Source organism: uncultured Eudoraea sp., assembly GCF_947258925.1.
GTDB lineage: Bacteria > Bacteroidota > Bacteroidia > Flavobacteriales > Flavobacteriaceae > Eudoraea.
Genome location: NZ_CAMYKG010000020.1, coordinates 34,669 through 81,029, shown reverse-complemented (window position 1 = coordinate 81,029; position 46,361 = coordinate 34,669). Strand labels below are relative to the sequence as shown.

Below are 46,361 nucleotides of genomic sequence, written 5' to 3'. Positions count from 1 at the left end.
TTTGTATCCGCTCCACTGTTTAAATCAGCCAGCAATACACTTACAGTATTGCCGTCACTATCTGTAAGGTTCAGATTAGTGCCATCTTCAGTGAGGCTAACATTTGTTGTATTGGTATCAGAATCAATATCGGTTAAGAGTACACTTACAGTATTACCATCACTATCGGTAAGGTTCAAATTAGTACCATCTTCTGTCAGGCTCACATTTGTTGTATTTGTATCGGAATCTATATCGGTCAATAGCACGCTAACTGTATTACCATCACTATCCGTGAGAATAAGGTTTGTTCCGTCCTCAGTTAGACTTGTATTAGTGGTATTAGTATCTGTAGCAATATTAATCTCCGTTAACGGAATAGTTACATTTCCCCCATCACTATCTGTAAGAATGAGATTAGTTCCATCCTGAGTAAGTGTAGCATTTGTTGTATTGGTATCGGTATCAATGTTGGCTAATGGAATGGTTACCTGTCCACCGTCACTATCAGTGAGTATTAGGTTTGTTCCATCCTCCGTAACACTAACATTAGTCGTATTGGTATCTGCGCCAACATTTATATCTGCTAAAGGAATGGTTACATTTCCACCATCGCTATCAGTGAGAATGAGATTAGTTCCATCCTGGGTTAGTGTGGCGTTAGTTGTGTTAGTATTAACATCAGTTAAAGGAATAAATAAGGTTCCTCCATTATCTGTAATTTCAATATTACCAGCATTAACTTCAAAAGAAAAATTCAATTCATCAGTTGGTACTCCTCCACCGGCGGCAACAATGTTATCATCTACGTATTTTTTAGTTGCAGCGTCTTGATTATCATCAGGATCCAGGAGATTCTCAATTTGTAATGCCCCTGCATCACTTCCTATGGCTAACACTTCAGCAAGATTCTGATTTCCTCCAATCAAGGATGTCAAATCTATGGGTGTACCTCCATTTTCTAATGTTAAGAGGTTGCCAGGTTCTAGAGTGAGCTGTTGGTTATCAGTATTTGAAAATGAAGTTAAATCAATAGGTGTCCCACCATTTTCCAATGTTAAGAGGTTCCCTGGTTCCAAAGTTAATTGCTGGTTATCAGTATTTGAAAATGGCGTTAAATCTATGGGCGTCCCTCCTCTTTCTAAGGTTAACAAATTACCTGGTTCTAAGGTCAATTGTTGATTATCGGCTCCAACAACACTAAGAGCACTGAGATCTACTGTAGCACCTGTATCTGAGTTCGTTAGACCAAGGATGTTCGTAGCAGGATCAAAAGTCAAATCTGTCAATTCATTTGTGGCATCCGTATCACCGTCGGCGGCAATGGCAGCAGTATTGGTGGCTATATTATTCTGTAATGTAGTATCATCATAAAACGCACCACCATCTGTTCCACTAACAATAATTGAATTATTAGCGTCAGCGCTTACAATAGTTTGGGCAGAACCACCTATCTGGTTATCAACATATGTCTTAACCGCATTTTGACTAGGATACAACGTATTAGAAGTGCCTAAATTAATATCGGTGGACTTATTTGCAAGATCTTCTTTTAGCAATAACGAGGCCGTATTGGCATCAATATTATTCTGCAAGGGTGTAGCGTTAAAGAATGCTCCACCATCCGAACCTGGTGTAATAGAATTAGGTGAATCTCCACTTACGATGGTTTGCGTAGATCCTGAAATGGCATTGTCTACATAAAATTTCGTAGCAGCATCTTGTGGATCTGTAGGATTTGTTAGATTAATAATTTTGTCGTTTGCAGAATTACCTGTGCCCAAAACCTGATCTAAATTCTGTATTTCATTGGTCGCATCCGTATCCCCATCGGCAGCTATAGCAGCCGTATTGGCCGCAATGTCATTTAGCAGGGTTGTATTATCATAAAAAGCGCCTCCATTGTCCGCGATTGCATTATTTGGGGCGGCACTTACAATATCTGCTCCCGTAATATATCCTGCATCATTGTTAAAATCGTTCAGGGTTACCTGGTTGTAGTCTATTTCGGCATCGGCCACCGTATTGTCCTGTAGTTCTTCACTACCCACAGAATCCGGTGCCAGTTTATCTGAAGTAATGGAATTATTCTGGATGTCATTGCTGCTAATACTGAAATCCACAATGTTTGCGCCTGTGATTTCGCTAACTTCAAAATTTCGGTTCCCCCCGTTTTCTGTTATAACAATAGTACTTGTAGGATTCACAATTGGATCCGCGCTAAAGGATAACCCCAGGGTTTCACAAAGGTTGAGCCAGGCACTACCGTCGTAAAAGAATAAACATTGTTCTTCTGTATTGTATACAACGGCACCTTGCAAAGGCACAATACTATTCATCTGCTGGGTATTGACCCTGGTAATAACCAGTGCCCTGTTTGTACTTTCCAATTCCAAAACGGAAGAGGCGTCAATATTTTGTGGGTTGTCACCAATTTTAATTTGTCCAGAAAGAATATTGCAAAGACAAAAACCTACCAGGGTTATCAGGAATTTCATTTTCATTTTGGTATGCTTTAAGTTAGCAGGAATCATATATGTCGCCTATTTAATCATTGCATTTCTCGCACTTAAAAAAGCAGGTACATACAGATGTAAATCAGTTTATTATTCTCGCGTATCGGGGACTAACAAAAATAGAATTATATCAACAGATAGCTAACTTTATACTCCGAAATACTAGATTATAGGGTAAAAGGAATGGTTCAACGATTTAATACCACAATTTATCTGATATGGCTGCAATAATTATGCGTAAAAGCTAACTTTCCCTTATTGGTAATTCGTAAATTAACAAAAGTTTAATGGCATCAAATTTTTTTATCACAAGAACATACATTTTCTTTATAAATTAGAGTATTCTTAAAATCCAAAAAGTTACCTATGATTCGTAAACTACTTTTTATTTTGACATTGTTTTGTATGGTCATAGGTACTGCACAGCAAGATGAACGCGTAATTCTTCGTGGTAAAGTGTTGTATAGAAATTCGAATGTACCCAATGAGAATGTCATAAATAGTACCTCCCAAATGGCCACAATTACAAATGATAATGGAGAATTTGCGATACGGGTAAAGTTGGATGACGAAATAGTATTTACTTCTATAAATTACCAGATTGAAGTGGTAAAAATTACCCAGCAGATCCTGGATAATAACAGATTGGTAGTAGAAGTAAATGAGAAAGTTACTGAATTAGACGAAGTAGTTGTAAGTCCGGAAAACCAAAGAAAGTTCCTTGAGCTTCAAAACGAGGAATTTAAGAAATTTGAATACGAGACGGATCAGTCAACTGAGGTAGTAAACATTGCTCAAGATAAGATATCGCGGGGGATGCTCAAGGATGGAATTAATTTTGTAAATATATTTAAAGCGCTTGTAAATACCAGAAAGGAAGAGCCAAGTGAGGAAACAAAACCATTAAAGGTTAGCGAAGTATTGAGGTTGGTTTATGACGATGAATTTTTTGTCTTAGACCTTAATATACCCCAGGATCAGATAGATGCTTTCTTAATTTATTGTGATGAAAAGATACCTCCCCGTTCCTTGTTACAAAAAGAAAATGAATTCGAACTCATTGATTTTCTGGTGACTCAGAGTAATATTTTTTTAAAACAGATGAATGCTAAGGAATAGGATATTTTTCCTCTTATTTGTTTTTATAGGTATCAGTGCTTCCGCACAAACTGTATATTTTTCTAAGTTGGTTGGTAAGGTTACAAACCTAAACAAAGGCGTTGCGGATGTTCATGTTATAAACACTTCCTCTGACAGGGCTACCATTACAGATGCGGATGGGCGTTTTTCAATAGCTGCAAAACTAAATGATACCATATTTTTCTCTGCGGTTCAGTTTAAAAGAAAGGCATTGATCGTTTCAGCCGTAATGATAGAGAGTACTTCAATAGTTGTACCCTTAGACGAATTTATTAATGAGTTGGATGAGGTTGTGGTACGTCCCTATAACCTCTCTGGTGATCTTAGCAGGGATATGAATAGTATAACTAAGGAAAAAGTTTATGTTGCATCTACATTAGGCCTTCCTAATGCCTATGTAAAACCGATCACGCAGGCAGCCCGAAAGCTTAACGAGGCTACTACAGGAGGCGGGCTCGTACCTTTAAATCCTATAATTAATGCTATTAGCGGCAGGACTAAATATCTCAAGAAAGTATTAGCTACACAAGAAAAATACGCCAGGACTGTCAGGGTGAGGGAATATTATGCAGATTCATTGTTTGTTAAGCATCTGAATATACCGGAGAACAAAATAGATGACTTCATGTACTTTTGCGAGGTGGATACCGCTTTCGCGAGTGTAGTGGATAGTCATGATAAATTAAAAATCTGGGAATATCTTAAACTTCGCAGTAATGCCTACAGGCAGGGTGCTGATGATGACTAAATTTGCCAATGGCACGAATCTTGCAAAATTATATTGTGTATTTATTTAAAACATTTGCTTTGCGCTATTTTATACTCTTTATCATACTTCCTTTTTTTGCATTTACTACTTTGCACAAGTTTTATTTGAGTGTAACCAATATTGATTATTCCAAAGAAGACAATGCTTTGCAAATTACCAGTCGGATCTTTATTGACGACCTTGAAAATGTGCTGGAAAAGCGCTATGGAGTCAAAACCTATTTAGCGACAGCGAAGGAATCAGATAAGGCTGACTTTTATATTGAAAAATATCTTCGGACCAAACTAGTTGTAAAAACAAATGGCAAAAACAGATCTTTTGTGTTTTTGGGAAAGAAATACGATAATGACCTGATGATTTGTTATCTGGAAATTGAAGAAATTGATCTGTCGACCATAAAAAATATTGAAGTTGAAAACGATATCCTTACGGATATGTTTGAAGATCAGCAAAATATTCTCCATTATAGAATCAATGGCACAAAGAAAAGTTTTGTCCTGGTGAAGGAAAATAATAAAGGAATGTTAAACTTGTAATGTTTTGAGCTACAATTAGTTGAAATATTCTAAATTCGCCAATTCTAATAAGAAATCCACCACATGAATAGACTAAATTGTTCCCTCACCCTAGTTTTGTTTTTAGCAGTTACTTTAGGTTTTGCCCAGCAGGATATTAAAAATGAAAGAGAGCCCGGCCATTCCAACCAAAGTAAATTCAAACAGCTCTACGAAGAATTTGCCACCCCGAACACATACAGGTCTGCCTCCGGAATTCCAGGTCCGGATTATTACCAACAACAGGCAGATTACCAAATAGATATTGAACTAGACGATAAGAATGCTAAAATCTATGGGGAAGAAACCATTACCTATTTCAATAATTCACCCGATGATTTGGAGTACTTATGGCTTCAATTAGATCAGAATGTAAGAGCTAAGGATTCAAAATCTCCTCTTCGAAATGATAACTCCTTGGCCATGGTGTATAGTTCCGAAAAATTTGTTGAAAAGTTAATGCCAAAAACTTTCGATGGTGGATTCAATATTGAATATGTAAAAGATGTAAGTGGCAAAGACTTACCCTATACTATAAATCAAACCATGATGAGAATAGACATGCCACAGTTGCTCAAAAGTGGAAGTCAGGTTTCATTTTCAATAAAGTGGTGGTACAATATTCCGGACCATACAGTAGATCGTGCCAGATCTGGATATGAATATTTCGCTAAAGACGGCAATAGGTCTTATGTTATCGCCCAATTTTTCCCGAGGATGGCTGTCTACAGCGATGTTGAGGGATGGCAGAATTATCAGTTTTGGGGTAGGGGTGAGTTTGCTTTACCTTTCGGGGACTACGAGGTTAATATAACCGTTCCTGCAGATCATATCCTGGATGCTACAGGGGAATTGACCAATAGGAAAGAGGTGTTTTCGAAGGAGATGATGCAGCGATATGAGCAGGCTAAAAAATCTTACGATAAGCCGGTTCTTATAGTGACCCAGCAAGAGGCCGAAGAGGCGGAAAAAGGATTTTCTGAAGAGAAAAAAACCTGGAAATTTAAGGCAAAAAATGTAAGGGATTTTGGATTTGCTAGTTCAAGAAAGTTCATCTGGGATATGCAGGCCGTGAAAATAGGAGCAAAGGATGTAATGGCCGTTTCTTTATATCCAAAAGAAGGTAATCCGTTATGGGAAGAATTTTCTACCAAAGCTGTAGCCAGTACTTTAAAATCGTATTCAGCACATACTTTTGATTATCCTTATCACAAAGCGATTTCTGTGCACGCCAAGAATCAGGGAATGGAATATCCCATGATTTGTTGGAATTACGGAAGACCGGAGGAGGATGGAAGTTATTCAGATCGTGTAAAATTTGGGATGATAAGTGTTATTATTCATGAAGTTGGGCATAATTTTTTCCCGATGATTGTAAATTCTGATGAACGTCAATGGGGTTGGATGGATGAAGGTCTCGATACCTTTATGCAGTATATTGCCGAACAGGAATATGGAGAAGCGTTCCCCGAAGACATTTCCCCAAACAAAGCGTATCCGTCCAGAAGGGGCGCACCAGCAAAGATAGTTCCCTATATGAGCGGGGATCAATCTACCATTTCGCCTATTATGTCCAATCCGGAGAATGTATACCAATTGGGTCCAAATGCTTATGGTAAACCTGCCACGGCTCTTAACATTCTGAGGGAAACTGTGATGGGCAAAGAATTGTTCGACTACGCGTTTAAGACCTACGCACAAAGATGGAAATTTAAGCATCCAACACCCGAGGATTTCTTTAGAACAATGGAAGACGCTTCTGCGGTGGACCTGGATTGGTATTGGAGAAGCTGGTTCTATACCACAGATTATGTGGATATAGGAATTAAAGGTGTGAAAAAATATTACGTAAGCGAGAAGCCAACACAGAAAATGAAGGATTATATGGCTTCAAGAGGTCTTACGGAGGCAAATTTCCCGCCATTATTATACATGGTTGATGCAGAAAGTGAAGATTTTGAAGAAGGTCTTAAAGGACAAAAACCTTCTGAGAGTATACAGACCTTAGGGGAGTACATGATGGATAATATGACTGCTGAAGAACGTGCTCAGGTCAGTGAACCAAAATATTTTTACGAGATAGTTTTTGATAAGCCCGGAGGAATACCAATGCCTGTAATTGTTGAATATACGTATGCAGATGGTTCAAAAGAGAATGTAACCTACCCACCGCAAATTTGGAGGAAAAATGATAGGGAGTTTAAACGTGTTATTTCTTCTGAAAAAGAACTTATTGGAATTGTTGTGGATCCTAAAGCAGAAACAGCCGATATTGATACTACTAACAATGCATGGCCCAAAAAAGAACAACGGTCAGAATTTGAACAGTTTAAACAAAATATCAAAGGAAAATAATAATTTCACCTAATAGTAGTTAATAGTCCTGATACACTAATTGTGCTTCAGGACTTTTTTATTTGGCGCATAAACTTCCTTATATTTGTAGTATGCTTACGATTACAGTTTTATTTATCAGTGGGGCCGAAATATTCTTTATCATGTTTATTGTGGTAATGGTATTTGGTGCGGACAAAATTCCCGGCATCGCCAAAGGCCTGGGAAAAGGAATGAGACAATTGCGGGATGCTACAGATGATATTAAAAAGGAAATTCAAAAAAGTGCAGAAAAACAGGGAATAGATACCAGCTTTACGGACGACATTAAAAATGAAATTGATAAAGTAAAGAAAAATGTGGACGATGTGACCGGTACAATTAAGCGTAAATAAGTTGGTATATGCTCAGGCATCTTCTGGAATGGGACAAGAGTACTCTAATATACCTGAATAACCTCGGTACAGAAGATTTTGATTTGTTTTGGGTTCTGGTCACCAATATCAATAGCTGGATTCCTCTTTATATCTTCCTTACGATTCTTTTATTCCTAAAGTATCCCAAAAAAGAAGCTTTATTTATTTCATGTACAATTGTACTTCTGTTAATTTTTATCCTTGGCCTGACGGACATAATTAAAGAATATTTTGAACGACTGAGACCCAATGACGATGATGAAATTAACTCCTTGATTCGAATATTGGTTCAACCGTCTGGTTTTAGCTTCTTTTCAGGTCATGCCGCTTCTTCCTTTTCCTTAACCACCATAGTTTTTTTGTTTCTCAGGAAAAAGATTCCCCTGATTTGGATATTATGTCTTTGGCCGTTTCTATTTGCCTATAGCAGGATCTATGTAGGTGTCCATTATCCTTTGGATATTATTACGGGGGCATTGGTTGGCATTATTTCCGGTTTTCTTTTTTACCGGTTCTACAAAAGGTTTATAGAACCCTACACAGGGTAAGTCCATCCCTTATGGATAATAATACCGTTTCTACTCTCGGATCATTTTTTAGCTTTTCATTGTACTCCAATAATGCCTGTGTTGCGAAATCTTTCTTTTCCAGTGGCTCAACCACTTTTCCCGACCAAAGTACATTATCGGTCAAAATAATACTTCCCGGGCTGGTTTTTTCAATTACAGTTTCGAAGTAGGCATCATACATTTTCTTTTCAGCGTCAATAAATACAAGGTCAAAAACCTGGTCCATTTCAGGAACAATTTTTAACGCATCGCCGGTGTGCTGAATAATCCTATCCCCAAATCCACTTTTATCAAAAAACCTGCGCTGAATTTCGAAAAGTTCTTCATTAATATCAATCGTATGCAATATACCATCCTCAGGCAAACCCTCGGCCAAACATATGGCTGAATATCCAGTATAAGTACCAATTTCTAATACCTGGCGTGGTTTTATCAACTTGGAAAGCATACTAAGTACCCTTCCCTGGTAATGCCCGGTTATCATTCGGGGCTGTAAAACCTTCAAATGCGTTTCCCGGGTTAATTCATGTAAAATAGCAGGTTCATTTTCAGAATGTAGTGTGATATAATTTTCAAGAGATTCCGGAAGAAAATGCATAATTCCTTTTTAACAAAAATATGGATTAATATACTATCTTAGGTTGAAATATAACTACTCTGAGGATGGAAGAAATAAGCATTAGGCCGGCGATAATTTCAGATTTGGAAATACTTTTGAATTTTGAACAGGAATTGATAAAGGCCGAACGACCATATGATGAAACCATAAGAAAGGATCCGGTATGCTATTACGACTTAAAAAGAATGATTCTGGACAATGAAGTGGCAGTTTTCGTGGCAGAGGTGGATAATAGAGTGGTAAGCTGTGGTACCGCAATAGTTAAACAGGCAAGACCTTACCTGAACCATAAGGAGTACGTGAATTTTGGTTTTATGTATACGCTGCCTCAATATAGAGGTCTTGGAATTAACAAATTAATTTTAAATGCACTTCGTACCTGGTCACTCTCCAGAGGATTCCATGAAATGCGCCTTACCGTATATAGAGATAATATTCCGGCCATTAAAGCTTATGAGAAAGCAGGATTTGTAAATCACTTAATAGAAATGAGAATCCCTGAAAATTCAGTAGGGAATTGAACGTATCATCAACACTATTTTTTATTTGGATATTGTATTTTTACTAAAAAATTAGCTATGCTATTTCAAAATACGCTGTCTTATGCTCAGGAATTGGATAATGATGACCCTCTTCGAAAATTCCGGGATAAATTTTACTTTCCGAAATTAGATGGTAAAAAAGTAATTTATTTTACAGGAAATTCTTTGGGTCTTCAACCGAAAAATTCACAGGAGTATGTGGACGAGATCATGGAAGATTGGAGGAATCTGGCCGTAGAAGGCCATTTTTACGCCAAGAAACCCTGGTGGGACTATCACGAAAGACTGGCTAAACCCTTAGCCAAGATCGTAGGTGCAAAACCCAAGGAGATTTCAGTGATGAATACACTTACAGTAAATCTGCACCTTTTGATGGTTTCATTTTATAGACCTAACCAAAAGCGATACAAAATTCTTTGTGAAGAAAAAGCCTTTCCATCTGATCAATATATGTTGCAAAGTCAGGTCCGTTTTCACGGATTTGATCCAAAAGATGCTATTGTTGAAGTGGGCAAAAGAGCCGGTGAACATCAATGGCATACAGAAGATATTATTGAAAAAATCAAAGAACTTGGAGATGAACTGGCTCTGGTACTTATAGGCGGGGTGAATTATTACAATGGTCAGGTCTTTGATATGAAATCCATTACTGCCGCAGGCAAATCCGTAGGCGCCAAGGTAGGGTGGGACCTTGCCCATGCGGCGGGAAATATAGAATTAAAACTTCACGATTGGGATTTGGATTTTGCAGCCTGGTGTAGTTATAAATACATGAATAGCGGACCCGGGAATGCATCAGGAGTCTTTATTCATGAAAACCATCTGGCTCAGGATAAGATTACAAGATTTGAGGGTTGGTGGGGAACTAAAAAGGAGTCGCGGTTCCTGATGAAAAAGGAATTTGAACCCATAGCAACTGCAGATGCGTGGCAGTTAAGTAATCCTCCTGTATTAGCATTGGCTCCTTATCTGGCTTCATTAACCCTTTTTGAGGAAGTAGGGATGTCCGCTTTGATACAAAAACGGGATAAAATAGTTTCTTATCTGGAATTTATTTTACATGAAATAGATAAAGAAGTAGAAAGCAGTTTTGAAATCATTACGCCTCCTGAAAGGGGCTGTCAGTTATCGGTCCTATTACATGGTGAAGGCAGGTCTTTATTTGATTATCTGATGGCCAATGGGGTGATAACGGATTGGCGCGAACCCAACGTTATTAGGCTTGCCCCTGCTCCATTCTATTGTAGTTATACAGACATGTATAATTTTGGACAAATTTTAAAGAGGGGTATACGTGCTAAAAATAACAAGGCGTAGTACAAAATTTTGGGAATACAGATATAAATTGTGCGCAGCTTTACAAATTATTTAGCTTAACGTATGAAAATAGAACATGTTGCTTTATGGACTAATAGACTGGAAGTGCTAAAGGAATTTTATGTTCGTTATTTTGGAGGTAAGGCCAATACTAAATACCACAATAAGACCAGAGGTTTTCAAAGCTACTTTCTTTCATTCGATTCAGGGGCACGGCTGGAAATAATGCATCAACCTGACCTTGCTGATCAAAAATATGATCCGGATGGGCAACAACATCTGGGGCTAATTCATTTGGCTTTTGGTGTTGATACAATGTCTGAAGTTGATGAAAAGGCAGCAGAATTGACAAATGACGGGTACAAGGTCCTGAACGGCCCCAGAAAAACTGGGGATGGATATTATGAATTTGAGGTACTGGACCCGGATAATAATCGTATTGAAGTTACAACTTTGTTTAAGGAATGAATGTATCTTTGTTGGCTGAATTTGAGTAAGCTGATGAGATCACTTAAACTTATCCTGACAAATCCGAGATATTTTGGTCCGGCCTGGGTTTTTGCCAGCCTGAATATTTTATTTGGTACCTGGGCAATTTATATTCCTGCGGTTAAAGAGGATCTCGGTATTAGTAAATCAATGCTTGGCATTGCCATTTTCTTCCTTTCTCTTGGTGTTTTTACAATTTTTCCCCTTGCGTCCAGGCTCATAAATAAGCTGGGTGTGGGTAAAGCAACTTCCATTGGTATTGTCCTTTGTTGCATAGCCGCTTTATTCCCATTAATAGCTCCGGGTATGATTAGCCTGGCTGCAGTTCTCTACTTTATGGGTATTACCAATGGATTTACAGATATTTCCATGAATACTTTGGTTACTGAAATTGAAAAGGAGGATAATCAGAAATTTATGTCGGCTTCTCATGGATTTTTTAGCCTTGGAGGAGTACTGGCGGGTTTGGGCAGCTTTCTAATTCCTGTGATAGGAAATAGGGAGCTACATATGCTTTTTGCAATCGCATTGGTACTTGCTGTAAACATCTTTTTTTTTAAACGCTACGTAAAAGTTGTAGCCGCGCCAATTGAAAAAGAACCGTTTAGGTTTAAAAATTTTAAACCCCTGCTACTACTTGGGGTTGTCTCTTTCGTTGTTATGGGAAGTGAGGGAGCGATAGTGGACTGGAGTGGATTATTTTTAAAAGAAGTTAGTCTTGCACCCGAAGCACTCTGGGGAGCCGGTTTCTTAGGATTTCAGGCATTTATGACTCTTGGCCGCTTTTTGGGAGATTCAATTAGTGCCAGGATAGGATCAGTAAAAATTGTCGCCGTGGGTGCGGTCATCGCTATAGTTGGGTATCTTTTGGTTCTTACCACAATGCTTTATCTTGCCATTCTGGGATTTGCACTTACAGGCCTTGGATTTTCGGTAATAGTCCCTGAATTATTCAGAATTGGGGGTAATGTAAAAGGAGTAGAATCTTCTCAAGGGGTATCTTTTATTGCCGGTACCGGATATTCGGGATTTCTGGTCGGTCCGGTAATATTAGGTTTTATCGCTGAACAATTCTCTTTGAACCTCAGTTTTATAACACTTATGGTCTCTTCAATCGCGGTATTGGGAGCAACATTACTTTTAAGGAGAAGAAGTTCTAAGGTTAGTTGAGTTATTTGACTTCAATATTTGTGAAATACAGCTTAAAATTCCCTTCGGAATTTTTGTGGGTCCTGGAAATGGTAAGACCATCAAAGTCAGCGTAATCTTCCCAGGTGGTAGCAAGCGAAGCATCGGCTTGATTTCCTTTTCGAAAAACCCATTCCTTTATGATGTAATCATCTCCAAAATAAAAATCATAGGCATCTCCAGGGGTATAACCACCTTCATTTGAATAAACAATTGTTAATTTTTGCATAGAAATTTTACCTATAGGTGGTTCCGCAGTTTCTGTATGTTCATAACTGAAATTTCCCTCATCCCAAACTAAATTAAAAGGGGCCAGCAACCAATATTTGTCATTAATAAAACCCGCATCAACCTTAGCCACTACGCTATCTATTTCATTACGGTAATAGGTAGTTGATTCTCCGGAAGAGATCCCGGTCACCTTATTTTCCTTAATATTCCATATCCAATCTCTTTCAAAATGAGTTGTATCCCTATCTACATTAAAAGTAAATTTTAGTTCTTCTACATTTTTCCATTCTTTCAGGCCATGAGCATAAGCTATTTTTTCAGGCACAGATTGTTCGGTTTCTGATGTCGTTGAATTATTTTTCTTTTCGGGTTTACAACCAAATACTAGTACCATAAGCAGCATGGCAGAAAAGTGAAGAATTTTCATGATAACGTTTTTTTCAAATATAAGTGCTTTTCTATTCTTATTAGATAAATTCCTTAGGTTTATTGGGGTATGAAATCCCAATAAAATGATTAATTTTGGTTTTTAACAAAAAGTAGAAAATGAGTTCAAAAAAAAAGGGAAAAGTACAAGAAGCCATTGATGAAAGGTTATTAGATGAAAGAAAAGTATTTCTGTGGGGTATGGTGGACGATGATTCTGCAAAACATGTTATTGATCGTTTACTGTATCTTGACATGCAGAACAACAAAGAAATTCAATTAATAATCAATAGCCCGGGGGGATATGTCACTTCGGGTTTTGCAATTTATGATACCATAAAATCATTGAAGAGTCCGGTATCTACAGTATGTAGCGGTTTAGCTGCTTCAATGGGTTCAATCCTCCTTTCCGTTGGTAAAAAAGGCCGACGGTTTGTACAGCCACATGCAAGGGTTATGATTCACCAGCCCAGCGGTGGAGCCAGAGGTCAGGCTTCTAATATAGAAATTCAGGCACGGGAAATAATTAAGACAAAGGAAATTGGAGCTAAAATATTGGCAGAAAACTGTGGGCAACCCTACGAAAAAATCCTGAAAGATTTTAACCGGGATTATTGGATGGACGCTGAAGAATCCATAGCCTATGGAATAGTGGATGGTGTTCTGGAATAGTGCATATTTCTAAAAAAGAAAAAGACCTTCATATCGTAATATGGAGGTCTTTATCAATATATATAGACGCCTTGGCGGAAGATTCTTTAGACAATATATATACGTTAAATTAAGCACGCCCGGATCTTTTTCTAGGGCAAATTGGAATGAAAAACGGTTTGGGTATTCTTATACAAATAGTCTCTAAGTTCATTAAATCATTGAAATTCACTACTGTATCTAAAATTAATGTAAAAGACTTTGAAACCTCGTAAATAATACGAAACTTAATTTTAGTACATTTACTTTTAAACTTAACCAATGTTCTGGTTTTAAATATGAGGCAAACTCCAAAAGATATCGCTATTATAGGCTCCGGCTTAATAGGTTCCCTACTGGCTATCTACCTTAGAAGATTGGGTCACAAAATCACAGTATTTGATCGCCGTCCGGATATTAGGACAATAGAATTTTCCGGGCGTTCCATAAACCTTGCAATGAGTGATAGGGGTTGGAAAACTTTAGCTGAAGTGGGCATTGAAAAGGATATAAAAGAAATTGCCATTCCACTTTATAAACGCGCAATGCATGTAAATAATAAACCGGTTTATTTTCAGAATTATGGGAAAGAGGGCGAAGCAATCTGGTCTATTTCGAGAGGGCTGTTAAATCGGAAGATGATTGATCTTGCGGAAAATGAAGGGGCAATTTTCAGATTTAATGAGAAGGTATGGGATATTGATTTGCCTGATGCCCGTTTGTATACCGGAGCTACAGAAAAAGGGGAATGGAAAGCGTATGACTATGATATAGTTTTCGGATGTGATGGTGCATTTTCAAGAATTCGTCATAAAATGCAACGTAGAAGCAGATTTGACTATTCACAGGATTTTATAGATGTAGGATATAAAGAATTGACTATCCCGTCCAAGGATGATGGTACACATAAACTTGATAAAAATTCTTTTCATATCTGGCCGAGAGGTAAGTTTATGTTTATAGCAATGCCCAATCTGGATGGTAGTTTTACCTGTACCTTATTTTTGCCATTTGAAGGGGAGATTTCTTTTGAGAGTATTAAATCCAAACCGCAGGCTAAAGATTTTTTTAAAACCTATTTTCCTGATGTAATCGGGGAAATGGATAATCTTAGCGAAGAATTTTTCAAAAATCCAACCAGTGCTATGGTTACTATGAAGTGCTACCCATGGACATATTGGGATAAGGTAGCTCTGGTGGGCGACTCCGCCCATGCAATAGTACCCTTTTATGGCCAGGGAATGAATGCAGGGTTTGAAGATATCACCATTTTAAACAAACTGATTGCCAAACATGGGGATGAATGGGAGCAAATTTTTCAAGAATATCAGGCAACCAGAAAACCCGACGCTGATGCAATTGCAGAACTGAGCTACAGAAACTTCGTTGAAATGAGTAGTAAAACTGCCGACCCTGGTTTTATACTGCAAAAAAAAATAGAAAAACTGTTTGCTAAAAAACATCCGGAGAAATGGATCCCTGCCTATTCCAGAGTAACGTTCTCTGATCAGCCATATTCAGATGCATTGTTTATAGGGGATGAACAGGAAAAGATTATGAAGCAAATAATGCAAATTCCGGATATTGAAACTAAATGGGACAGTGTGGAAGTTGAAGAGAAGATTTTAGAATTATTAAATCAGGGTTGAAAGCCTGATCTCTTTACCTGTGTTTCATTTCAGACCTGCGCATTGGCATTTGGTCTATTAGTTCAAAAATCTCGGTTGCTTCCACAACAAATTTTTTCCGGAGTTTCACGCCGCCATCCTTGCCAATTAAAATTACACCCTGATAGTCATTATAAGGAGTATTATCCATCTTAATATTGGTTAGCGTTCCATCAATATCCATAAGGTCCTTGCCATTGTAAACAAAAAGAATCAAATCTCTTTCTTTCATCTCATTCGATTTGGCTTTAAACATTTTAAGTTGCAACTCACTTTTTTCTGGATTATTCCCATAATCTGCCAGAAGTACAATTCGCTTTTTCCATTTAAAATCCCTCAATTCCTGTGCAGACATAACATTTAAATGGAGAATGATTATAAAAAAAGAAATTAACCTTAAATAAAACCTATACATATTACTAAAATAAAAAAACCACCTTAAAAGAGGTGGTTTTTTAAAACTTTTATGTCCCTTAGATTTTTGAGAACATCTTGTGCATTTTCTCCTGTTCTTCCTCAGCAAGTACTGGATCTACAAGAATTCTTCCACTGTGCTCGTCGGTAATAATCTTTTTTCTTGAAGCAATTTCTACCTGTACCTGAGGCGGTATTGTAAAGAAAGATCCACCTGAAGCTCCTCTTTCAACCGGAACAACAGCAAGGCCATTTTTAACGTTGTTTCTTATTCTTTTGTAGGCTTGTACCAATCTGTCTTCTATCTGCTTTTCAAATTTTTCAGATTTAGCTAAGAGCGCTTTTTCCTCCTTGTCGGTTTCTGCCAGGATTGCGTCTAACTCACTTTTTTTGTGCTTTAAGTGAGCTTCACGTTCTGAAAGCCTTTCTTTGGTTTCGCTAATTACTTCCTTTTTTTGCTCAATTTGAACTTTGAATTCCTTGATGTTTTTTTCAGCCAGTTGTATTTCTAATTCCTGAAATTCAACTTCTTTTGCCAATGAATTGAACTCTCTGCTGTTTCTTACGTTTTTTTGCTGATCGGCATATTTCTTTATCAGCACTTTAGCTTCTTCAATTAAATTCTTTTTAGCTCCGATTTCATAATTAATCGTTTCCAAATCGGTCTTTAACTTATCCATTCTGGTTTTTAGACCAAGTACTTCATCTTCAAGGTCTTCAACTTCAAGGGGTAATTCACCACGTACATTTCTTATTTCATCAACTCTGGAATCAATTAATTGCAGATCATATAGCGCTCTTAATTTTTCCTCTACTGTAGTTTCTACTTTTGTTGCCATATTTAAAAATACTTGATAGGATTTGTAATACTCTCCGATAAAGAGATTGCAAAATTAGGCATTTTTTTTGTAAGATAGTCCACCAATAAATTTTTTGTAAACTGTTCGGTTTCATAGTGACCTATATCGGCGAGTAGTATTTTGTTTTCCGCTTCAAAAAATTGATGATATTTAAGATCAGATGTAACAAAAATATCTGCACCGGAGTTTATAGCAGCGGATATAGCAAAGGCTCCGCTACCTCCTAAAACAGCCACTTTTTTAATTTTCTTCCCCAGGAAAGCTGAGTGTCTGATAGAGGAAACATTCATCTTATTTTTAATTAGTTTAAAATATTCCTTTTCACCTATTGCATGCTCTAATTCACCTATCATTCCCATCCCAATTTGGGAATTTACATTGTTTAATGTGCTAATTTCATAAGCTACCTCCTCGTACGGATGATGGTCAAATAAAGCAGTTAGTATATTTCTTTCATTGCCTCTCAGATAAGTAACGTTGATCTGAGTTTCTTCTTCCAAATGTAATTCATGTTTTTTGCCCTTTATCGGATTTGCTTTACTACCGGCTTTAAAGCTTCCTTTGCCGTCAATGGTAAAACTGCATTCACTATAATTTCCAATGTTACCGGCTCCTGCTTTAAAAAGGGCATCCAATAAAATTTTTGATTGTGCTTTGGGGATGTAGGTTGTTAATTTTTTAATGGTTCCCCGCTGTGGAAGCAATATCCTTGGATTTTTCACCTCCAGGATCTCACAAATCTTGGCATTAACGCCGTCTATGGCATTGTCAAGGGCAGTATGCAAACAATAAATAGCTATGTTATTCCGAATTGCCTTTATAACAGCACGTTCTACATAATTGGCACCGGTTAGTGTTTTTACACCCTTAAAAAGTATAGGGTGAAAACTTATGATCAAATTACATGATTTGTTAATTGCTTCGTCAATTACAATTTCAGGTGAATCGAGCGTAACAAGAATATTGGAGACATTAGTATCGGGATCACCCACCAGTAGCCCAACATTATCGAAATCTTCCGCATATTCCAGCGGAGCTAATTCTTCAAGTATTTCGGAGACATCTCTTACCTTCATATTAAATGTTTATGGCAATTAAAAAGCCCTGTCGTATGATCAGGCCTTTGAATATAATTTAATTAATACCTAGCAAACTCATATAGATGACACCCATTTAAATCTGTCATAAACAAAATACATTTGACCGAAGTGGGCATAATTTAGCAGGATGTTTTGAAACTAAGTATGTGCATCAAAGATAAAATATTATATTTTCGTTCTCATGCAACTGCTAAGAATAATAGCGTTCCCATTTTCATTGATCTATGCCCTTGTGGTATATTTTAGAAATGTTTTATATGATTCAGAACTTCTTCCATCTGCTGAATTTAAAACACCCACAATTTGTATTGGAAACCTTAGTGTTGGCGGTACCGGGAAAACCCCAATGATAGAATGGTTCCTGAATAATTTATCGGAAGATTTAAAACTGGCTGTTTTAAGCAGAGGGTATAAAAGAAAAACGAATGGATTTGTTTTAGCACAACCTTCAAGTACAGCTGAGGAAATTGGGGATGAACCCTTACAGATATACTCAAAGTTTCCCGAATCGATAATGGCCGTAGATGCAAACAGAACAAGGGGTATTGAGAAATTGGAAAGATCGCTGCAACCAGATCTTATCCTTTTGGACGATGCATACCAACATAGAAAGGTTAAACCATCATTTAGCGTTTTATTGACCGCCTATGGCGAATTGTATACCAAAGATTGGTATTTACCCACTGGGAACTTAAGAGACAGTAAAAGTGCTTCAAAGCGTGCAGACATCATTGTTATCACCAAGTGTCCAGCTGATATGGACGATGAAATTAAAATAAGTATTCAAAGGGAGTTGAAACCCGGAAAAAATCAGGAAGTACTCTTCTGTACTTTAGAATATGACCCGGTATTAAAAGGAAAAGCAGATATATCCCTGGAAGATTTACAAAATGAAGAAATTACACTGGTCACGGGTATTGCTAAGCCAAAGCCATTAATTGATTTTCTGGGAAGTGAGAAAATTTCGTTTGATCATCATGGATATAGGGATCATCACTTTTTTACATCCAAAGAGATTGATTTTTTTAATTCTAAACCTTTAATACTTACTACAGAAAAGGATTATATGCGTTTGAAGGGTAAAGTGGCTAATCTTTATTATATCGCCGTCCGACATCGATTTCTGGATGATGGCAAACAAACTTTTATAAAAAGGCTTGAGGAATTAAGTAAGTGATTTCTTTAGTTTAGGTTCCAGGATGTTTTCACCAATTTTTTGGTAGAATACCTCTGGTTTAAAAGGTTTGGTGACTACATCATTGCATCCGGCGGCGAAAAAACTTTCTAAACTGTCGTCCAGGGATATCGCTGTCAGTGCAATGATTGGGATAACAGTATCAAATTTTCTTATTTGAATAGTAGCTTCAACGCCACTTATTCCGGGCATATGTATATCCATAAGGATGCCATCATATTGGCTTGAATTAGCCATTTCTACCGCGGTATTTCCATTGCTGGCGATCTCACAACTAACACCCTTTTTATTCAACATTTTTTTGGTGATCACCTGATTGATCTTGTTGTCTTCTACGACCAGGACATGTAGGCCGTTTAAGTCATAATCCTTTTCGGGCATCTCAAATGCTATGTCATCAACAACACTATCTTTACATTTGAGGTCTAATTCAAAAAAGAACGAACTACCCTGTCCTAATGTACTTTTCAACTGAATTTTACTTTCAAAAAGACCCAGCAAACTTTTTACTATAGTTAGTCCAAGCCCGGTACCGCCGTATTCCCTGTTAATTTGTATGGAGCCTTGTTCAAAACTATCGAAGATATTTTGTTGCTGTTCATTCGAAATCCCAATACCATTATCCATGACTTCAAAGTATAAGGTAACATCGTCTTCCTCTTTTTTCTGAAGTCGGGCGATCACATTTACTTCTCCATTTTTGGTAAACTTTATAGCATTACCCACAAGGTTCATAAAAATTTGAGATAGTTTAAGCGGGTCACTCATTAAATTTTTTGGAATCTTCTCATCATAGTCCAGGACAATTTTGGTATTGTTTTCCTTAGCGCTTTGTTGTAAGGAGTTTATAACCTCTGCAAGTACTTTTTTAAGATTAAACTCTATATTCATTGGCTCTAACTTGTCTGCATCAATCTTATTAATTTGTAGGATATCATTTATAAAATTCAATAAATAATCACCTGAAAATTTCAGCGACTTTAGATGTTCTTTTTGATTGTCGGTTGGGTTTTCTTCCAAAAGCAGATGTGCTAATCCTGTAACTGCATATAAGGGTGTTCGCAATTCATGACTAACAGTAGAAAGAAAGTTGGTTTTAGCTTCCATAGCCTGAACGGCGGCATCTCTGGCGGTTTGTAACTCTCGATTTTTAGTTTGTAAAAGGTCGTTAGTCTTTAACTTAATCTGATTATTCCTGAAGAGTGATACTGCCAATAATGAAATGATAGTTAAAAATGCCGAGGTTAAGATCGCGGTGATCTCTGATCTGTTTCTGGATTCATTTAATTCGGTTATTTGATCGTCCTGACGTTTTATTTCCTCCGCCATAAATTCAAATTGAATCCTATCCGCTGTTTTGGCCTCCGCTTTGACCTTTTCCAAGGTGAAAATAGAGTCTTTCAGGGTTAAAAGATTTCTGTTATGAACAAGAGAAAGATCGTATTTTTCTCTTTTTTCATATGCCTGACCTAAAATTTCATTTGCTTCAAACACCTCTTTTGTGAAGTTATTGGCCTCTGAGACTTCTAAAGCACTTATGCCATTCTTAATGCTCTCGTCATAGTCTTCAGTTGAAAGATATAATTTTGCCAATCCCAAATGTGCTTTTACCATCAGGAATTCTTTTTCAAACATGTCATTGTTTACAATAAGAGAGTTGAAATTTAACTCTGCACTATCATATTTTTCTATAGCGAGATAAATATTTGCCTCCAGGAGCAAAATATTATTGAGAAGATTCCGATCATTGCTAAGTTGCTTCGATTCGTTTAGCATGAAAATAGCCTGGAAGTTATTACCACTGTCAAAAAGTAAAATAGACTCAATGTATTTGTGTACAGCACGACCATAGGGATACTCCAATTCATTGAGTAGAACAGTTGCCCGATCCCAATAAAAAATTGTGGTTTCCCGCTTATCCAATTCCAGGTAAAGCAAGGCAAATTTGTGGTAACAATCTACAAGCGCTTTTTCATCTTCTGTTTCTTCAGCTAAAGAAGCGGCTTTGTCCAGGGACTCCAGAGCTAGATTTATTTTATTCTGGTTCTTGTAAGTTATGGTTTCGTTGAAATAAGTTTCTAAGGCGCTTACCTGATTCGTACGTTCCTGAGCTATGACCATAGCGGAGATGGACATGAATGTTGCTAAAATCAACGCCCTTTTAATTGTATTATGTAGTAAAAAGAATCTCAAAAGTCTTTTTATTTCTGAAATAAGGTAATAAAATTCATAATTCTTCAGCTAAAATCTATTGCTTTTTAGATTTTATAAATTGTTAAAAATGATTATTACAAGTCGCCTTTGAATTAAACGCTTAGGACAGGCAACTATTGTTTATTTAAGCAGAAACTATAAGTTCTTTCCTATAAAAAGAACTGATTTTATTTCATTTTTAGTAAAATATTTTAAAAATATCATTTATTTCGCTAATAATGACGCTTTTTAGGATACAAAATGACTTAATAATCACTTTCCTGTTCGTTTACTATTAGACTAAAACCTGATACTTCATTTCCAGGTTTCTATATTTTTCATACGGAAGTCAATCAAAACTTTAATGAATATGTTTGTGGGCTTTATACGAAGACCTTACGAGGGCCCCACTTTCCACATGCCTGAATCCCATATTTAGGCCCAATTCCTCGTATTTGGCAAATTGTTCAGGTAGAATAAACTCTTTCACTGGCAGGTGTCTTTTAGAGGGCTGCAGGTACTGTCCAATGGTTATCACATCTACTTTAGCCTTTCTGAGATCTTCCATGGTTTCAATTACTTCAGATTCGAGCTCTCCAAGACCAAGCATAATTCCTGATTTAGTTCGTTTGGCTCCATTTTCTTTGAGGTAGCGAAGTACGCCGAGGCTTCTTTCATATTTCGCCTGTATCCTTACCTCCCTTGTAAGTCGCTTTACAGTTTCCATGTTATGAGAAACTACTTCGGGGGCAACATCAATAATGCGATCCAAATGAATTCCAAGACCTTGAAAGTCAGGTATAAGCGTTTCCAAAGTTGTTTGTGGATTCATTCTTCTAATGGCTTTTACAGTTTCTGACCAAATAATGGATCCCATATCCTTAAGATCATCCCTGTCTACAGAAGTAATTACGGCATGCTTTATTCCCATTATTTTAATGGAACGTGCAACTTTTTCCGGTTCTTCCCAATCCACATTTTCCGGCCTCCCGGTTTTTACACCACAGAATCCGCATGATCTGGTACAGATATTACCTAAAATCATAAAAGTAGCAGTACCCTCTCCCCAGCATTCACCCATGTTCGGACAACTTCCCGAGGTACAGATGGTATGCAAATCGTATTTATCAACCAGATTTCTAAGTTGGGTATATTTCTTTCCGGTGGGTAATTTAACCCTTAACCATTTAGGTTTCCCTTTAGGGGGTCGCACACCGGAGACAGTTTCAACACTCATAGAAAATTTTTCAACAAATATACGACCAAATAGAAAAACTTATACAAATGATGAAGGGATCAATTTCCGGATGTTATCCGATAGTTTATAAATCTACCTGCTGTTTTGTATAATCTCTGCTAACAATTTTTTAGCCCGCAGCAATTTCACTTTAACATTATTCACTGGTTCTCCTAATTCTTTGGCAATTTCAAGATAAGACAACTCATTAAAATATCTAAGATTAATTACTTTTTGATAATGTGGTTTCAATTGTTTAATGTTTTCAAGAAGATTCGCTAGATTCTGATCTGTAATTAATTGATCTTCAGCCGTTGGAGCATCATCAAGGACCTTTTTAATGGCTTCGTTATTCCTGCTATCAGTACCATCAAGAACATTTCTTTTTCTTTTTCTTAAAAGGTCTACGTGCAAATTTTTTGAAATGGTAATAAGCCAGGTTTTAAATTCATAGGCTGCGTCATATGAATCTAATTTGTCGAATGCTCTGGAAAATGTTTGTATTGTGATATCCTCAGCATCATTTTCATTTTTGGTCCTTATTAATTGGAAACCATATACATCATTCCAGAAGGTATCCAGTAAACTGCTATAAGCCATCTGATTGCCTGCTTTAGCCAGTTCGATGGTGTTTTGGAGTTTATCGTCCGTTTTATTCAATCTCGTAATTTTATAATTCCAAAGGTAAGTAAAGAATCAGGGCAATTCTGCGGTAGCTTCTTTTTTACAATCCTGTTCGTTAGGCAGTTTACCACAATATCCGCAGGCTTCCCCGCTATTATTCAAATAAGGATTTTGACTGGCGCAGGTACCGGCGAATTTGCCATCTTTTTTAGACCAAATTTTAATTGCGATCCCCGCGAATGCAAGCGCAAGAAGTCCAATACTGAGTAAAATCAATTTCATAAAAAAAATTTGAACAAAGATACAAAAAATTAAGCCCCTAAATGGGGCTTATATAACAGATGAAGTATATATTTCCTAGTATGAAATATTAGCAACAATATTTTGAACCGTTGGCGTGTCATTACCTCCCTGAGGCTCAATTGTTATGTAGCCCACTGCATTTTCCGCGTAGGGTAGGGGTCTAAGCCGATCTTTATCAACTACGTTCTTTATAACACCCAGATTTACCATTTCACCATTAACTTCAGCCCACATTTGATAACACTGGTTATCAGGTAAATTGGGTAAATTCCTTACATTAATATAGGATAATTTTTTTACAGGATTTATATAAGCAACGGCCTTTAGCTCTTTGGCTTTTTTATTGCCATTTACCTGATATTTTTTGGTCTGTGGATTATTCAGAACAATAAACTGGTTTCTAACATCTTCCAGTTGCTCTTTCATATCTTCTTCCAGATTTCTTATCTTATTATTTACAATGATATTTTCATCCTGTAAATTTTGATTTTGATTCCAAAAGAAATAAGACGATCCGGCAAATAACATGGCCGCTATACTTGCAGCAACAGCGTATCTTTGAAATTTCCTTCTGCCGGTATTTTGAGCCTTGATTCTATTTAAAATTTTAGTTTTAAGACCTTCCGGGGTTTTAAGGGCATATAAATTAGCATATGTTTCCAGGTTGGCCTGCAGCTCATTATAAGTTTTTCTAACTTCGGGATACATTGCAATATAACGCTCCACCTGATTTGATTCTTCAGGTGAGGTAGTCCCAAGAAGATACTTTTCAAGTAAATCTGTATCTAAGAATATTCGTATTTTTTCTTTCATGATATTAACATTATTAGGGGCAAAAGTATCATGGTATTTCCGTAAATCTTTTTGAGTTCTCTAAGTCCAATTTTTAACCTGGATTTGATAGTGCCCAGAGGAATATTCAATTCGTCACTGGCTTCTTGCTGTGTCATTCCCTGAAAAAACAAGGCATCTAACACTACATGATATTTCGGCTCTATCTTTTCCATGTTCTCTTTAACGTCCAGGAACTCGGGTCTGATACTGTCTATACCTAGATTATATACGTCTGAAACATCAATTTGGATTTCCTTGTCAGATTTGGTGTTTACACTACGCAACTTGTCAATAGCCGTATTTCTGGTAATTCTGAATAGCCATGTGAATAATTTTGCCTTTGAGGAGTCATAGGAGTCAGATTTTTTCCAGATCTTAACAAAACTCTCCTGTAAAACATCCTGGGCTAATTCCGAATCCCTTACTACTTTAAAGGCAACCCCATAAAGCGTATCTCCGTAATGTTCATAAAGCAAGGAAATAGCTTTATCATTGCGTTCTTGCAACAATTCAACAATGTGTTTTTCAAGTAGTGTGCTCATATTAGGCTAAGGGATCAAATAAATAGTAAATGAAGCATCCAAAATATTATTTTCACCCGTATATAGTGTAAACGCTAAATTATAAAATTGATTGTTAAGAAAGCGTTTTCTCAATTTTAATTAGATAAATGTGCAACTGGTTATTGCACATTTAATTTTGGTTAGTTTGGTTTGGTATAGCCCCTGTGATTTTTTTACGGGGGTTATTTTTTTCTTAGCTGACAATATTTACTTCCGGAGTTATCTTAATTCCAAATCGCTTTAAAACAGCCTCTCGAATTTTGTTAGATAACTGAAGTATATCCTGCCCACTGGCGGTACCATAATTTACTAAAACCAATGCCTGATTTTTATGAACTCCGGCATCTCCAAATCTTTTAGCTTTGAAACCGCATTCTTCTATAAGCCATCCAGCAGGTATTTTATAGCTTGTTTTTGAAATTCTGTAAAATGGGGCTTCCGGATTATCCTTTATAAAGGTCAAGAACTTTGTTTCTGTAATTACAGGGTTTTTAAAGAAACTGCCACTATTACCCAACTCATCAGGATCAGGTAATTTCCTCCGCCGAATGGCCATTACCGCATTAGAAACATCTTTAATCGTAGGATTACCAATCCCTTTTTCCCTCAGTTCAGATTCTATTGCCCCATAAGAAGTATTTAGTTTATGAGGAGATTTGGTCAATTTGAAATTTACCGAAGTAATAATATATTTTCCCTTACCGTCATTTTTAAAAATTGAGTCTCTGTAGCCAAACTGGCATTCAGACTTAGAGAACTTTACCAGTTGTCTTGTAGCTATTTCTATGGCCTCACAGCTATCAAAATAATCCTTGAGTTCCACTCCATATGCGCCTATGTTTTGTATTGGTGAGGTCCCAACATTACCTGGAATCAACGATAGATTTTCCAGGCCGCCATAATCGTGACTTATGGACCACATGACAAATTCATGCCAGTTTTCCCCGGCCATAACTTTAAGAACAACGCTATTCTCATCTTCCGAAAGTATGGTAATTCCTTTGATATTTATATATACTACAAGCGCATTTAAATTATTGGTAATTAAGATATTACTTCCTCCGCTAAGCACAAAAATATTAGGATAACCTTCTTTCTCAAGTATTTCCTGAAGATCCTTAATGGTAGTAATTTCAGCAAAATGACTGGCAATAGCCTCAATGCCAAATGTGTTATAGGTCTTTAAAGATATATTTTGCTGTATTTTCACAAAGCCAGATAAGTTTTAAGTGCTTCCTTTAAGATTTGCACTGCTTTAATTAGCCGCTCTTTTTTAAGAACGTATGCGATACGTATCTGATTTTCACCCATTCCATCCGTGGCATAGAATCCTGCGGCAGGTGCAACCATCACAGTTTCGCCTTCTAATTCATAATCCTCCAGTAACCATTGTGCAAAATGATCGGCGTTTGCAATAGGTAATTGAGCTATACAATAGAATGCGCCATGCGGTTTGGCCACAATTACACCTTCTATCTTGTTCAATTCTTCTATCAACAGATTGCGTCTTTCTACATATTCCTCAATAACCTCTTCAAAATACTCCTGGGGAGTGTCTAAAGCCGCCTCACTGGCAATTTGAGCATAGGTAGGGGGAGAAAGTCTGGCCTGAGCAAATTTAAGGGCTGTTTTCATAACCTCCTTGTTTTTTGAAACAAGACAGCCAATTCGTGCTCCGCACATACTGTAACGCTTTGAAACGGAATCTACTACGATAGCATGTTCTTCCAGACCATCTTCCCGTAGTATAGAATAATGTTCTTTCCCATCATAGGTAAACTCCCGATATACTTCATCTGCTACCAGAAAAAGATTATATTTTTTTACTAATTGGGCCAGTTTATGTATTTCCTCTTTAGTATATAAATATCCTGTAGGATTTCCGGGATTACAGATTAAAATGGCCCTGGTCTTTTTAGAAATAAGCTTTTCAAATTCCGCTATAGGGGGCAATGAAAAATTGTCTTCAATTCTCGATAGGACCGGAATCACTTTGAGCCCCATGGCTGTTGCAAAACCATTGTAATTGGCATAAAATGGTTCAGGGATTATTATTTCATCCTGGGCATCGGCTATAGTACCCATGGTAAAAGAAAGGGCTTCGGATCCTCCCGTGGTTACTAAAATGTTATGATGGGAGACATTTATTTTTAGATTTTTATAATAGCTGCTAATTTTTTTCCGGTAAGTTTCGGATCCTTCGGTCATGCTATAGGCTAAAACCTCAATAGTATTGTTTTTGACGGCATCCAAAGCCTGCTTGGGTGTTTTTATATCTGGTTGTCCAATGTTTAGATGTATAACATCTACACCTCGCAATTTGGCATTCTCCGCGTAGGGAACCAATTTTCGGATTGGTGACTCGGGCATTAACTGACCCTTCCTTGAGATGGTAGGCATAAAATTCTAAATTTTAGCAAAAATGGGAAATCATAATGGACAAAACAACATAAAGCTTAATATTATCCGTTCATCTAAGAGAATGTTAAAGTATTACATTGTTCGCTTATTATTTAATATCTTTAAGATACATTCATCTAATTATTAACAAGTTGCATACAAAATTCAAATTTCTTTTGATCTTAATTCTGTGTATACCATTCTTTGGTTTTTCACAAGGATTTGAATTGTCCAAAGGCAAGAAATTTGAAAAGGTTAAATTTCAGTTAATAAATAACCTTATCATTATCCCAATAGAAGTCAATGGTGCAAAATTGTCTTTTATTCTTGACTCCGGGGTCAGTAAACCAATTCTTTTTAATGTTTCGGATCAGGATTCCATTCAATTAAAAAACGTATCTGAGATTACCATCAGGGGCTTGGGTGATGGAGATCCAATTCAGGCGTTAAGCTCAAAAGGAAACTTTTTTAAACTTAAGGAAGTCAGGAATATAAATCAGTTACTTTATGTAGTCCTGGATAAAGAAATGAATTTCTCTCCAAGTCTGGGGATACCTATTCACGGGATTATTGGCTATGATCTTTTTCGTGATTTTGTAGTGGAAGTAAACTATAGTTCCCAATATATAAAGTTTCATGATCCTGAATTTTATGTAGAGAAAGAGAATTCTAAGTCTCAAAAGTTGCCCTTATATATAAGAAGGAACAAGGCATATATTGATGGAAATGTAGGTTTTAATGAAGTTGATGAGGTTTCCGTGAAACTATTAGTTGATACAGGGAGCAGTGATGCGGTTTGGCTTTTTGAGGATGAAGACAAAGGCCTTGATATCCCTTTGCAAAACTATGAGGATTTTTTAGGCAAAGGTTTAAATGGAAAGATCTTTGGTAAACGTACTAAGGTAAACAGCATTAAGATTGGTGAATTTTCAGTAAAGGATGCCAAGGCGGCTTTTCCCGACATGAACACATTTAGTAATGCCACAATTTTGGCGGGAAGAAATGGTAGTGTAGGAGGGGGTATTCTTAAACGTTTTAATATCATTTTTAACTATCCCGCAAAAGAAATTACCTTAAAAAAGAATGGAAATTTTGCAAAACCATTCCAGTATAATATGTGTGGTTTACAATTACAACATAATGGTGTACGTTACATTGCGGATAGGATTGCAGATAGAAGAGGTGTTGTTATGAATAGTGAGAGGAAGTTTGGTGATGTTCAGATTCTTATGCAAAACAGAACACGGCTTAGTTTGGTGCCTGAGATAATTGTATCAGGAATAAGAGCCGGTAGTCCTGCCCAGGAAGCCGGATTAAAGGAAGGAGATATTATTTTGGCCGTAAACGGTAAACGTATTCATAGCATTAAACTTCAGGAAGTAATGAAAATGCTGAATGAAAAGGAAGGGAAACGAATAAGAGTACTTATCGAAAGATATAATACGGATCTACTGTTTTCATTTGTGCTTAAAAAAGCCTTTGAATAAAAAAAACCGGAATTTATATTCCGGTTTTTTGTTAATATTTAAAAGGACTTTCTATTTTCCTTCAACAGCTTTAACCTCGCCTTTAATTTTTAATACCTTAGTAGGTGTATCAGCGTTAGATATCACTGTAATAGCTTTTCTTATAGGACCAACTCTCTTAGTGTCATATTTAACCTGAATTTCTCCTGTTTTACCCGGTAAAATTGCCTCTTCCGGTTTTTTAGGGATTGTACAGCCACAACTAGAGCTTACTTTACTTATGATTAATGGTGCTGTTCCTGTATTTGTGAATTCAAATACCCTAACACCATCGCTGCCTTTTTCTATAACACCATAATCAACAGTTTCAGTCTTAAACTCAATTTTGGCAGCCTTTTCCTGGGCTTGTACACTTAATGCAAGTAGGCCTACAAATAATACTAATACTATTTTTTTCATTACTTTTTGCTTTTGGGTGAATCTCAAATGTAAATGTTTTGGCATCAACATCCAAAATTCTTTTGTTATGTTCTAACGTTACTTATTTTTGTTTCGTATTTCCAATCCGGAAAAATTAAAGTGATTATCCCAAGTTTAACATTTTAGGAGATAGTCATTTTTTAATACTGGGGTTGAATTAACAAAAACTGTACCGAAAATATGGATATCCCATCAAAATATGAGCCTCAGATAGTAGAAGACCATTGGTATAACTACTGGATGAAGCATAATTATTTCCATTCTTCACCTGATAATCGAAAACCCTATACTATTGTAATACCACCGCCAAATGTTACCGGGATACTTCATATGGGACATATGTTGAACAATACAATCCAGGATGTACTAATCAGGAGGGCGCGCCTGCTTGGCTTGAATGCATGTTGGGTGCCGGGAACGGATCATGCCTCTATAGCCACAGAGGCTAAGGTGGTAGCCAAACTTAAAGAACAGGGAATAGACAAAAAAGATATTACCAGAGATGAATTCCTTAATCATGCCTGGGAATGGACACATGAATATGGGGGGGTAATCCTGGAACAGCTTAAAAAGTTGGGCTGCTCCTGTGACTGGGATCGAACCAAATTTACTATGGATGAGGACATGTCGGCATCCGTTATTAAAGTTTTTATTGAATTATTTGATAAAGGCCTGATATACAGAGGATACCGTATGGTAAACTGGGATCCGTTAGCGAAAACAACCCTATCTGATGAGGAGGTTATTTATGAAGAACGAAATGGTGAATTGTACTATTTGGCGTATTCCATAGAAGGCTCAGATGAGAAAGTTATCATAGCAACCACGAGACCCGAAACAATTTTGGGAGATACGGCTATATGCATTAACCCGAGCGATGAGCGTTACCACAATTTAAGGGGTAAAAAAGCCGTGGTTCCAATTTGCAATAGGGTAATTCCAATAATCGAAGATGAATATGTTTCAATGGAATTTGGAACGGGTTGTCTTAAAGTAACACCTGCACATGATGAGAATGACAAACTTCTGGGAGAGAAACACGGACTTGAAACTATTGATATATTTAATGACAACGCAACCCTGAATTCCTTTGGGATGCACTATGAGGGCATGGACCGTTTTGACGCGCGAAAGGCCATTGTAAAGGAATTAAAGGAGAAAGAGTTTTTGACCAAGGTAGAACCCTATGTAAATAAAGTAGGTACTTCGGAACGAACAAAGGCCGTTATTGAACCACGACTCTCTGATCAATGGTTTCTAAAAATGGAGAATTTGGCAAAGCCTGCCTTGAGTGCCGTGCTTGAAACAAGGGAGGTGAACCTTTTTCCAAGAAAATTTGATAATACATACCGCCACTGGATGGAAAATATTCGGGATTGGAATATTTCCAGACAACTTTGGTGGGGCCAGCGCATACCCGCCTATTATTTTGGTGATGGAGAGAATGATTTTGTTGTGGCAGAAACAAGGGAGGAAGCTCTTGTCAAGGCTAGAGATAAATCCGGTAAAAGTGATCTGAAATCGGAAGATCTAAAACAAGATGAGGATGTTCTTGATACCTGGTTTTCTTCGTGGCTCTGGCCGATAAGTGTTTTTGGCGGAATACTGGAACCTGATAATAAAGAGGTTAATTACTATTACCCCACCAGTGATTTGATAACAGGGCCTGATATTTTATTTTTTTGGGTTGCGAGGATGATTATTGCCGGCTACGAATTTAGAGGTGAAAGGCCATTTGACAATGTTTATTTAACAGGCCTGGTTCGGGATAAACAAAGGCGTAAAATGTCAAAATCTCTGGGAAATTCTCCCGATGCTCTTGAATTAATTTCAAAATACGGAGCTGATGCAGTACGGGTTGGTTTGTTACTTAGTTCTGCTGCAGGAAATGACCTTTTATTTGACGAAACACTTTGCCAGCAGGGAAAAAACTTTGCCAATAAAATTTGGAATGCTTTTCGGCTTGTTAAAGGATGGGAAGTTGCTGAAATACCGCAACCGAAATCTTCGCAAAAGGGACTTGAATGGTATACGGCCAGATTTAACCAGGTTCTTGCTGAGATTGAGGATCATTTTAATAAATATCGCATTTCAGACGCCCTTATGGCGATATACAAATTGGTGTGGGATGATTTTTGTTCCTGGTTGCTGGAAATTGTGAAGCCCGCATATCAACAGCCTATAGACCAGAAAAGCTATAACGCTATCATAGCTTTATTTGAAAATAACTTAAAATTGCTCCATCCTTTTATGCCCTTCCTTTCCGAGGAAATCTGGCAACGTATATCTGACCGGAAACCATCAGAAGCTCTGGTGATTGCCACATGGCCCGAAATAGAAGATTTTGATAATGAACAGATTAAGGCCTTTGAATTTACCGCTGAGGTAGTTACCGGAATACGCAATATTCGTAAAGAGAAGAATATTCCATTTAAGGATACCTTGTCACTTTCTGTTCTTAACAAGGAAGGTTTTAAGGAAGATTGGGATGTAATTATAAAAAAACTGGCAAATGTTGAACAAGTCATCCCGGTACAAAAAGCACTAGATGGTGCGCTTTCATTCAGAGTTCGTAGCAATGAGTATTTTATTCCTGTTGAGGGCACACTGGATATTGAGGGCGAAATAAAAAAAATCCGGGAGGAACTTTCCTATACAAGGGGATTCTTAAAATCGGTTCAAAAGAAATTAGACAATGAAAGGTTTGTGAACAATGCTCCTGAGAAGGTAGTTGCAATGGAAAAAAAGAAAGCCCTGGATGCCGAGGCGAAGATCCTGACGCTGGAAAAAAGTTTGAGTAATTTGGAGTAATAAGTTTAGTATATTTTTAAGACTACATTAAGTTGACTATGGCTATTTTGTAGGAGAAGTGAAATAGGCAATTAAAAGAAATTATGAGAAAGATTTATTGTGCATTACCACTGATTTTATTACTGTTATCAATAGGCTGTTCCTCGGATGATGACAATATTCCGCAGGATGATATCCCTATAATTGAAAGTAGGACCGTCATACCTGATGTATTTTTTGAGCGGGCATTGATAGAGCTTAATGTAGATGATGTTGAAGATGGTTCCGTACTTACAAGTTCGATCGAAAATATCGCTGACCTGATAATTGAAAATAAAGGAATAACAGATTTAACAGGAATAGAAGATTTCACTTCCTTGGTAGGGCTATGGATTGATGATAATATGCTCTCTAGCCTTGATGTTTCTAAAAATTCCAATTTAAAATTTATGATTGCGGCTAATAATATGTTAACTACCGTTAATGTATCCAATCTGAGTATGTTAGAAAGGATTCAGGTTGAGAATAATAGCCTGGCCCAATTGGATATTTCTGATAACCTGGCGTTACAACAATTAAGTTTAGCCAATAACGAGCTGCAAGCTATTGATATTTCCAATATCCCTACAGTCATCCAGTTAAATACATTTTCAATAGAGAACAATCCTTTGGATTGTATTAAAGTGAATGCTGAGCAGTTCGCCAATATTCCCGGGCAATGGACTAAGGATGATACAGACATCTACGCCCTTGAATGTAATTAATGGTCAGTTCTTCCGAAAAGAGCGTTTCGCTTCTGCCGGACTCAAAGCATTTTATTTGAACATATACGTTTCGATGTTTATCTTTAGTAGAAAATAGAAACTTATGAAGACTTCATTTTTAGGCTGTTTTGTATTTATTTCAGCTTTTTCCCTGGCCCAGGTAGATTCTTCGAAAATTTTACCTGAGGAAATTCAAATTAAAACGGCAGTTTTACCTGCACCTGAGGAAGATAAGGCGGATGCCATGGTATATGGTTATAACAAAAAAGGCGAATTAGTTGTTTTGCGCAAAGGGGCAAATAATCTGGTATGCTTATGTGATAATCCTTTTAAGGAAGGAATAAGTGTTAGTTGCTATTCAAAGAAACTTGAACCATTTATGGCAAGGGGAAGAGAACTTTCTGCTCAAGGAAAAGACTTTAAAGAGAAAAGGGAGATTCGGGGTAAGGAAGTAGCTACGGGTAAACTAAAGATGCCTGAAGAACCGAGCATGATGTATATATTCTATGGTTCTGATGAGAACTACGATAAAACAACAGGGAATTTAAAGGATGGTAAGTTTCGTTATGTTATTTATACGCCTTTTGCTACCACAGAATCTACAGGCCTTCCCGCGAAGCCACATGCACCTGGAATGCCGTGGCTTATGGATCCGGGAACTCACAGGGCTCATATTATGGTTGGGCCATTCAATTAGTTAGTGTGCAAGTTTGGAAATCATTAATTGATCTTTTATTACATCATAAATAATTACTCTTTCCTGTTTGTTTATAACCTCAAATCCATGTATTCAGGAAAGGGGACAAAGTTAACAGCACAGCAATAAATGAATTTTTTTATCTTTGAGTCAAGCATGTTTTAAATGGAATCTTACGCAACGGCATTACTTTATGCAATCCCATTTTTTATTTTATTATTGGGCATAGAAATACTCTACGGGTACTTCGCTAAAAATCAAAAGCACAAGGTTTTGGATACCGTAAGTAGTATTAGTTCCGGTCTTACTAATATTTTAAAGGATTCTTTAGGTTTGGGTATTATTATCGTAAGTTATCCTTTTTTGTTGGAACATTTTGCCATAACGGAAATCAAGACTAACTGGCTTGTATGGGTGGTCGCATTTATTTTTATCGATTTTGCAGGTTATTGGAATCACCGACTCAGTCATCATATTAATTTCTTTTGGAATCAGCATGTTATACATCATAGCAGTGAAGAATTTAACTTAGCATGTGCATTGCGTCAATCAGTTTCCAACCTATTAGGCTATTTTCCACTTTTTCTAATTCCTGCGGCCATTCTGGGTGTACCTACAGAGGTTATTGCAATTTTGGCGCCGATCCATCTTTTTGCTCAGTTTTGGTATCATACACAACATATTGGTAAAATGGGATGGTTAGAATACATCATTGTAACTCCGTCCCAACATAGAGTACACCATGCTATAAATCCAGAGTATATTGATAAAAACCTTGGGCAGGTTTTATGTATTTGGGACCGGTGGTTTGGTACCTTTCAGGAAGAATTGCCAGAAGTTCCTCCCCAATATGGGGTGTTAAAACCAGCCCGGACCTGGAATCCATTAATTATAAATTTTCAGCATATATGGCGTTTAATAAAAGATGCCTGGCACACCAGGAATTACTGGGATAAGCTAAGAATTTGGTTTATGCCCACAGGTTGGAGACCTTCCGATGTTCTGGAAAAATACCCCATATCCGTTATTCAGGATGTATATCATTTTCAGCGATACGAGACAAAAGCTTCTTTAGCTTTTAAGGGGTACTCCATTTTTCAAATGCTGACTACCTTATTGTTATTGCTTTTTATGTTTTACAACTATACAGAAATTGGATTTAATGGGTTGCTTCTGTTCGGGGCCTTTGTATTTATGGGAATATATGGCTATACTTCGCTTATGGATAGAAACAAGAATGCAATTTGGATAGAAATGTGTCGTGGTATATTAGGACTTGTTTTTATATATATTACAGGAGATTGGTTTGGGATTAATGAGTTTATTACCGGAGGTGCTTATTTTGTTGCCTTTTATTTTGCAATTACCATCTTCGGGAGTTTATATTTTACCTATTTAGAGGGAAAATCTTCGACATCCAAAGCACTTATATAAGCACTATGGGAATAAGACCTTACATACTTGCAGAGTCGAACTGGGCAGCTATAAAAGATGCCAATTTTGAATTGGCTATTTTACCATGGGGAGCAACAGAAGCACATAATTATCATTTACCCTATGCAACTGATATTTACGAAGCCGATTATATTTCGGCTGCAGCTGCCAAAATTGCCTGGGAAAAGGGAGCTAAACCTATAGTACTGCCAACAATCCCATTTGGGGTTAATACAGGGCAATCTGATATTTATTTGGATATTAACCTTAATCCAACTACACAACTGGCCATCTTAGGTGATGTTATTGAAACCCTTGACCGACAGGGGATTCACAAACTTCTTATCTTCAATAGCCATGGTGGAAATAATTTTAAGGCGATTGTCAGAGAATTGGGATTGAAGTATCCGGAAATGTTCATTTGTTTCTCTAATTGGTTTCAGTCTATGAACAGAAAAGATTATTTTGAAAATGAAGGTGACCATGCCGAAGAAATGGAAACTAGTCTTATGTTATACCTCCGGCCTGAATTGGTGTTGTCCAAAGATCAATGGGGATCTGGTGAATCCAAGAAATACAGGATTAAGGCTTTTAATGAAGGATGGTTATGGGCAGAACGAAAATGGTCAGAGGTTAGCAGGGATACAGGTATAGGCAATCCCGAATATGCCACCAAAGAGAAAGGAGAACTATTCTTTAAGGATATGACTTTAAAAATAGGAGATCTGATTTATGATTTATGTAAAGCAGATAGCAAGGATCTATATGAATAAAAGGAGTTATTGTTTGTTAATAATTTCCTTTTTCACAAGCCTTATATACAATTCCATAGCTTCCTCCCGGCTAATGTTCTTGGCCTGAATTAAGGCATTGGCCTTAAAGGCATTAATTAATGGGGTCTTACTGCCCGGGTTGTTATAATTCTTATTCGCAATTTTATAATAAGCATATAATTTTAATAATAAGTCTGCGGGCAGGGGTTTGGTATAATCATTAACCAATTCAACCGCCTCTAAGAAATCACTACGCAGTTTATTATTCTTCATCCCTGTGTGGAGTTGTGGCAATGCATGTTTTAGCACCGACAACTTTTTGGTTTAATTTTACTGTAATTGCACTGTTTAAAGGTAATAACAGATCCACTCTTGATCCAAATTTAATAAAGCCCGAATCGTCACCCTGTTGTACATTTTCTCCAATTTCAGCATAATTAATAATGCGTCTGGCCATGGCACCCGCTATTTGTCTGTAGAGAATATCACCAAATTTTGGTGTATGAATTACAACAGTTGTGCGTTCGTTATCTTCACTGGATTTTGGATGCCAGGCAACGAGATATTTACCGGGGTGATACTTGGAATACGTAATTACACCACTCGATGGATACCTTGTAATATGAACATTGAAAGGGGACATGAATATTGAGACTTGTATACGTTTATCCTTAAAATATTCTTTTTCCTCTACTTCTTCAATGGCAACTACCTTTCCATCCACCGGGGCCAGGATATCATTAAAGTTTTTATCTACAACTCTTTTAGGGTTTCTAAAAAATTGAAGAATTAAAATAAAAATGATCAATGCTAAAATCTGAATCAAGTACCTTAACCAGGGTTCAGATATATAATACTGAGACAAAACAATGGCAATACCAACACTAAAGAAAGTCGTTAATATAATTTTCTGTCCTTCTCTATGAAACATATGAAAACAACATTAGAGTTAAATAAGCAAATGGGGCTGCAAAAATTAAACTATCTAAACGATCCAACATACCTCCATGACCTGGTAAAATTGCCCCACTGTCTTTTACCCCTGCCTGTCTTTTAAGTTTAGATTCAATAAGGTCTCCCAAACTACCGGTAATTACAATTACACCAGCAAGAATAACCCATTGAACAGGGTTTACGATATCATCATATTTTGCCATAATGTAAGCCGCTACCAAAGTTGCGAACAAACCACCAAGGGAGCCTTCAATTGTTTTTTTTGGTGAAACGGCCGGGTACAGTTTTGTACGTCCTATTGTTTTACCGACTAGATAGGCGAAAGAATCATTTACCCAAATTAAGATAAAAATACCCATTATTAGGTATTTAGCAAATTCATTATCCTTATATGGGATCATAGTTAAAAAAATGCATCCGCCACCAACATAGAAAAGACCAACAATAAACTTTTCATAATTATAATAGATTTTTTTCTTGTTGGAAAATAAGTAATAGAGCAGACTAAAGTTGACGATGATTGTTATGAACATTAGGACATTAATCAATATTTTATCATCAATAAGATAGATATATGCCCACCACAGCGCTAAATAAGCGATAAAAATGTAATATCCTCTATAGCCTACAAGTCTTTTGTATTCATACAAACAGGCCAGACCAAATACCATGAAAAGGAAGTCAAACGCGTCTGAACTAAGAAAAACAGCAGATAAGAGAAGAATTACATAAACAGCACCTGTCAATAATCGCCTAAGAAGTTCTTTCATACTAAAGGTCTTCCATAAGTAATAAGTACAAATGTTTTGTGCTGCTTCCGTAGGTTAGAAAATCATTTGCATTTTCCTTAGTACCTTGAAAATGCTTTATTGTTGTAATATTTGCCGGGATACCTCCTTTATATTTCTTCTTGATTATTTTCAATCCCTCTCCAATACTCTCAACCAACTGACTGGTTGTTGCAAAAACAATAACGTTTTCGGGTAATTCACTAAGCTTCTTTTCTTTAAGTTGATTTGAGCAAACCAAAATAGATCCATTTTGGGCAACCAGATGTTCACAAGTAGTAAAGAAAACTTCACTGTCTTTAGCCTTTTCCGTAAACTTCAAATTGTCTTTGGAAAATTTTTCTTCTAAACGCGGATTCATCACAAAGAATGGAATTTCTTCCCAGTGGTTTTCCTCTATTATGTTTTTCAATGCTTCAGAAACTTCGTCAAAGGAATCGCAATAGATGAATTTGCCACCATTTTTTTTAAAATGAATAGTGAACTTCTCATCGACCGGAATATTTAAGTCGGGCATGTGCATCCCCCTCGTTTCCACAGTTTCTTTGGAAACTTTCTTCTTACCACCACCAAATAGCTTGTCAAATAGACCCATCGATATATTTAGCCTTCAAATAATGCTCTATTTATTAAAAACAACGCTTAGTATTATTATTTATTTTCCTCAGCAGAATCTTCGGTTGCCAGGGTTTCAGTATTGACTATTTCCTGACCTTTTTGATCAAATACTTTTTCAAAAGGTCTTTTGCCAAAGATTTTTTCTAAATCCTCCTTAAAGATAACTTCTTTTTCCAATAAGCGCTCAGCCAATTCCGTAAGTTTATCTTTATTTAATTCCAGCACTTCTATCGCCCTATTATATTGCTCTTCTATTAATTTAGAGATCTCCTGGTCAATTACCTGTGCTGTATCTTCACTATATGGTTTATTAAACCCGAATTCATTTTGACCTGAGGAGTCATAGTATGTAAGATTACCAATTTCGTCATTTAGGCCGTAGATGGTAACCATGGCACGAGCCTGTTTGGTTACTTTCTCTAAATCACTTAGAGCTCCTGTAGAAATTTTATTAAAAATAACTCTTTCGGCGGCCCTTCCCCCTAAGGTAGCACACATTTCGTCCTTCATCTGTTCCGGGCGAACAATAAGGCGTTCCTCAGGCAAATACCATGCTGAACCCAGAGATTGTCCTCTAGGTACAATGGTTACTTTTACCAATGGAGCAGCATGTTCCAGCATCCAACTTACAGTGGCATGCCCGGCCTCATGGTAGGCAATAGTCTTTTTCTCTTCAGGAGTTATAATTTTGTTCTTTTTCTCAAGTCCACCTACAATACGGTCAACGGCATCCAGGAAGTCCTGTTTATTTACGGCCTTTTTTTCTTTTCGTGCTGCAATTAACGCAGCTTCATTACATACATTGGCTATATCAGCTCCAGAAAACCCGGGTGTTTGTCTGGCAAGGAAATCAAGATCCAGAGTCTCCGAGGTTTTTATTGGTCGGAGGTGTACTTCAAATATCTCTTTTCTTTCACGTATATCCGGTAGATCCACATAAATTTGCCTGTCGAACCTGCCGGCACGCATCAAAGCTTTGTCTAAAACATCCGCCCGGTTGGTAGCGGCCAGTACTATTACATTTGTATTAGTACCAAAACCATCCATTTCTGTTAATAACTGATTCAACGTATTCTCACGTTCGTCATTAGATCCTGTAAAGTTATTTTTCCCCCTGGCTCTACCAATGGCATCAATTTCATCAATAAAAATAATCGCGGGAGATTTGTCCTTAGCCTGCTTAAACAGGTCCCTTACCCTTGACGCTCCTACACCAACAAACATTTCAACAAAATCTGATCCGGATAATGAGAAGAAAGGAACTTTTGCTTCACCGGCGACTGCTTTGGCCAGTAATGTTTTACCTGTACCGGGAGGTCCAACCAAAAGAGCCCCTTTAGGTATTTTACCACCGAGAGAGGTATATTTATCGGGATGTTTTAGGAATTCCACGATTTCTTCTACTTCTTCTTTTGCTCCTTCTAAGCCTGCGACATCCTGGAACGAAGTCCTTGTATCCGTCTTTTCATCAAATAATTTTGCTTTCGATTTCCCGATATTAAAGATCTGACCACCTGCACCACCCCCTGCACCGCCAGACATTCTGCGCATAAGATAAATCCATATTCCAATAATTAGCACGAAAGGTAATATAGACAGCAATAATTCCATAAACACGTTTGATTCCTTATCAAATTCTACTATGGTGTCCAGATTGCTTTCCTTTTTTATTTCGGTTATCTCATTTTGGAAAATTTGCAAATCTCCGTAATCTAATACATACTGGGGAATAGAGGCAGTTGACGGAAATAAGGGCTTCTCGGAAACATCTTTGTGTACATCTTTTGCCAGAGCTTCATCGGAAAGGAAAACTTTTGCCTGATTGGTGTTAGTGATAATTACTATTTTAGTAATATCTCCATTTCTCAGATATTCCTGTAGTTCTGAAGTTGTTGTTTTCTTTGTGGATGTAAGATTATCGCTGCCAAAGAATTGGAAAGCAATCAAAAAAATTGCTATCAAACCATATATCCACCATGAACTAAAACGTGGTTTTTTTTGCGGGGTATTATTATCTTTTGCCATTTTCTTTTTTATTGATTAAAGCTGCTCTCGACCATTGTGACTTTGGCATCTCCCCAAAGTCCCTCTACATCATAGAATTCTCGTATATGTTTTTGAAATACATGAACTACAACATTTACATAGTCTAACAGTACCCATTCAGCATTTTCTGAACCTTCTATATGCCAGGGTTTATCTTTTGATGCCTTGCTTACTGTTTTTTGGATTGAGTTTACTATCGCATTAACATGAGTATTAGAAGTACCATTACAAATTATGAAGTAGTCACAAACAGTATTCTCTATTTCCCTTAGGTCAAGTACATTTATTTCGAGTCCTTTTACTTCTTCTATTCCATCTAAGATTAAGGTAATTAACTCATCTGCACTAGCTTTCCTTTCTTGCATTCAATATTTTTAATTTCTACAAAGTTATTGTTTTTTTGTTTTCTTAGCTATTGTTTTTAACATAACATTGTAGATCAAAAACGAGATAGCCTATATGCAAAGAGTCAAACTTGATGCCACGGATTCTACAAATGCCTACCTGAAAAAACTAATGGCTACTGAAAAGGTTCAGGATTTTACTGTAGTCACTGCTAATAATCAATTGAGCGGTCGCGGTCAAAGAGGTGCTCAATGGGAGTCAGAAGCCGGTAAAAATTTGACATTCAGCGTGTTGAGGTATTTTGAAAATTTTCGGATTCAGGAACAATTTGCTCTGAACATAATAGCTTCCTTAGCCGTTTACAAAACACTTAAAAAACTATTTATTCCAAATTTATATGTTAAGTGGCCAAACGACATTATGTCAGGTAATAACAAAATATGTGGTATTCTTATTGAGAATAATCTAAAGAATGATCTTATTAAGTCCTCAATAATAGGGATTGGATTAAATGTCAATCAAATGGATTTCGGGAAGTTAAATAAGGCATCCTCATTAAAAAGGATTACAGGTAGGACTATTGATCTTGATGAAGTTCTCACTGCAATACTAGATAATCTAAAAGTACTTTTTGAAGAATTTACGCCCGGGAAAGTTCATGGGATTCGTGAGCAGTATGAATCTTTTTTATTTAGAAAGGACAAACCTTCCACCTTTCGAGACAGCAATTCTAAATTAGTTACAGGCTATATACGGGGGATAACTGAAGAAGGCAAATTAGTGGTGGAATTTGAAGATGCTATCTTCAAGGAATTTGGTTTTAAGGAATTAGAACTATTACACTAATACCAACCTTAAAAAATCAGATAAAAACTTACAAGGATTTTGCGGTTATATTTTACTCAAATTATCCGATAAGGCATTCATGAAATTAGTTATGGGCGTTTTTATCATCATAGCCATCATGGAATTAAATTCTCCTTCAAAACGCAAAATGACGCCAGTTTCGTCATCGTTTTTGGCATTCAAATCAACAGTAAGCGTAAAAGGTAATTTATCACTTGCTGCCCCCAAAACCAGCTTATCCATTGGTTGCTGATGCTTTCTTTTTAAAACAATTTGTGGCATCCCACTAAGAGCAAAAAGGAAGGTGTCTGAGTCAAGGACTTCAAATTTATCAATGCTGTCTGGCATTAATTGTTCAAAATTTTTAAGATCCGTGACAAATTCATAAACATCTTCAATTTTCTTTGATACGGTTTTGTGTTGAGTTTCTATTTCCATTTTATTATATGTTCCATTTTGAAGGATGATCCTTCCATTCTCTTAAAGTTTTTAATTGCCCTTCTTTGATGTAATTTGTCCTTGAAGCTTGTTCAATTAAATAATCATAATTACTTAAGGTATGAAGTTCTATATCCTTTTGTTTAAAACTCTCTTCAGATACATTAAAGCCGTATGTAAAAATTGCCAGCATACCTTTTACAACAGCCCCACTAATTTTTAAAGCTTCAACGGCATTCAGGCTACTTTTTCCTGTGCTTATTAGATCTTCAATAACAACAACGGTTTGATTCTCTGACAGCTGCCCTTCAATTTTATTTTGTCGGCCATGTGCTTTGGCTTCTGGCCTTACATAAATAAACGGTAAACCAAGATAATCGGCAACGAGGATTCCAATACCAATCGCACCGGTTGCAACGCCGGCAATCACATCTGGTTTTCCATATAAGTCAACAAGTTGCTTAGCAATTTGTTCTCTTACATAATTTCTGATCTCGGGATAGGATAAAATAATCCGGTTATCGCAATAAATTGGAGATTTCCATCCAGAGGCCCATGTAAAAGGATTTTCTGGTTTCAACTTTATTGCATTAATTTGCAGAAGAAGCTCGGCCGTTTTTTCTGCTGTGTACTTGTCTAAAACCATTTCGCAAATGTATAAAGTTTTTGTTAAAGATGCCCCTTTGATTTTAACAAACAAACTCTCTGATGCCGCGGAAGGTGAATACTTTATGTTAAATGGTGAGGCTATTAATACTGCCATTGATGCATTGGCCAAGAAAAAGATGAAAAGGGCCTTTATTTATCACCCAAACCACGAGGAAATATTAAAAAAGTTTACCAAAAAAATTCCTTTGGAAATTGCCGGGGGTGGAGTGGTCACAAACAAAAAGGGGCAAGTACTTTTTATTTACAGGAATGATAAATGGGACTTACCCAAAGGAAAATTAGAAAAGGGGGAGTCCATAGAAGAGTGTGCTCTTCGGGAAGTAGAGGAAGAAACAGCTGTTAAGGGCTTAAAAATTGAAAACTTTCTCAGGACTACATACCACATTTTTAAAAGAAATGGTACTTATAAGCTTAAGGAAGTCCACTGGTTTGCAATGAAAACCTCGTATAAGGGCAAGTTGAAAGGTCAGAAAAAAGAGGGGATAGAAAAAGTTAAGTGGAAAGGGCCAAAAAAAATTCATAAAGCCCTGAATAATTCGTACACAAATATTAAATCACTGTTTGCAGACTGATTTTATAAGCTTAAAGGCGTATCAAAATGTTTTAAGCTGCTTTGGTAATCTCCTCAATTTCCTTTCTTTTAATTGGTTTGTTTTTATAGTCTATGATATGGTGAGTCCTGGATTTATAATATTTCCAGTTTTCCCTATCCGCAGGATCTATGGAGGAAGTTAAAATGTTGATTCTTATTTTAAGTTTAATTGGTATTGCTATGAATTCTTCCAGAAATTGCCATCCATCCATGATGGGCATGTTTATATCCAGAAAAATGACCTCCGGGATCTCTTTGTTTCGTTTTAAAATATTTTTAAAATCATCAATGGCTTCTTTTCCGTTTACATAACTACTTATTTCCTCACTTACATTTAAGGCGCTAAGCATCCTTTTAATTCCAAAAACAGTAATTGGATCATCATCTATTATGGCAATTAATCTAAGTTTTGTCATTAAAATATATGTTAAATGTAGTTCCTTTTCCCACTTCACTGCAAGCCATTATCTTGCCATTCATGGCCTCAACCTGATTTTTTGTTATATACAGACCTATTCCTCTGGCATCTGAATTATCATGGAATGTCTTGTACATCCCAAACAATTTTTCACCATTTTTATTCATGTCAATACCTAGACCATTGTCGGTTATACTCAAAATTGTGTATTTCTCATTTTTCGAAACCGTTAATTTAATAACCGGATCCCGTTTTGGGTCCCTGTATTTTACAGCATTGGTAATAAAGTTCATGATTATACTGTCAATATATGCTGGAATTACCTGGATATAGGTCTCATCAGGTATTTCGTTAATTATTACCGCATTATTTTTCTGAAGGAATGCGGCTAAATTTTGCTCCGCTGCTGCAATTTTATCATTTATTTTAACAGGCTTCTTCTCCAAATTGATATTTGTACTAATCGCCACTACTTCGTTTAGATTATCTAAAGTTTCCAATAGGTTATCGGAGGCTTCTGTGAGCATTTTTATAATATTTTCTCGCTCATTGGTGTCTTTTTCATCAACCAGAAACTCAAGAAGCATCGAGAAATTAGCTGTATGAGACCTTAGATTATGTGATACAATGTGTGCAAAATTGATTAATTGTTTGTTTTGAATGGAAGTTACATTTATAAGATCTCGAAGCTCCTGCTCCTTCTTCTTAAGATCAGAGATATCCAAACTTATCCCAATCAGACCATTGGCTTTGCCATCAGGGCCTATGAGTGGAATTTTGGAAGTCATAAAGGTGGTTAAGGTCCCATCCTTTTTAACACTAATTGTTTCCCTACCCAGAATAGGTTTTAGCGTGTTTATCACGCTGAGGTCTTCTTCACGGGAAATTCTAGCAGACTCATCATCGTAGAAATTTACATCATTTTTACCTATTACCTCAGAATCATCTGTAAATCCGCAGTATGCTAATTCTGCTTTGTTTACCAGGACTTTTCTTGATTCCAAATCCTTGATATACACATTTAGAGGTAAGTTATCTATTAATGTTTTTAATAGTTTCTGCTCTTCTCGTATTTGATTTTCTTTTTTTCTTGCCTCTGAGATGTCCTGTGCAGTTGACCAAAGTAGTTTTCTTCCTTTTTTATTTCCCACCAGGGATCCACTAATAAGTATGGGGTAGCTTGTTCCATCTTTTCTGACAAATTGGTGCTCAAAAGGACCATAAGTGCCTTTGGAATCGACTTCCTGCATGAAGTTGATCAATTTATGCTTGGATGAATCAGGAGCAATATCAGAATATTTCAAATGACTCAGATCTTCTTTAGTATAAGCCGTGGCTTTCTCAAAGGAACTGTTAAAATCCAGAATTTCTCCGGTCTCATAATCACTGAGGATATAGGCAATTGGAGATAATTCATATAATGATCTAAATTTTTGTTCACTAATTTTAAGCTTTTGTCTGGCTTCCACCATTTCTTTGATCATACGACCCTCCGCCAACAAGGATACAACCTTATTATCTTCGTTATAAATAGGTTTTAAACTGAAATCTACAGGAATAGGTTGTTTGTTTTTGTCAAGAACAACTATCTCACTACGCATAAACTCGCCTTGGGCGGCTGCAGAAACAACCTGTTTCAGCCCGTCTTTAACCATATCCGGAATAGGCCACCAATAGGCATCCCAGAATTTCTTATTAATGATATCTTCTGCTTTAAGGTCTGAGAATTGTAAAGCGGTATCATTGACCTCGAGAAAAGTACCCTCTGTATCCAAAATACCCGTAAACTGATAGGAAGAATTAAATATACTGCTGAATATGCGTTCCTGTTCCTCGTTTCTTGCCTTGGTTAATAATTCATGAGTAATATCTTTGAATGTACCTATAAGGCCCAAATATTTATCATCTTTAAAGACAGGTTTCCCTGCTGCCAAAACCGAAATTTCCTTTCCTTTTGCTGTAATTATCTGGAAAGTTTCACTCCATGCTATTCCTTTGGTCATGGCTTTATCAACTGCCATAGCAATGGTATTCCTACTATATCCTTCCTTGTAAAAATTAATAGCACTCTCAATTTCGGGCACAAAATCTTCAGCCACTTCATGAATGCTTTTGGTAATTTTACACCAGTTCAGTTTATCCTGTACGGCGTCATACTCCCAGCTTCCTATTTGTGATATCTCAGACTTGTCTTTGAGTAAAGTCTCAAGCTTTTCCAATTTTATATCATCAAAAATGGTATCTGAAATATCCCTTGTATGGATGATTACCCCAATAATATTTTCTTTCTCATCATACCAGGGCACGTTAACCCACTCAAACCATTTTTCTTTTTTTTCACCGTCATAAAAGTTTTCCACGCCTTTACGCATAGCCATACCTTTACACACCTCATTGAGATCTTTTTTCCAGGACTTACTTATATTATCAAAAAGTGTTAATAAAGAAGTTCCAACAACAGTTTTATAGTCAAAATTGAAGTCGGAAATCCACTTATCGGAAGCGTGGATTATTTTGAATTTTTTATCTACAAATACCGTTGATACTGGTAACTGTTTTATAAGATAATTATTATAAAAAGTTTGGGTTTCACTCAACATGCTACCGTAATTTCCTACTAAAGTAAACTGATTTTTCATCAATAGTCAATGATTGTTGTGAACTGGTCCAAACTCGTTGTGTGACTACAATTTTACATGGAGTACATGATAAAATAACTCAAAATGAAAGTAAATTCCTACTAAATTAAATGTTTTTTATAATATTTTTTTAATGAAATATTTAGGAAAACCCCTGCTTTCGACCATGTTAAAAGGGCTTATAGCAGGTTATTGAGATATTTTGACTGTATGGGGTACTAAAACACTAAAATCGCCTCCATTTCTGATTACATCCCTGACTATTGAAGAATTTATAAAGGATTTACCTGAAGCGGTTAGCAGGAATACTGTTTCAATTTCTGACAGTTTTCTATTTGTATGAGCGATTGCCTTTTCAAACTCAAAATCTGCCGGGTTACGAAGGCCACGAAGAATATATCCGGCATTTACCTTCTTGCAAAAATCTATGGTCAG

The 46,361-nt window shown here is 36.8% G+C and carries 45 protein-coding genes and 2 pseudogenes; 21 read left to right on the top strand and 26 right to left on the bottom strand.

What is annotated here, in order from left to right:
• A pseudogene (locus tag Q0X77_RS09075) lies at window positions 1-2,477 on the bottom strand (hypothetical protein); the annotation flags it as partial.
• 384 nt (window positions 2,478-2,861) lie between these two features.
• Here Q0X77_RS09075 and Q0X77_RS09070 point away from each other — a divergent pair.
• The 6 genes from Q0X77_RS09070 (at window position 2,862) to Q0X77_RS09045 (ending at window position 8,256) form a co-directional block, all read left to right on the top strand.
• Window positions 2,862-3,614 carry a carboxypeptidase-like regulatory domain-containing protein gene (locus Q0X77_RS09070; RefSeq protein ID WP_297796212.1) on the top strand — a complete coding sequence of 251 codons (753 nt, stop codon included), beginning with the start codon at window positions 2,862-2,864 and terminating at the stop codon, window positions 3,612-3,614.
• A complete protein-coding gene (locus Q0X77_RS09065) occupies window positions 3,601-4,383 on the top strand; it encodes a hypothetical protein (RefSeq protein ID WP_297796210.1) in 783 nt (260 codons plus the stop codon). The genes Q0X77_RS09070 and Q0X77_RS09065 overlap by 14 nt, the downstream gene beginning before the upstream one ends.
• An 8-nt stretch (window positions 4,384-4,391) precedes the next feature.
• Window positions 4,392-4,940, top strand: a complete 549-nt coding sequence (locus Q0X77_RS09060; protein WP_297796208.1) for a DUF6702 family protein — start codon at window positions 4,392-4,394, stop codon at window positions 4,938-4,940.
• A gap of 63 nt (window positions 4,941-5,003) precedes the next feature.
• Window positions 5,004-7,313, top strand: coding sequence for a M1 family metallopeptidase (locus tag Q0X77_RS09055; RefSeq protein ID WP_297796206.1), 2,310 nt, complete (start codon window positions 5,004-5,006; stop codon window positions 7,311-7,313).
• Window positions 7,314-7,405: 92 nt separating this feature from the next.
• Window positions 7,406-7,687 carry a twin-arginine translocase TatA/TatE family subunit gene (locus tag Q0X77_RS09050; RefSeq protein ID WP_297796204.1) on the top strand — a complete coding sequence of 94 codons (282 nt, stop codon included), beginning with the start codon at window positions 7,406-7,408 and terminating at the stop codon, window positions 7,685-7,687.
• An 8-nt stretch (window positions 7,688-7,695) separates the two neighbouring features.
• Window positions 7,696-8,256, top strand: coding sequence for a phosphatase PAP2 family protein (locus tag Q0X77_RS09045; protein ID WP_297796201.1), 561 nt, complete (start codon window positions 7,696-7,698; stop codon window positions 8,254-8,256).
• On the opposite strand, the gene Q0X77_RS09040 is transcribed toward Q0X77_RS09045, so the two are convergent.
• Window positions 8,234-8,875, bottom strand: a complete 642-nt coding sequence (locus Q0X77_RS09040; RefSeq protein ID WP_297796199.1) for a class I SAM-dependent methyltransferase — start codon at window positions 8,873-8,875, stop codon at window positions 8,234-8,236. The genes Q0X77_RS09045 and Q0X77_RS09040 overlap by 23 nt on opposite strands.
• A gap of 65 nt (window positions 8,876-8,940) precedes the next feature.
• Here Q0X77_RS09040 and Q0X77_RS09035 point away from each other — a divergent pair, with 65 nt between their 5' ends.
• From Q0X77_RS09035 to Q0X77_RS09020, 4 genes are all read left to right on the top strand, one after another.
• Window positions 8,941-9,417 (top strand): GNAT family N-acetyltransferase, encoded by a 477-nt coding sequence (locus tag Q0X77_RS09035; protein ID WP_297796197.1) that lies wholly within the window; start codon window positions 8,941-8,943, stop codon window positions 9,415-9,417.
• A gap of 57 nt (window positions 9,418-9,474) precedes the next feature.
• Window positions 9,475-10,755 (top strand): kynureninase, encoded by a 1,281-nt coding sequence (kynU, locus tag Q0X77_RS09030; protein ID WP_297796195.1) that lies wholly within the window; start codon window positions 9,475-9,477, stop codon window positions 10,753-10,755.
• A gap of 63 nt (window positions 10,756-10,818) precedes the next feature.
• On the top strand, window positions 10,819-11,223 hold the full coding sequence (locus Q0X77_RS09025) for a VOC family protein (protein ID WP_297796193.1): 405 nt from the start codon (window positions 10,819-10,821) through the stop codon (window positions 11,221-11,223).
• A 33-nt stretch (window positions 11,224-11,256) separates the two neighbouring features.
• Window positions 11,257-12,414 carry an MFS transporter gene (locus Q0X77_RS09020; protein ID WP_297796191.1) on the top strand — a complete coding sequence of 386 codons (1,158 nt, stop codon included), beginning with the start codon at window positions 11,257-11,259 and terminating at the stop codon, window positions 12,412-12,414.
• Between the two features lies 1 nt (window position 12,415).
• On the opposite strand, the gene Q0X77_RS09015 is transcribed toward Q0X77_RS09020, so the two are convergent.
• Window positions 12,416-13,090, bottom strand: a complete 675-nt coding sequence (locus tag Q0X77_RS09015) for a hypothetical protein (protein ID WP_297796188.1) — start codon at window positions 13,088-13,090, stop codon at window positions 12,416-12,418.
• 119 nt (window positions 13,091-13,209) lie between these two features.
• Between Q0X77_RS09015 and Q0X77_RS09010 the strand changes: the two genes are divergently transcribed.
• Complete coding sequence (locus Q0X77_RS09010; protein WP_297796185.1) at window positions 13,210-13,761, top strand: ClpP family protease; 552 nt, start codon at window positions 13,210-13,212, stop codon at window positions 13,759-13,761.
• A 269-nt stretch (window positions 13,762-14,030) separates the two neighbouring features.
• Window positions 14,031-15,428, top strand: a complete 1,398-nt coding sequence (locus Q0X77_RS09005) for an NAD(P)/FAD-dependent oxidoreductase (RefSeq protein ID WP_297796218.1) — start codon at window positions 14,031-14,033, stop codon at window positions 15,426-15,428.
• A 13-nt stretch (window positions 15,429-15,441) separates the two neighbouring features.
• Here the strand turns inward: Q0X77_RS09005 and Q0X77_RS09000 are convergent, their stop codons facing one another.
• From Q0X77_RS09000 to Q0X77_RS08990, 3 genes are all read right to left on the bottom strand, one after another.
• Window positions 15,442-15,801, bottom strand: coding sequence for a DUF4174 domain-containing protein (locus Q0X77_RS09000; protein ID WP_297796182.1), 360 nt, complete (start codon window positions 15,799-15,801; stop codon window positions 15,442-15,444).
• 118 nt (window positions 15,802-15,919) lie between these two features.
• Window positions 15,920-16,699 (bottom strand): C4-type zinc ribbon domain-containing protein, encoded by a 780-nt coding sequence (locus tag Q0X77_RS08995; protein ID WP_297796179.1) that lies wholly within the window; start codon window positions 16,697-16,699, stop codon window positions 15,920-15,922.
• A 2-nt stretch (window positions 16,700-16,701) separates the two neighbouring features.
• Window positions 16,702-17,796, bottom strand: coding sequence for a Nif3-like dinuclear metal center hexameric protein (locus Q0X77_RS08990; RefSeq protein ID WP_297796176.1), 1,095 nt, complete (start codon window positions 17,794-17,796; stop codon window positions 16,702-16,704).
• Between the two features lie 205 nt (window positions 17,797-18,001).
• On the opposite strand from Q0X77_RS08990, the gene lpxK reads away from it, so the two are divergent.
• Complete coding sequence (lpxK, locus tag Q0X77_RS08985) at window positions 18,002-18,997, top strand: tetraacyldisaccharide 4'-kinase (RefSeq protein ID WP_297796173.1); 996 nt, start codon at window positions 18,002-18,004, stop codon at window positions 18,995-18,997.
• On the opposite strand, the gene Q0X77_RS08980 is transcribed toward lpxK, so the two are convergent.
• The 8 genes from Q0X77_RS08980 to Q0X77_RS08945 form a co-directional block, all read right to left on the bottom strand.
• Entirely contained in the window at window positions 18,986-21,151 is a 2,166-nt protein-coding gene (locus tag Q0X77_RS08980) for a response regulator (protein WP_297796170.1), read from the bottom strand. The two genes, lpxK and Q0X77_RS08980, sit on opposite strands and share 12 nt — an antisense overlap.
• Before the next feature lie 418 nt (window positions 21,152-21,569).
• Window positions 21,570-22,445, bottom strand: a complete 876-nt coding sequence (gene lipA / locus Q0X77_RS08975) for a lipoyl synthase (RefSeq protein ID WP_297796167.1) — start codon at window positions 22,443-22,445, stop codon at window positions 21,570-21,572.
• A 93-nt stretch (window positions 22,446-22,538) separates the two neighbouring features.
• Window positions 22,539-23,105, bottom strand: a complete 567-nt coding sequence (locus tag Q0X77_RS08970; RefSeq protein ID WP_297796164.1) for an RNA polymerase sigma factor — start codon at window positions 23,103-23,105, stop codon at window positions 22,539-22,541.
• Window positions 23,106-23,141: 36 nt separating this feature from the next.
• A complete protein-coding gene (locus Q0X77_RS08965) occupies window positions 23,142-23,351 on the bottom strand; it encodes a membrane or secreted protein (protein WP_297796161.1) in 210 nt (69 codons plus the stop codon).
• 75 nt (window positions 23,352-23,426) lie between these two features.
• Complete coding sequence (locus Q0X77_RS08960; protein WP_297796158.1) at window positions 23,427-24,185, bottom strand: anti-sigma factor; 759 nt, start codon at window positions 24,183-24,185, stop codon at window positions 23,427-23,429.
• The gene (locus tag Q0X77_RS08955; RefSeq protein ID WP_297796155.1) at window positions 24,182-24,748 is read right to left on the bottom strand and encodes an RNA polymerase sigma factor; all 567 of its coding nucleotides are present in this window, start codon (window positions 24,746-24,748) and stop codon (window positions 24,182-24,184) included. Before Q0X77_RS08955 ends, Q0X77_RS08960 begins: the two co-directional genes overlap by 4 nt.
• Before the next feature lie 214 nt (window positions 24,749-24,962).
• Entirely contained in the window at window positions 24,963-25,979 is a 1,017-nt protein-coding gene (gene murB / locus Q0X77_RS08950) for a UDP-N-acetylmuramate dehydrogenase (RefSeq protein WP_297796152.1), read from the bottom strand.
• Window positions 25,976-27,169, bottom strand: coding sequence for a pyridoxal phosphate-dependent aminotransferase (locus tag Q0X77_RS08945; protein ID WP_297796149.1), 1,194 nt, complete (start codon window positions 27,167-27,169; stop codon window positions 25,976-25,978). Before Q0X77_RS08945 ends, murB begins: the two co-directional genes overlap by 4 nt.
• Window positions 27,170-27,345: 176 nt before the next feature.
• Between Q0X77_RS08945 and Q0X77_RS08940 the strand changes: the two genes are divergently transcribed.
• Complete coding sequence (locus Q0X77_RS08940) at window positions 27,346-28,656, top strand: aspartyl protease family protein (protein ID WP_297796146.1); 1,311 nt, start codon at window positions 27,346-27,348, stop codon at window positions 28,654-28,656.
• Between the two features lie 51 nt (window positions 28,657-28,707).
• On the opposite strand, the gene Q0X77_RS08935 is transcribed toward Q0X77_RS08940, so the two are convergent.
• Window positions 28,708-29,094, bottom strand: a complete 387-nt coding sequence (locus Q0X77_RS08935) for a DUF1573 domain-containing protein (protein ID WP_297796143.1) — start codon at window positions 29,092-29,094, stop codon at window positions 28,708-28,710.
• A 201-nt stretch (window positions 29,095-29,295) separates the two neighbouring features.
• Here Q0X77_RS08935 and Q0X77_RS08930 point away from each other — a divergent pair, with 201 nt between their 5' ends.
• From Q0X77_RS08930 to Q0X77_RS08910, 5 genes are all read left to right on the top strand, one after another.
• A complete protein-coding gene (locus Q0X77_RS08930) occupies window positions 29,296-31,926 on the top strand; it encodes a valine--tRNA ligase (RefSeq protein WP_297796140.1) in 2,631 nt (876 codons plus the stop codon).
• A gap of 83 nt (window positions 31,927-32,009) precedes the next feature.
• Window positions 32,010-32,669 (top strand): hypothetical protein, encoded by a 660-nt coding sequence (locus Q0X77_RS08925; RefSeq protein ID WP_297796137.1) that lies wholly within the window; start codon window positions 32,010-32,012, stop codon window positions 32,667-32,669.
• Window positions 32,670-32,772: 103 nt separating this feature from the next.
• Window positions 32,773-33,366 carry a hypothetical protein gene (locus tag Q0X77_RS08920; protein WP_297796135.1) on the top strand — a complete coding sequence of 198 codons (594 nt, stop codon included), beginning with the start codon at window positions 32,773-32,775 and terminating at the stop codon, window positions 33,364-33,366.
• Between the two features lie 165 nt (window positions 33,367-33,531).
• Window positions 33,532-34,800, top strand: coding sequence for a sterol desaturase family protein (locus Q0X77_RS08915; RefSeq protein ID WP_297796132.1), 1,269 nt, complete (start codon window positions 33,532-33,534; stop codon window positions 34,798-34,800).
• 5 nt (window positions 34,801-34,805) lie between these two features.
• On the top strand, window positions 34,806-35,573 hold the full coding sequence (locus Q0X77_RS08910) for a creatininase family protein (RefSeq protein ID WP_297796129.1): 768 nt from the start codon (window positions 34,806-34,808) through the stop codon (window positions 35,571-35,573).
• A 6-nt stretch (window positions 35,574-35,579) separates the two neighbouring features.
• Here Q0X77_RS08910 and Q0X77_RS08905 read toward each other — a convergent pair whose 3' ends face one another.
• From Q0X77_RS08905 to rsfS, 6 genes are read right to left on the bottom strand one after another with little or no spacing between them, the layout of a single operon-like run.
• The gene (locus Q0X77_RS08905) at window positions 35,580-35,846 is read right to left on the bottom strand and encodes an acyl-CoA-binding protein (protein WP_297796127.1); all 267 of its coding nucleotides are present in this window, start codon (window positions 35,844-35,846) and stop codon (window positions 35,580-35,582) included.
• On the bottom strand, window positions 35,836-36,504 hold the full coding sequence (locus Q0X77_RS08900) for a phosphatidylserine decarboxylase family protein (RefSeq protein ID WP_297796124.1): 669 nt from the start codon (window positions 36,502-36,504) through the stop codon (window positions 35,836-35,838). Before Q0X77_RS08900 ends, Q0X77_RS08905 begins: the two co-directional genes overlap by 11 nt.
• A complete protein-coding gene (locus Q0X77_RS08895) occupies window positions 36,494-37,297 on the bottom strand; it encodes a phosphatidate cytidylyltransferase (protein WP_297796121.1) in 804 nt (267 codons plus the stop codon). The genes Q0X77_RS08900 and Q0X77_RS08895 overlap by 11 nt, the downstream gene beginning before the upstream one ends.
• A 1-nt stretch (window position 37,298) precedes the next feature.
• On the bottom strand, window positions 37,299-37,910 hold the full coding sequence (locus Q0X77_RS08890) for an LUD domain-containing protein (RefSeq protein ID WP_297796118.1): 612 nt from the start codon (window positions 37,908-37,910) through the stop codon (window positions 37,299-37,301).
• A gap of 56 nt (window positions 37,911-37,966) precedes the next feature.
• Window positions 37,967-39,958 carry an ATP-dependent zinc metalloprotease FtsH gene (gene ftsH / locus Q0X77_RS08885; RefSeq protein WP_297796115.1) on the bottom strand — a complete coding sequence of 664 codons (1,992 nt, stop codon included), beginning with the start codon at window positions 39,956-39,958 and terminating at the stop codon, window positions 37,967-37,969.
• Window positions 39,959-39,966: 8 nt separating this feature from the next.
• Complete coding sequence (gene rsfS, locus Q0X77_RS08880; RefSeq protein ID WP_297796113.1) at window positions 39,967-40,344, bottom strand: ribosome silencing factor; 378 nt, start codon at window positions 40,342-40,344, stop codon at window positions 39,967-39,969.
• 94 nt (window positions 40,345-40,438) lie between these two features.
• Here rsfS and Q0X77_RS08875 point away from each other — a divergent pair, with 94 nt between their 5' ends.
• Complete coding sequence (locus Q0X77_RS08875; protein ID WP_297796112.1) at window positions 40,439-41,170, top strand: biotin--[acetyl-CoA-carboxylase] ligase; 732 nt, start codon at window positions 40,439-40,441, stop codon at window positions 41,168-41,170.
• A 45-nt stretch (window positions 41,171-41,215) separates the two neighbouring features.
• Here Q0X77_RS08875 and Q0X77_RS08870 read toward each other — a convergent pair whose 3' ends face one another.
• A complete protein-coding gene (locus Q0X77_RS08870) occupies window positions 41,216-41,608 on the bottom strand; it encodes an SRPBCC family protein (RefSeq protein ID WP_297796110.1) in 393 nt (130 codons plus the stop codon).
• A 4-nt stretch (window positions 41,609-41,612) separates the two neighbouring features.
• Complete coding sequence (gene pyrE / locus Q0X77_RS08865) at window positions 41,613-42,254, bottom strand: orotate phosphoribosyltransferase (RefSeq protein WP_297796109.1); 642 nt, start codon at window positions 42,252-42,254, stop codon at window positions 41,613-41,615.
• 7 nt (window positions 42,255-42,261) lie between these two features.
• Between pyrE and Q0X77_RS08860 the strand changes: the two genes are divergently transcribed.
• Window positions 42,262-42,849, top strand: a complete 588-nt coding sequence (locus Q0X77_RS08860; protein ID WP_297796107.1) for an NUDIX domain-containing protein — start codon at window positions 42,262-42,264, stop codon at window positions 42,847-42,849.
• A gap of 31 nt (window positions 42,850-42,880) precedes the next feature.
• Here Q0X77_RS08860 and Q0X77_RS08855 read toward each other — a convergent pair whose 3' ends face one another.
• From Q0X77_RS08855 to Q0X77_RS08845, 3 genes and pseudogenes are all read right to left on the bottom strand, one after another.
• Window positions 42,881-43,285: a response regulator gene (locus Q0X77_RS08855; protein ID WP_297796105.1), complete on the bottom strand. Its 405-nt coding sequence runs from the start codon at window positions 43,283-43,285 to the stop codon at window positions 42,881-42,883.
• The gene (locus tag Q0X77_RS08850; protein ID WP_297796102.1) at window positions 43,272-45,926 is read right to left on the bottom strand and encodes a PAS domain S-box protein; all 2,655 of its coding nucleotides are present in this window, start codon (window positions 45,924-45,926) and stop codon (window positions 43,272-43,274) included. Before Q0X77_RS08850 ends, Q0X77_RS08855 begins: the two co-directional genes overlap by 14 nt.
• 189 nt (window positions 45,927-46,115) lie before the next feature.
• Window positions 46,116-46,361 (bottom strand): annotated as a pseudogene (locus tag Q0X77_RS08845) (pantetheine-phosphate adenylyltransferase); the annotation flags it as partial.

Excerpts from the sequence above, each read along its gene's own strand:
- Q0X77_RS09055 (WP_297796206.1), top strand. The coding sequence starts at position 5,004 with ATGAATAGACTAAATTGTTCCCTCACCCTAGTTTTGTTTTTAGCAGTT.
- Q0X77_RS08895 (WP_297796121.1), bottom strand. The coding sequence starts at position 37,297 with ATGAAAGAACTTCTTAGGCGATTATTGACAGGTGCTGTTTATGTAATT.
- Q0X77_RS08915 (WP_297796132.1), top strand. The coding sequence starts at position 33,532 with ATGGAATCTTACGCAACGGCATTACTTTATGCAATCCCATTTTTTATT.
- Q0X77_RS08965 (WP_297796161.1), bottom strand. The coding sequence starts at position 23,351 with ATGAAATTGATTTTACTCAGTATTGGACTTCTTGCGCTTGCATTCGCG.
- Q0X77_RS09045 (WP_297796201.1), top strand. The coding sequence starts at position 7,696 with ATGCTCAGGCATCTTCTGGAATGGGACAAGAGTACTCTAATATACCTG.
- Q0X77_RS09060 (WP_297796208.1), top strand. The coding sequence starts at position 4,392 with ATGGCACGAATCTTGCAAAATTATATTGTGTATTTATTTAAAACATTT.
- Q0X77_RS08855 (WP_297796105.1), bottom strand. The coding sequence starts at position 43,285 with ATGACAAAACTTAGATTAATTGCCATAATAGATGATGATCCAATTACT.
- Q0X77_RS08875 (WP_297796112.1), top strand. The coding sequence starts at position 40,439 with ATGCAAAGAGTCAAACTTGATGCCACGGATTCTACAAATGCCTACCTG.
- Q0X77_RS08860 (WP_297796107.1), top strand. The coding sequence starts at position 42,262 with ATGTATAAAGTTTTTGTTAAAGATGCCCCTTTGATTTTAACAAACAAA.
- ftsH (WP_297796115.1), bottom strand. The coding sequence starts at position 39,958 with ATGGCAAAAGATAATAATACCCCGCAAAAAAAACCACGTTTTAGTTCA.
- Q0X77_RS08920 (WP_297796135.1), top strand. The coding sequence starts at position 32,773 with ATGAAGACTTCATTTTTAGGCTGTTTTGTATTTATTTCAGCTTTTTCC.
- Q0X77_RS08980 (WP_297796170.1), bottom strand. The coding sequence starts at position 21,151 with ATGTCCATCTCCGCTATGGTCATAGCTCAGGAACGTACGAATCAGGTA.
- Q0X77_RS09025 (WP_297796193.1), top strand. The coding sequence starts at position 10,819 with ATGAAAATAGAACATGTTGCTTTATGGACTAATAGACTGGAAGTGCTA.
- Q0X77_RS08900 (WP_297796124.1), bottom strand. The coding sequence starts at position 36,504 with ATGTTTCATAGAGAAGGACAGAAAATTATATTAACGACTTTCTTTAGT.
- rsfS (WP_297796113.1), bottom strand. The coding sequence starts at position 40,344 with ATGCAAGAAAGGAAAGCTAGTGCAGATGAGTTAATTACCTTAATCTTA.
- Q0X77_RS09070 (WP_297796212.1), top strand. The coding sequence starts at position 2,862 with ATGATTCGTAAACTACTTTTTATTTTGACATTGTTTTGTATGGTCATA.
- Q0X77_RS09000 (WP_297796182.1), bottom strand. The coding sequence starts at position 15,801 with ATGTCTGCACAGGAATTGAGGGATTTTAAATGGAAAAAGCGAATTGTA.
- Q0X77_RS09065 (WP_297796210.1), top strand. The coding sequence starts at position 3,601 with ATGCTAAGGAATAGGATATTTTTCCTCTTATTTGTTTTTATAGGTATC.
- kynU (WP_297796195.1), top strand. The coding sequence starts at position 9,475 with ATGCTATTTCAAAATACGCTGTCTTATGCTCAGGAATTGGATAATGAT.
- pyrE (WP_297796109.1), bottom strand. The coding sequence starts at position 42,254 with ATGGTTTTAGACAAGTACACAGCAGAAAAAACGGCCGAGCTTCTTCTG.
- Q0X77_RS09035 (WP_297796197.1), top strand. The coding sequence starts at position 8,941 with ATGGAAGAAATAAGCATTAGGCCGGCGATAATTTCAGATTTGGAAATA.
- Q0X77_RS08905 (WP_297796127.1), bottom strand. The coding sequence starts at position 35,846 with ATGAAGAATAATAAACTGCGTAGTGATTTCTTAGAGGCGGTTGAATTG.
- Q0X77_RS08945 (WP_297796149.1), bottom strand. The coding sequence starts at position 27,169 with ATGCCTACCATCTCAAGGAAGGGTCAGTTAATGCCCGAGTCACCAATC.
- Q0X77_RS08870 (WP_297796110.1), bottom strand. The coding sequence starts at position 41,608 with ATGGAAATAGAAACTCAACACAAAACCGTATCAAAGAAAATTGAAGAT.
- lpxK (WP_297796173.1), top strand. The coding sequence starts at position 18,002 with ATGCAACTGCTAAGAATAATAGCGTTCCCATTTTCATTGATCTATGCC.
- Q0X77_RS08935 (WP_297796143.1), bottom strand. The coding sequence starts at position 29,094 with ATGAAAAAAATAGTATTAGTATTATTTGTAGGCCTACTTGCATTAAGT.
- Q0X77_RS08995 (WP_297796179.1), bottom strand. The coding sequence starts at position 16,699 with ATGGCAACAAAAGTAGAAACTACAGTAGAGGAAAAATTAAGAGCGCTA.
- Q0X77_RS08960 (WP_297796158.1), bottom strand. The coding sequence starts at position 24,185 with ATGAAAGAAAAAATACGAATATTCTTAGATACAGATTTACTTGAAAAG.
- Q0X77_RS08910 (WP_297796129.1), top strand. The coding sequence starts at position 34,806 with ATGGGAATAAGACCTTACATACTTGCAGAGTCGAACTGGGCAGCTATA.
- Q0X77_RS08955 (WP_297796155.1), bottom strand. The coding sequence starts at position 24,748 with ATGAGCACACTACTTGAAAAACACATTGTTGAATTGTTGCAAGAACGC.
- Q0X77_RS08890 (WP_297796118.1), bottom strand. The coding sequence starts at position 37,910 with ATGGGTCTATTTGACAAGCTATTTGGTGGTGGTAAGAAGAAAGTTTCC.
- Q0X77_RS09040 (WP_297796199.1), bottom strand. The coding sequence starts at position 8,875 with ATGCATTTTCTTCCGGAATCTCTTGAAAATTATATCACACTACATTCT.
- Q0X77_RS08850 (WP_297796102.1), bottom strand. The coding sequence starts at position 45,926 with ATGAAAAATCAGTTTACTTTAGTAGGAAATTACGGTAGCATGTTGAGT.
- Q0X77_RS09010 (WP_297796185.1), top strand. The coding sequence starts at position 13,210 with ATGAGTTCAAAAAAAAAGGGAAAAGTACAAGAAGCCATTGATGAAAGG.
- Q0X77_RS09020 (WP_297796191.1), top strand. The coding sequence starts at position 11,257 with ATGAGATCACTTAAACTTATCCTGACAAATCCGAGATATTTTGGTCCG.
- Q0X77_RS08930 (WP_297796140.1), top strand. The coding sequence starts at position 29,296 with ATGGATATCCCATCAAAATATGAGCCTCAGATAGTAGAAGACCATTGG.
- Q0X77_RS09015 (WP_297796188.1), bottom strand. The coding sequence starts at position 13,090 with ATGAAAATTCTTCACTTTTCTGCCATGCTGCTTATGGTACTAGTATTT.
- Q0X77_RS09050 (WP_297796204.1), top strand. The coding sequence starts at position 7,406 with ATGCTTACGATTACAGTTTTATTTATCAGTGGGGCCGAAATATTCTTT.
- Q0X77_RS08990 (WP_297796176.1), bottom strand. The coding sequence starts at position 17,796 with ATGAAGGTAAGAGATGTCTCCGAAATACTTGAAGAATTAGCTCCGCTG.
- Q0X77_RS08925 (WP_297796137.1), top strand. The coding sequence starts at position 32,010 with ATGAGAAAGATTTATTGTGCATTACCACTGATTTTATTACTGTTATCA.
- lipA (WP_297796167.1), bottom strand. The coding sequence starts at position 22,445 with ATGAGTGTTGAAACTGTCTCCGGTGTGCGACCCCCTAAAGGGAAACCT.